This is a genomic window from Rhodococcus sp. GXMU-t2271, from assembly GCF_041414735.1.
Classification (GTDB): domain Bacteria; phylum Actinomycetota; class Actinomycetes; order Mycobacteriales; family Mycobacteriaceae; genus Rhodococcus; species Rhodococcus indonesiensis.
On record NZ_JAUIZP010000025.1, the window covers coordinates 1 to 55884 of the forward strand.

The following is a 55884-nucleotide window of genomic DNA, read 5'->3' on the forward strand; positions in this document are numbered from 1 at the left end:
GGCCTGACGCCGTCCCGGCAAGATCAACTTACTGAGAAAACCTCACTGGACGACCAGATTCGGGCCGTACACCAGTTGGTGCGCACACAATTGCAGATCCTCGAGATTCGCTACGAGCACAGCATGCATCCGAGGGCGAAGCGGCACATCGAAGCGGACATCCGTCACGTCTCCGAACGATGCGACGCGCTCGAGCGAATTCTGGATTCGCGCACTTCGTCTGCGACCGTGTCGTCGTCCCATGCAGCGCGGCTGAGCGACTGCATCGCCGCCATCGCCGCGTCGGCGGACAGGCGCAGCGTCGTCGCCCTCGAACACGTCCTCGCGGGCCAGCTAGCCGACCGTATCCACACCCTCGAATCCCTCGCGATCGCCGTCGGGGATAGGCCGCTGCAGCAGTGGGCACGTGGACTCCACTCCGTCGGCGCCGCCTGATTCCGGTCCCGATTCCTTCCCGCCCGCCCGGGTCACGTGCAAGGCTGGAGCCACGGTCCGGCCGAGCTGTTTCGACCGGCCCGGTGGGAGGCGACAATGACGTCCACGCTGCCGCGACGTGCCGGAACCGACCGCGACCACCTCCGGGTGCTGACCATGGGAGTCGAGGAGGAGTTGCTGCTCGTCGACGCCGACTCCGGCCGGCCCCGGCTGAACAGCGCGGACGTCGTGGCCGGTGCCCGCGACACCGGGCTCGACCTTCAGCTCGAACTGTCACGCTGCCAAGTCGAGACCGCCACCTCGGTCTGCACACGGATCGACGAGCTGCGGCAAGAACTGCGTGCCTCGCGCGGGGTGGCAGCGGCAGCCGCCGCGGCCGCCGGATCCCGCCTGCTCGCGACGGCCGTACCTCCGCTGGACACCACCCCGCCGGGGGCGCTCACCGACGCCGCCCGGTACCGGCGGATGGCCCGGCACTTCGGGGCAGTCACCGACCAGGTGATCTGCGGCTGCCACGTCCACATCGGCGTTCCCGATCGCGAGGTGGCGGTGCAGGTCAGCAACCACCTGCGGCCGTGGCTGCCGGCACTGCTCGCGCTCACGGCGAACTCGTCCGTCACGGCCGGCGCCGACACCGGCTACGCGAGCTGGCGTCACATCCAGTGGGGGCGCTGGGCCAGCGGCGGGCCGCCGCCGCTCTTCCGGTCGGCTCGGCACTACGACGACGTCGTCGCCATGATGCTCGACGCCGGGGTCCTCCTCGACCCCGCGATGGTCTACTGGGACATCCGGCTCTCGCCGCACCTGCCCACCCTCGAGATCCGGGTCTGCGACGTGCCCGCCACGATCGAGGAAACCGTCACGGCCGCCGCACTCGTCCGTGGGCTCGTGGCCACCGCACTCACCGCGGTCCACCGCGGGGACCCGGCACCGCGGCTCGAGGCCGAGCGGCTCGAGGCCGCGTGCTGGCGTGCCGCCCACGAGGGCATCGACGGATACGGGATGGATCCGCTGACGCAACGGCCCGTTCCTGCCGCCCGGCTACTGGGTTCGCTGCTCGCACACGTGCGACCCGGCCTCGAGGAGACCGGCGACTTCACGTCCACCCGCGCGTCCGTGCGGCGGATCCTGCGCCGGGGCAACGGCGCGCGACGTCAGCGGCGCGCGCTCGCGGCGTCCCGCACCCCCACCGACTTCGTCGCGGCACTGGCCCGCATCACGGCGGAGGGCTGTGCGCCGGCCGCTCCCCCACCGCCGGCCCGGTGAGCGCCCCTACCCGGAGGGTGCGGCGCCGATGTCCTCGTGCCACAGGTCCGGGTGCTCGGCGACGAACGTGGCCATCATGTCGATGCAGCGTCGATCGTCGAGGACCGTCACCTCGACGCCGTGCTCGGCGAGCCAGTCGTGGCCGCCGGTGAAGGTGACGCTCTCCCCGATCACCACCGCACCGATCCCGAACTGCCGGATCAGGCCACTGCAGTACCAGCACGGCGACAACGTCGTCACCATGATCGTCGAACGGTAGTCGCGTCGGCGGCCCGCCGCCCGGAAGGCGGCGATCTCGGCGTGCAGCGACGGATCGTCCTCCTGCACGCGCCGGTTGTGGCCGCGCCCGAGCAGCGTCCCGTCCGCGGCGAACAGGGCCGCACCGATCGGGATGCCGCCCTCGGCGAGACCCAGCCGGGCCTCCGCGAACGCAACGTCGAGCATCGCGTCCGGCGAAGGACTCCCCACCGACCCGCGGGCGTTCGTCACGGCACCACCCCGAATCCCGGTCAGCTGAACGACTTGTGGATCTGCGCGCCGTAGCGGCGGACGATCTTCTGCTTGGTCGCAGTGTAGGCGTGGACGTCGTCCTGCAGGCCCCTGTTCTCGAGGGATCGTCGTGCGAGTTCGCCGGCGATCACATCGAGGAACAACTCGGCCAGCAGCAGCCGCGCCGCGTCCCGGAACCGGCCCCGGCCGTCGAGGTACAGCTGCACGGTGGGATCGCCGGTATTGATGAGAATCGTGCGGTGCTCGGGGTCGTACACGGCACGTCCAGCGTCGTCCCCGAGATATCGCAGGTCGTACCCGACGAACATGTCCTCGCCGTGGTCCCGCGGCGCCCGGTGGCGCTGCGCCGGACGAGGCGGCGCCGGGTGCAGCCGCGGGACATGATGTGGCGACGGCGCGTCCTCGGCGACGACGATCTCGCACCACGCCCAGAACGCTCCGGACCGCACCATGATCTCGCCGCGCTCCCCGGGCGTGTCGCCGACGACGGTCCATTCCAGTCGCTGCGCACCGGTCTTCTGCTCCACGGCGATCTCGGTGGGCCGTGGGTCGATCCGCAGCGAGTCGGGCAGCGTGTACGAGATCGTCAGCCGGTCGTCGCCGGGCAGGCGCTCGGTGTCGACCTCCAGGGTGACGTGGAACGGGTGGCCGGGCCGGCGGTAGTAGAACGGAGACCGATGGTGCGCTCGTCGCCCGACATCGTCAGCTCGACGCCTTTGGCCCGCTTCACGGTGAGGGTGAAGGTGTGTTCGGTGCCGTCGTAGGCGAAGCTGCCGGGCGCCTCGGGACCGATCAGGACGACCGCCGGGGGTTCGTCGAAGAGCACTCGGCCGCTGCGCTGGATCTCGCGCAGTCCGGCGACGTGCACCACTTCCACGGTGCGCCGCGACAGCACCTCCTGCAGGTACACGTTGTCGGACAGTGCCTGCACCACGGTCTGGAACCGGGAGATGACCACGTGCGGGTTCTCGACGACCAAGGTCACCCGGGTGCCGTTACCGCCGATGCCGAGGCGTTCCCGGTCGTCGTCCGTGGCAGGCCGGTCGCCCCCGTGGTCGTCGTACAGATAGCCCCGTTCTCACCGCGGAACAGGTCGATGCGGATGAGCCGGCCGTCCCTGACGGTCTCGATCGTCCCGACGCCGACCCCGAAGACGGCCTGCTCGAGGCCGCGGCCGAAGTAGCCGCGGCCGTGTCCTTCGCCGCGCGAGAGCGGGCTGTGCGCGCCCCCGTACGCCAGGATGCGGGCGGCCTGCTCGAACGGCATCCCTTCGGCGTGGTCGGTGACCTGCAGGACCGCACCCGACTGGTGGCGCTCGTAGGCGATGTCGATGCGGGCCGCGGCGGCAGCGCCGCCGTTGCCCAGACGGGAGTAGCTGTCGTCGCTGTTGGTGATCAACTCCACGAGCGCCTTCTCGATCGAGGCGAAGCGCCGCGAATCGATACCGATCACGCGCTGGTCCACAGGGATGGGAGCGACTGCCATCGTGTCCGCCTTGTCGATTCCGCCGGGGTCCCTGGGGGCGGATTCCCGAACTTGCCGTGATCGTACCGATATTCGCGCCGAGCCCGCGGCAATCGATACGTCCGGCGGCGTCACCGCATCGCGTCGCAGCCCGTCGACTCCAGGTATTCGTCCGGCAACCGCCCGTCGGTGACGACCTCGCCGCCCGACCACGTGAACGTCAACTCCGCGAAGCCGGTGGCGGCCGCGTTCGGCTCGCCCTCGCGCGGGTAGTTGTATTCGACGTCGAGCGAGTCGAAGGCCGTGGCGACGACCGCCGGGTTCAGTGCGCACGGCGTGGCCGTGCCGACGTACTCGCCGCGGTGGAACAGCAGCAGGTGGGTCGGTGACGACCCGGTCGCTCCGACGATGCCGACCTGCGCGTAGCTGAGGTCGCTGCAGCGGTTGTAGTTGCCGTTGTACGCCCGCAGCCACGTCGCGTCGGGGATCTGCTGCGGCGGGGGAAGCTGCTCGATCACCGCGAAGACCTCGGGGGCGTCCAGGTCGACGGCCGGATCGCACGGTTTCTCGTCTGCCGTCGTGGCCGCCACGGACCCGCCGGTGGGCGCCTGGCGGGATGTCGCGGTGGTCGGTTCGGCCACCGGCTGCCCGTCCTGGGTCTGCGCGCATCCTGCAAGGGTCGCGATCGCGGCGACCGACAGGACGCTGAGATTCACTGCGCGACTCGACATGAGGCTCCTCGGACACTCGGATGCGACGGCGGTCGCCGCGACGGGAACGGATTCTGTCAGTTCGGACCAGTCCCGACGAGAGCTGCGTGAGAGTGTCGCGGACCAACACCTATTCCCCGGACCGGTGACGCCAGGCCGACGTGTACGTGTTCTGTCTGTTCGCGCGTCGGGACAGGGCAACCGCCGACCCGCTCGACGTCGGTCAGTGGGAGTTCTATGTGACGAGCGCCCACCGGCTCGACGAGACGGTCGGCGAGGAGAAGCGGATATCACTCGCAGCGCTGCTACAGCGGGTGCACCCGATCCGGGCGGGGTTCGGTGAACTGCGAGCAGCGGTCGAGGCGGTCCCGACCGGAGCGCGGGATACGCGGAGGCAGGCCCCGGAGTGAGGTACGAAGGCGGAGGAGGGTGAGAGGTCCGCGGAGATGATTGGCGAACCTGAGGCGTCGACCACGCGCTGAGTGCCCAGCCAATGTGGCCGTACCGATGTGTCGAACAGGCGAGCGGTCCTCACCGCTGTTCGGCGACCCGAGGCCGTCCTCCCAAGTCCGTCAGCATCTCTTCGACTCTTTTCCAACCGCTGGACCTTCGAGCGGGGTCGTTCGCCGGCAGCGCGACGAGCGACTCGAGCACCTCACGCAAACGTACGGACGGGTGGTCGTCCTCGAACAGATCGGCGTAGTCGGGATCGAGCAGGTACGCATCCGACCGACTGCTGTGTCGAGCGGCCGCCCACGACATCCGGTCGAGGAAGACCTCGAGCCGGCGGGCGGCATCTCGGGCGCCGCCCGTAGACGACATCGGGACCGTGGTGAATCCCTGGTCAGTGGAGACGGAATCGGGATGAAGGGCGAGCACCGTGGCCAGAGTGCGCTCGCCGCCCGCTCCAGCCAGGGACCGGACCCGGCGCACGCGATCCACTGCGTCGGCAAAATCCTGATCCGCCAGGCTGTAGCCGACGAGAACCAGGTGACTCGTCATCAACAGGGACTCCACCACTGCGAGTGTGGCGCTGTGGTGGGTCTCCAGTCTCCGATAGTCGTTCTCGGTCACGACGATCGACGATGGGCGTCGCACGTCGCCGTGGAGCTTCAACAGCCATGGGACGGGCTGATCGGCGATCTGACGGGTCATGACTCGATAGCCGGCCGACCCGATGCTTCCGCCGAAGGCCAGTTCGTACGCTGCGTCGTAGTTGGTGGTCACATTCTGCCGGACCGAGAGGCCGGCAAGCAGGAGGTGCGCCGGCGCGCACGCGGAAACGGCCACCCTTCTCATGATTTCGGCCTCCAAGGGGCCTCGGCCGATTCTCCCTTCGATCTCTTGGGCAATGGCCGGTGCCTTCTCCGGCGTGTAGTACGAGAGTTCTTCGCCGGCAATCTCTTCGAGCAGTCCCTTCCAATCGGGCAGGCCCAACGGAACATTGACACCGGAGCCGAGGAACAGGGACAGTTCCTGACGGGCCGCTCGCGCTCCGAGTTCATCCGCAACCCGGAGTTCATCGGTAGCGAAGCCCTCCCAGTCCGTGCCGGATCTCTGGCCCTGGATGGCGACATGATCGCGGTCGTCCCACAGCACCAAGGCCACGTCCACATCGGCCCGACGAGCCACTTTGCGTAGGGCAGGAAGCAGTGCACGGATCAGGGCGCCACGGCGATACTCGAAACCGCCTGCGCCCGTGCCGACCAGCGGAAGCGCGATCAGCGGTTTGACGCGGCCCGCGACGAGTCGCCGGTCGGTCGCCAACCGCTCGACGGCTTCGGTGACGCCTGCGGCCACCCAGTCCGCGTCGTCTCGTCCGTCCGCCGTGACGACAAGGCAGATCCTGCGCTCGTCGAGTGTCCAGACGTCGGCGGTCCGGCCTCGGGTTCCACCGTTCCACCGCCGGCCCCAATAGGAGGGCTCGAATTGATCCTCAGGAAGCAGCGCCGACCAATGCTCCCAGATCACTTCCCAGTTCGAATCACACGGTACGAGCACCGCGTTGCATTTCAAGTGCGTGAGATCTCCGCGGGTCACGAACAGATGACCGGCCATAGCGCCCATTGAACAGGAATTGCCGCGAGGATCGGGACGCTCGGACCGTCCCGGCAGGCCGGCTGTATTCCGCACGACCGAAGTACCTACTGCGCAGGCGGACACTGGCCGGGACTGCTGCGGCCACCTACCGGGCCCGGTGGCGCCACTACGAACGAACTGCCCGGTCGTCGAACTCGCACAGTCCCGTCAGAATCCGACGACACGGTCCATGGCGGTCTTTCGATCCCGGAGCCGATGGCCCGGAAACGGACCGTCAGCTCCATGCCGGGATGTGGCGCCCAACCCGGGGCAGGTCAGTCCCGGGCAGAGCCGGACTCGACCGAACCGGTGGCCACGCCTGCCAACCACAACGCGATGCAATCCGGCGAGAAGCGATCCCACTTGCACATCAGGGCGCGATCGGGAGGAGGCAGGACGCCGTCTGCGGCAGCGGTACCCGCCGAACCGATTCCGAATGCGGCAGTCACCGCGGTGACAACGAGGAGCTTGCGCAGCATGAAACACCCTTCCCGGAATGTACGAATTACCCGATCTGCTTCATCGAATACCGGAGGGCCACCGTTACCGGCCGCTGGGCGCATACGGCGAGTGAGAGCAATGTCGACGTGGCGTGACTGTCGCGCTCCGTCTCACCGGTCAGCTCGCCCCTCAGCACTGCGACAACGCTTCAGGGCACCGATCCTCGAATCCGGCAGGCCGGCACCTCGCATACCGCGAGCGTTGTGTCACAAGGACTTCCAGCGCGGTGCCGTCCTCACCGGACCCACGTAACGCCGGACCGACCCTTCTCGATCATGAAACGAGTGGGACCGATGCCGGACGAAGGGATCTCTGCCGTGATCGGACGCATACTGGCGGCACCAACCGCGGCCGTGGCCGCCACCATGGTGATTGCACCTGCGATCGCTTTCGCACGGGACGGCGCTCCACCCTACGACGCGACCGGGTTCTTCGTCACCCCGTTCGATCCCGGCGCGTTCGGCGAGAACGCGCACAAAGCACTGATCCTCAGCCCGTACGGCACCGGACTCCGGATCGAATGCCAGTCCTTTCACGGGCAGACCGCCAATTGCATCCAGTACATCCCGGGCGGGCAGACGAACCCGCTGATCCGACTGAGTCCGCTTCCCGCCCTGGGCCAGCACGTTCGCGAGGTATGGGCGTAAAACCCGATCGCTACCGGCAGCGTCGACTGACCAGGACCCACGGCGAAGTGGCGATGCGACAACACCCCGCCCGGTCTCGAGCGCCCGTCCAGCCCATCCGAAGCTGTACCTGCCCGGCATGCAGATACTCACCCCGAAGACAGGACCTCACGATGCTGACACGACCTCCGCTGTGCACGTCGCTGCGCCGCCTTGCCGCCGTCGCCGTGACGATCGCCGCCGCGACCGGGCTGACGGTGCTCACCGCCCCGACCGCATCAGCGGCAACGTTCACCCCCACCGTTGGTCTGCACGATATTCCGGGCATCTTCACCGACAACACCGGCTCGGCCGGCAACATCACTCCCTTCATCGACGCGGTTGTGTACGTGCGCACCGACCCGAGCACTCCGCCGCTGCGTGGGTGGACCATGGACTTCGACTACTGCCCGTGCACGGTGCACTGGCGCAACGAGACGACCGGCGCCTCCGGCACCGTCGAGGCCTTCACCGACCTGCTGCCGGCACAGACCGGAGCAGGCACCGTCACGGCCACGGTCACTATCGACGGGGCAAGCATCACCCTGCAGTCGGGTACCGCCACCTGGCACGCCGCGTGAACGAGCCGTGACCGGGGCCGGACGGCCCCACGCACAGTGCACCCCACGCACAGTGCACCCCACGCACAGTGCACCCCACGCACAGTGCTTCCCACGCACGACGGATGCGGCCGAGGGAGATGCTCCCCGGCGAGCACGCGTCTTGACCTTCACACTGTGACAAGCGCTCGAATGGTCGGCGAAGGAGGTGTTTCCCATGAATGCACCCAGCCACGGTGAGCCGGATGCTCGCCTTATCGATGCCCTCGCCGGTGACGATCCGGCGACCCGGCTACGGGCGGCGCTCGAGGCCGGCACCGTCGCCGACGAGCGGCTCACGACCATCCTCGTCGGCCGGTGCGGCGTCGAACCGGACTTCTTCGTCCGCGACATGCTGACGTGGGCACTGTGCCGGCTCCCGGCCGACGTCACCGTGCCGAGACTGCTCGAGGAACTCGAGTCCGGCACCACGCAGGCCCGCAGTCAGGCCCTGCACACGCTGTCCAAGATCGGCGACCCGGGCGCCTGGCCTGCGGTGTCGACGATGCTGCACGACGGGGACGACGACATCGCTCGCAGCGCCTGGCGAGCGGCTGTCGCGCTCGTGCCGGCCGGTAGCGAGAGCCGGCTCGCCGCGGCTCTGGGGATCGCACTCGGACGAGGCGACCACGACCTGCAGCTCAGCCTCAGTCGCGCGTTGGCAGCTCTCGACGAGGCTGCCGTGCCGGTCCTGGAGGCTGCCATGGCGAGTTCCGACCCAGGCGTCCGGGCGCACGCCGAAGCCACCGAACGGCTCCGCCTCGATCCCGACAGCGGGTTCACACTGTCGCTGGAGCTGGCGAAACGTGTCGCCGCCACCGCACCGGACCGGGAAGTGATGTGATGTTGATCGGTGAGGTCTCGCGACGTTCCGGTGTCAGCACCCGCATGCTGCGTCACTACGACGCCTTGGGTCTGGTGACGCCGTCGGGCCGCACATCCGGCGGCTACCGCGAGTACACCACCGACGACATCCGTCGCCTCTTCCATGTGGAGAGTCTCAGGAGTCTTGGCCTGTCACTGCACGAAACCAAACGCGCGCTGGACGAACTCGACTTCGCCCCGGCCCAGTTGGTGCACGACCTGATCCGGCACACCCGGGCGCGGATCGCCGCCGAGACCGAACTGCTTGCGCGACTCGAGCGGGTCGATTCGGCCGCGCCGGAGGCGTGGGAGGACGTCCTGCGCATCGTCACACTGCTGCACGCGTTCGAATCGGAGTCCGGGTCCCACCGTCAGCAGGCCGTCCTGTCGCAGCACGAGAACGCGGCGCTGCCCGTCGAGGCCCTGGCCGAGGCAACACTCGCGGAGGACGACCCCTACGTCGCCGGGGCGCTGCGCTGGTCGTTGGCGAGGGCCGGGGCTGCGGGGCTGGCGGAGTTGGCTGCCGGGTTGGACTCGCCGGAGGTCGAGGTCCGGCGGCGGGCGATCGTCGCTGTCGCGGAGATGCACCTCCCGGACGCGACCGCGCTGCTGACGAAGGCTCTCGACGACAGCGACGCCACCGTGCGCGACCGCGCGGCCGTGGCGCTCGGCTCCCGGGGTGCCGGGGAGGCCGTGCCGATTCTGCTGGAGATGGTCGTCGAGGGCCGGGCCGACGTCGAAGCCGCCGAGGTTCTGGGCATGCTGGCCGCCGCGCCGGTGTCCACGGTCGACGTCGTCCGAGCCGTGCAGGAGGTACTCGACGGCACGCTCGACGCACCGGCACGACTGCGTGTCACGCAGGCCCTCGCCGAGATTCCCGGCCCTGCGGCGCGGGAGGTCCTCGTCGCCTTGACCGACCACCACGACCGGGCGGTCGCTACGACCGCGTCCGTGATCCTGGCCAGGCGCGGGTCACCGTGAACCGCTGTGCGTCCGGCGTCCGGGCGGCGTCGATCACGCGCCGGCCCTCCTCGCAGGGTGCAGTCACGATCGGTGTCGAAAGCCCCGGCGGGGCTGCTACGAGTCGTGCCTCGACTCCCACAACCCGATCACGTTCCCCTCGGTGTCGGAGAAGTACGCCGTGAATCCCATGTCGCCGACGGGCATTCGGGCAGAAATCGTCTTCCCGCCGAGCGATTCGATCTTCTGCAGCGCGGCGTCGATGTCCGTGACGTCGACGGTCACGACGGGACTCTTCAACTCGTGGCGCCGGAACATGCCACCGTTGATGTACCCGGGTTCGGTGGAGGTGCCGGTCTGGTCGACGGGACCGGTGGTGACGAGGGTGTAGTCCATGCCGGGAACGTCCGAGAGGGACCAGCCGAACGCGTCGCGGTAGAAGGACCGGGCGCGGTCACCGTCGTCGTAGGGCAACTCGAAGTGCACGATGCGGCCTGTCATGTCGTTCGCCTCCTGTGCGACCGGACGGCTTCCAGCGTAGACCCCCGAGAGGACGGGTAATGCTCGGAGAGTGGCGCATCGGCGCTAAGTGACCGCTAAGACGGCGGAGGTGTACTCGACCGTGGCATTCCGGTCGAACGAGGAAGAACCATGCATGTGAGCACGTCGACCGCCCACCTCGAGGCGGTACTGCAGCTGACGCGAACCCGGACCGAGATTCTGGAGGCGCGCCGGTCGCGCACGGCCGACCCGGTGACGCTGCAAGAGATCGCGGACGATCTCGAGCACTCGCGCGGCTATCGGGCCGCGGTCGAGCATGCGCTACGGAAATGCGGCGCCGCGCCGGGCCGGCCGTCGGCGCGGGCCACGAGGCTGAGCCGGTGCGTCTCGCGGATCGCGTCGGGCGGCGACGCCCGGCAGGTGGCGGCGCTCGAACGCGTGTTGCACGCACAGCTGCTCGATCGGACCCAGGCACTCGTGCGACTGACCGCGACTGGTGACCACCTTGCCGTGCACCGGTGGGCCTGCCGCCATCTGGCGCGATACCGGCACGCGGCCGAGCCCGGCGCATCCGGCGTCGCCGCGACAGGTCCGGTCAGGTCACAGTGACCGTCATGCGTCGCTCGTCGGCCGGCACGTGCTCGGCACGCTGCAACTGCAGCGACACCGGCCAGGTCCCGGCCCGCTTGGCGCGCAGATAGAGGATGCGTTCGCTGCCGGCTCCCGGCAACGGGTTCCGGGACGGCACGAATCGCACGTCGCTGAGCAGCAGGCCCTTGCCGATGTGGGTCGGGCACCAGGTGTAATCGCGGGAGGTGTTCTCCTGCAGGTGCAGTTCGATGGTGTCGCCCACGGCGACCTGCAGGTCCCGGGGTCCGGTGGTCACGTGCCTCATTGGACCAGAGTACGGCCCAATTATGATCTATGTCACCATCGGGAGCGATCCGGGAGGCTGGTTCGTCGAGCACGTGTCGGGGATTTGCGACGCGGGTATCCCGATTCCCGGCACGGAAGTCGACGAAGGAGTGGAAGAAACATGGCCGCATCGGTGTCAGACGAGTTCGAGATCGAGGCGACGCCCGAGCAGGTGATGCGCGCGTTGACCGACATCGAGCGCATCCCGGAGTGGTCGTCCTCCCACAAGGACGTCCGGGTCGAATCCTGGCACGACGACGGCCGGCCTCGCGTGGTACGCATGACACTCGCCTTGTTCGGCATCTCGGACACCCAGGTGATCGAGCACGAGTGGACCGAGGAGTCCACCTCGTGGACGCTGCTCGAGAGCGAGATGCAGCACTCCCAGGACGGCGAGTACCGCCTGACACGCACCGAGAGTGGGACACGTGTGCGGGTGACGATGTCCACCGATCCGAAGATCCCGGTACCGGGCTTCATGCTCAAGCAGGGGCAGAAGCACGCGATCAAGACGATCCGCAAGGGACTGACGGAGTTCGTCCTACGGCACTACGCCTGAGGCGCGAGACCCGACACGGCACGACAGGGACGGCGAGCCGCCGACGTCTCGTGGACGCCGGCGGCTCGACAGTGCCCCGGATCAGCTCAGGTGGTGAACCTCCTGCAGCCCGTACACCGGCGTCGGGATCCCCTCGTGCCGGGCCTTGAGCTGCAGCGCCAGGTACAGCGAGTAGTGCCGCGACTGGTGCAGGTTGCCGCCGTGGAACCACAGCCCCTCCTGCTGGGTGGGCTTCCACATGTTGCGCTGCTCGCCCTCCCACGGGCCGGGGTCCTTGGTGGTGTCGGAACCGAGTCCCCAGCACTTGCCGACCTTGTCCGCGACGTCCTGGCCGATCAGGTCCGCCGCCCAGCCGTTCATCGAACCGTAGCCGGTGGCGTAGACCACCAGATCCGCCTCGAGCTCGGTGCCGTCCTCGAGGATCACGCTGTTCTCGGTGAGCTCGCGGACGCCGCCGTGGGCGAGCTTGATCTCGCCGTCGGCGACGAGTTCGGCGGCTCCGACGTCGATGTAGTAGCCGGATCCGCGGCGCAGGTACTTCATGAAGAGCCCGGAGCCGTCGTCACCGAAGTCGAGCATGAAGCCGGCCTTCTCGAGGCGGGCGTAGAAGTCGGCGTCACGTTCGCGGATCGCGTTGTAGATGGGGATCTGGAACTCGTGCATGATCCGGTACGGCAGTGACGCGAACGTCAGGTCGGCCTTGGCCGTCGTCATCCCCGCGGCCAGGGCCCGCTCGGAGTACAGGTCACCGAGACCGAGGTCCATGAGGGAGTCGGACTTGACGATGTGGGTCGACGAGCGCTGCACCATCGTCACGTCGGCGCCGACCTCCCACAAGGCGGCGCAGATGTCGTGGGCGGAGTTGTTTGCGCCGATCACGACGGCCTTCTTGCCCGCGTAGGCGTCCGGCCCGGGGTGCTGACTGGAGTGGTGCTGGTCGCCGCGGAACCTGTCCATGCCGGGGAAGGTGGGAATGTTGGGCTTGCCGGACATGCCGGTCGCGAGCACCAGCTGCTTCGGCTTCAGCACGACGGGTTCGCCGTCGCGGACCACGTTCACCGTCCACTCGCCGGTCGCCTCGTCGTAGGACGCCGAGGTGCACGTGGTCTTGGACCAGTACGGCACCTCCATGACCTTGGTGTACATCTCGAGCCAGTCACCGATCTTGTCCTTCGGCGCGAACACCGGCCAGTTCTCGGGGAACGGCATGTACGGCAGGTGGTCGTACCAGACGGGATCGTGCAGGCACAGCGACTTGTAGCGGCCACGCCACTGGTCGCCGGGCCGGTCGTGCTTGTCGAGCACGAGCGCGGGCACGCCGAGCTGGCGCAGGCGGGCGCCGAGAGCGATGCCGCCCTGCCCGCCGCCGACGATCACGACGTACGGCTGAGTGGTGTAGCCGAGTTCGCGCTCCTCCGCCTCACGCTTCTCGGACCAGGTGACGCGGTTGCGGTCCGCACCGTGCTGCACACCCTTGGGCCGACGGACACCCTTGCTCTCCTCGTGTTCCTTGAGCTCCTGCATCGTGGTGAGCAGGGTCCAGGCGCCCTCGTCCTTCAGCCGCAGATGCCCGACGCCGCGGCCGACCGCGGTCTCGAACGCGATCCAGGCGCTGACGACCCCGCCGTCCTCGGTCGGCGGCTCGGTGGTGCGGAATCCACTGGGGTCGGCGTCGTGCAGGCGGGCGCGGAGCATGTCGGCGACGCCCTCCCGACCCTCGACGGTCTTGAGGTTCCAGGTGAAGGCGACCAGGTCACGCCAGAAACTGTCGGTGGCGAACATGCCCGCGGCGGCCTCGACGTCCCGCGCGGCCAGGGCGGCCTCGAAGTCGGCCAGCCACGCGTCGACCCGCTCCTGCGGTCCGGCGAGCGCGGCGTCGGGTGGGGTCAATGTGTCGGTCATTGCATGCTCCTCGTCCTGAACGGCTTGTGATTCAGAGCACACCGCACCGGAGGGGGGTGCGGCCAGCGTTGCATCGTGTTGCACCCGGCACGGCACGTGGCTGCCCGGATCGGGGACTCCGGCATCGACGCCTCCGTCCCGGGCGAACTGCCGCAAACCCGGCGGCGGTTCGTCCGGGATGCGAGGGTGGAACGGTGGGAAACGGACATGCGCGGCCGGCGGCGGTCGCGGCGGGTCTCGCCGTCGCGGTGTCGACGGCCGTGGGATGTGTGCCGACCGTCGACTGCGACGTGGTGGTCACACCGCTGCACGAGCCGGTCGGCGCGTGCCTGCGATTCGGCGTGAGCACACCCGGTGGCCCGACCGCCGTCGACGAGTTCGAACGGGTCGCCGACCTCGCAGGCACTCCCCCGACCGTGGTGCTGTCGTTCTCCGACTTCGCCTCGCCGCCACCGATCGCCGGGCTCTCGGCGGTCCGGCGGCTCGGTGCCGACCCGATCGTCACGTGGGAGCCCTGGCGCTGGCTCGGCGACGGACGGTACGAAAGCACCGAATTCACGATGACGTCGATCGCCGAGGGCGTGCACGACGACTACCTCTACCGCTGGGCGGACGAGCTCGCCGCATGGGGTTCGACCGTCTACCTGCGTTTCGCACACGAGCCGAACGGGAACTGGTATCCGTGGAGTCCGGCCGGGGGGACACCACCGCACGACTACGTCGCCGCGTGGCGGCACGTGCACCGGTTGTTCACGTCGAAGGGGGTAGCCAACGTGAAATGGGTGTGGGCGCCGAACGTCTCGTTCGAGGGCAGCAGCCGGATCGCGGATCTGTACCCGGGGCCCGAGTATGTCGACGTCGTGGGCGTCGACGGCTACAACTGGGGAACGACGCAGTCGTGGAGTCGGTGGACGTCGCCGCAGGGGCTGTTCGAGAACACACTCGACGAGCTCGGCCGGATCGCGCCGGACAAGCCGATCGTGGTCACCGAGGTGGGTAGCACCGACGTCGGCGGGTCGAAGCCGGACTGGGTCGCCGATCTCGTCGCGTTCCTCGACGACCGCACGGACGTCGCGGCGTTCGTCTGGTTCGATCACGACAAGGAAACCGACTGGCGGCTGGCGAGCACCCCGGAATCGGCTGCCGCGCTGGCGGAAGCCCTGCAACGGGGGCAGCGCTGACATGACGACCGACACCTCGCAGCTCCCCGACGACCTCGAGGACGAGCGCGTGCGCGACCTCGAACGACTCGAGGTCCTCGACACCCCCCGCGAAGACCGGTTCGAGCAGATCACCCGCATGGCCCGGCACGTGTTCGGGGTGCCCATGGCGAGCGTGGCGCTGCTCGACCGGGACCGGCTCTGGTTCAAGTCCCTTCAAGGGCTCGACCTCGTGCAGGTGCCGCGCGAGGAGAGCATCTGCAAGACCACGATCGTCCGCACCTACCACCACCCCGACGATCCGACGCTGATCGTGGAGGACGCCTCCGCGGACCCCCTGTTCGCCGGACTTCCCGGTGTCGGCGGCGACGACGGTGTCCGTTTCTACGCGGGCTACCCGCTGTACGGTCCCGCGGGTCATCCGGTCGGCACGTTCTTCATCTACGACACCGAGCCACGGACCCTCGACCCCGACCAGCTCGTCGCCTTCGCCGAACTCGCCGACTGGGCGCAGCGGGAACTGCAGCGCGCCGACGAACTCGACCGTGCCGCCGCGATGCAGGCCCAGCTGCTGCCGCGGCCCCTGACCGGCCTGCCCGGCTACGAGGTGCGGGCGGTGTGCATTCCGGCGTTCGTCGTCGGCGGCGACTTCTACGACCACTATCCGCTGCGCGGCGGACTGGTCGTCACCGTCGCCGACGTGATGGGCAAGGGCCTCGGCGCTGCCATCCTGTCCTCGGCGGTGCGCTCCACGTTCCGCGGCGCGTCCCGGGTGATGGAACGGTTCAGTCACGCCGCGACGTGCAGCGTGCTGGACACGGGCGCCGCACTGACCGCCGCCGCCGAGAACCTCGCCGACGACTGCGAACACACCGGCACGTTCGTCACCGTGTTCCATGCCGCCGTCGAGTTCGCCACCGGCTCGGTGGACTACGTCGATGCCGGGCACGGGCTGGCCGCGATCCGCCGCGTGGACGGTTCCGTGGCGCCGCTGGCCGGCACCGGACTGCCCGTCGGGGTGCTCCGCGAGTCGACGTGGCAGGCACAGTGCACGCACCTCGAACCGGGCGACACGCTGGTGATCTGCTCCGACGGGCTGCTCGACCTGCTCGACGAGCACAGCGACCGGCAAGCCCTGTACCGGTTCGTCGCCGGGCATGCGACGCCGCACGACCTGATCGAGGCGGCGCGGGCACTGGCCGGAGGCCGTCCACCGATGGACGACGTCACCGTCGTCGCGGTGCGTCGCTGCGAGGACGCGTGAGTGCGGCCGCGGCGGATCGCTACCCCTCGGCGGGCCTGCGGATCCTGATCGCCGCCTCGGTGCTGCTCGGGGTGAACTACGTGGTGTGGCGCTGGCTGTTCTCCGTCAACTGGTCGGCCTGGTGGATCGCGGTGCCGCTCGTCGTCGCCGAGACGTACAGCCTGATCGACTCGATGCTGTTCGGTCTGACGATGTGGCGGTGGCGGCGGCGCGCCGCTCCCCCGCCGCCGCCCGAGGGGCGCACCGTCGACGTCTTCGTCACCACCTACAACGAGCCCGTCGAGCTGGTGCTCGCGACGGCGGAGGCGGCGTCGCGCATCCGGTACCCGCACGAGACGTGGATTCTCGACGACGGGGAGCGCCCCGAACTGGAAAGGGCCGCCGCGGAACTCGGCGTGCGTTACATGACGCGCGCGGCGAGTTGGACGAACAAGCCGCGCCACGCCAAGGCAGGCAACCTCAACAACGCCCTGCTGCACACGCACGGCGAGTTCATCCTCGTCCTCGACGCCGACCAGGTGCCCGACCCGGAGATCCTGCACCGCACCCTCGGCTACTTCGAGGACGAGCGGATGGCCCTGGTGCAGACCCCGCAGTACTTCGTCAACGTGCCGGACGCCGATCCGTTGGGGAGCCAGGCGCCGCTGTTCTACGGTCCGATCCAGCAGGGCAAGGACGGCTGGAACGCCGCGTTCTTCTGCGGTTCGAACGCCGTCCTGCGCCGCGAAGCGCTGATGCAGCTCGGCATCAGCGGATACGTGCGGGCCGTCGAGGAGGGCGTGGTGCGCGCCCTGCGCACAGCGGGCAGAGTGCTGGACCGGACCCGCGCCGAGGTCGACCCCGACCGGAAGGACGTTGTCGCGGCTCTCGATTCGGTGCGCGAGGCCGTGCGCACGGCGAGGGCGTCCGTCCGCGACGGCCGGCCCCTCGCAGAGGTGACCTACCGCTTTCAGCAGACCGTCGACGCTGCCGCGCGGGCGGTGGTCGAGGCGGACGTCGGGTCGATCCGCGCCGACCTCGACGCGATCGCCGCGCTCGGTACGACGGTGGAGGGCGGGGACGGGGTGCTGCTCGACGAGACGTCGCTCGCGCGTCTCGCCGACCGGGACTGGTCACCGCTCGGCGCTCTCGAGTCGATCCGGGCGATGGTCCGGGCCGTGGACGTCGACCGTGACGAGGAGGCGGAGCCGACGCTGGCGCTGGCGACGATCTCGGTGACCGAGGACATGGCGACGTCGATGCGCCTGCACGGCATGGGCTGGAAATCGGCGTATCACCACGAGGTGCTCGCCCACGGCCTCGCCCCCGAGGACGTCGGCACGATGCTCACTCAGCGGCTGCGCTGGGCGCAGGGGACGATTCAGGTGATGCTGCGCGAGAATCCGCTGCTGCAGCGAGGACTGACGATCCCCCAGCGGCTGATGTACTGGGCGACGATGTGGAGTTACCTCGCGGGTTTCGCAGCCCTCGCCTACATCGCCGCGCCGGTGATCTATCTGATCTTCGGCATCCTCCCCGTGCAGGCCTACAGCTGGGACTTCTTCGGGCGGCTCGTCCCGTTCCTGCTGTTGAACCAGTTGCTGTTCGTCGTCGTCAGTCGTGGCACCCCGACCTGGCGGGGGCAGCAGTACAGCCTGGCGCTGTTCCCGGTGTGGATCAAGGCGTGCTGGACCGCTTTTCGGAATGTGTATCTGCACAAGCCGCTCGACTTCGCGGTGACCCCGAAGACGCGGCAGGGCCGCGGCACACTCCCCTGGGGCGCGGTGCGGTACCAGCTCGCGGCCATGGTCCTGTTGGTGGCCGCGTCGGCTGTGGGCGTGGTGCGGCTGTATCTGGGCGCGAGTTCGGTGCTGGGGGTGGGCGTGAACCTGTTCTGGGTGCTGTTCGACCTGGCGATCCTGAGTGTGGTGATACCGGCGGTCCGCTACCGCGGACCCGATACGGGAGGAAATCGATGACCCAGTTCGCAACCCGCACCCTCGCCGCCGATGTCGTGGTGATCCGGCCCGAGGGCCGGCTGAACATGGTCGCGGCCCCACGGTTGCGTGAGCAGCTGCACGGCCTCGTCGACGGTGGATCCGCCCGCCTCGTCGTCGACCTGGCTGCGACGGAGTTCGTCGATTCGTCGGGCCTGGGCGCCCTCGTGTCGGGACTCAAGGCCGCCCGGCAGGCGGGCGGGGATCTGCGGTTGGCCGCCCCCACCGCGCAGGTGCGCAGCGTGCTGTCGTTGACGAGCCTCGATCGCGTGCTACGCGCGTACGACTCCGCGGAGGATGCGTTCGATGGCGACTGATGCCGGCGCCCGAACGTGGACCCTGACGACCGTCACGGGCGCCGACACGCTCACCGACGTGCACGCGCTGATCGAGGAGATGATGTCCGCGGGCCGGGTGGAGGACGCGGATCGCTTCCCCTTCGAGATCGCCGTCGCGGAGATCGCAGCGAACATCATCGAGCACGCCGCCCTCGGGCAGCCCGTGCCGATGAGCCTGCGACTGCGTGCGCTGCCCGAGCGGCTCGAGGCCGAGTTCACCGACGAGGGGCGGCCGGCCCGGGTGGATCTGGGGACGGTCGAACTGCCGGATGCGCTGGCCGAGCGGGGACGCGGGTTGGCGATCGCCATGGCGGCGCTGGACGAGTTGTCGTACCGCAGGCAGGGCGGAATCAACCGGTGGATCCTGGCGCGTGAGCGAGTCGAGCCGACATAGCCGCGCACCGGTCCGCCGGGTGCGGTGCCCGCGCCCTGCCGGCGGCCGAGATGCCGAATTTGTCCGGACGGCGTCCGTTAACTTCCCGTTAAGTCGTTCCGTCCGCGGCCGGTCGGCCCGCCGGAAAACCCCAGGCCGTCGGCGTACATCTGCCGTTTCGTCAAAGCTGGGAACCTTTCGCTCGCCGATGTGTCTATTACGACGCCGGACGGGGAACCTCAGACTCAGGCAGTCGAGAGGTACATCACACTCGATACCGAACCTGGTTGTGAAGGGGTTTCCATGTCGAACCGTGCCGAGCCCGAACTGAGGCACACGCTCCAGAAGCGGCACCTGTCGATGATCGCGATCGCGGGGGTCATCGGTGCAGGGTTGTTCGTCGGCTCGGGCGCTGCGATCCGGGAGACCGGTCCGGGAGTGCTGGTCGCCTACGCGCTCGCCGGAGTCGTCGTCGTGCTCGTGATGCGCATGCTCGGCGAGATGGCGGCGGCGAATCCGCAGACGGGGTCGTTCTCGGCGTACGCCGACCGGGCCATCGGGCGCTGGGCCGGCTTCTCCATCGGATGGCTCTATGCCTGGTTCTGGATCATCGTGCTGGGCATCGAGGCGACCGCCGGAGCGGTCATCATGAACCGCTGGATGCCCGGCGTGCCTCAGTGGACGTGGGCGCTGGCGCTGATGGTCGTGCTGACGCTGACCAACATCGCGTCGGTGAAGTCGTTCGGCGAGTTCGAGTTCTGGTTCGCCGCGATCAAGGTGACGGCGATCGTCGCATTCCTGGTGCTCGGCGTCCTCGCGATCTGCGGCCTGCTGCCCGGCGTCGAGGCGCCGGGAATGAGCAATCTGACCGGTCACGGCGGCTTCTTCCCCAACGGGACGGGTGCCGTGCTCGCGGGCGTCCTCGTCGTGGTGTTCTCGTTCTTCGGAGCCGAGATCGCGACCATCGCCGCCGGCGAGTCCGCCAACCCCGCCGAGGCGGTGCGCAAGGCGGTGCGGTCGGTCGTGTGGCGAATCCTGATCTTCTACATCGGCTCGATCGCCGTCGTCGTCACCCTGCTGCCGTGGGACGACGCCTCGGTGGCACTGAGCCCGTATGTGGCGGTCATCGATTCCTACGGCATCCCGGCGGCCGCGACCATCATGGACGTCATCGTGCTGACGTCGGTGCTCTCGTGCCTCAATTCGGGCCTGTACACCGCCAGCCGGATGATCTTCTCCCTGTCGCGCCGCGGTGACGCCCCGCCGTCACTGGCCACCATCGGGCGGTCCGGTGTGCCGCGCAACGCGGTTCTCGTCTCCACCGTGGTCGGATTCCTCACCGTGGGCTTGAACTACCTCTACCCCGAGACGGTGTTCCTGTTCCTGGTCAATTCCTCCGGCGCAATTGCCCTGTTCGTGTGGCTGGTCATCGCGGCATCGCAGCTGCGTATGCGGCGGTCCCTCGAGGCCCAGGGCCGGGAGCTGTCGCCGAAGATGTGGCTGTTCCCTTATCTCACCCGGGTCACCATTGCCGCGATCGTCGCGCTGTGCGTCGGCATGGTCGCGCTGGAGAGCACCCGCAGTCAGATGCTGACGTCCTCGGCCCTCGCTGCCGTCGTCATCGGGGTCGGGATCTACCGGCAGCGCCGCCGTCCCGCTCCGTCGGCGGAGACGAACGCCGAGGTCGCCGACCGCGTCCCGGAAACCACCTGATTCAGAACAACGTGGGATCCGCCGATTCTGCGCCCGGTCGCGGCGACACCGCGACCGGGCGCCGGTGCTCGGTGGCACGCGGGCCGAGGCCGTAGCGGGCCACCAGCGGATCGACTCGGTCCTTCAGCCACGTCGCGTACTCCGGCGAGACGTACGCGCCGCGGCCGTAGATCCGCCGATACCGCCGGATCAGAGCCGGATGTTCCTGGCCCAGCCACGACAGGAACCAGCCACGGGTGGAGCCGCGCAGGTGCATCGGCAACACCGTCACGCCGGTGGCCCCGGCGGCGGAGATCGCGCCGAGCAGGTCGTCGAGGTGCCGGCTCGAGTCGGTGAGGTACGGGATGACGGGCGCGACCATGACGTGACAGGGCAGGCCGGCGTCGCTGATCGCGCGGATCAGGTCCAGCCGCGCCTTCGGGGTGGGCGTGCCGGGCTCGATCTGCTGTTGCAGTTCGGGGTCGCCGATCGCGAGCGACACCGCAACCCCGACGTCGACCTGTCCGGCGGCCAGGGTGAGCAACGGCAGGTCGCGGCGCAGCAACGTGCCCTTGGTGAGGATGGAGAACGGGGTGCCGGATTCGGCGAGGGCCCGGATGACGCCGGGCATGAGCCGGTAGCGCCCCTCGGCCCGCTGGTAGGGGTCGGTGTTGGTGCCGAGGGCGACGTGTTCGCGCTTCCACGACCGTCGGGCCAGTTCGCGGCGCAGGACCGCGGCGACGTTGGTCTTGACGACGATCTGGCTGTCGAAGTCTCGGCCCGCATCGAGGTCGAGGTACTCGTGCGTCGGCCGGGCGAAGCAGTACCGGCAGGCGTGCGAACACCCGCGAAAGGTGTTGACGGTGAAGCGGAACGGTAGCTGGGACGCCTCGGGCGTCTTGTTCAGCGCGCTCTTGCACAGCACTTCGTGGAAGGTGATGCCGTCGAAGTCGGGAGTCCGGACGCTGCGGACGAGCCCGGCCCGTTCGAGGCCCGGGAGCGCGCCGTCGTCGACGTCGAGAGTCTGTGCCGCCCACCGCATGCAGTCAGTCGAACATACGTGCTAATTGCAGTCAAGCGCGGGCGCGCAGGGACGGCCTGACAGAATCCCGTGCCATGACCCGTGTGAACATCTCGTCCGGCTCCGAATGGGAGCCGAAGATCGGCTACTCGCGCGCCGTGCGCATCGGCAACCAGATCGCCGTGTCCGGCACCACCGGCGCCGGCGAGACTCTCGCCGACCAGACGCGCGCCGCGCTCGAGACCATCGAGGCCGCGCTGGGCGAGGCGGGCGCCTCGCTGCGGGACGTGATCCGCACGCGCATGTATCTCACCGACATGTCGCGATGGGAGGAGGCCGCACTCGTGCACGGCGAGGTGTTCGGCGAGATCCGCCCGGCGTCCACCATCCTCGAGGTTTCGAGCCTCATCGACAAGAGCCTGCTCATCGAGATCGAGGCCGACGCCGTCGTGTAGGCGGCTGCGCCGCCGGTGTGCCCTTCGGGCTGCTCCAGCAACCCGAAGGACACACCGGTGCTATGCGCCACCGGCTTCCCAGCGGGCACGTTCGGCGGCGAATGCCACCGACTGCACCTGCCGGAAGGCGTCGATCGACGCAGCGTGGTCGACGAGGAACCGCTCGTGCTCGGCGAGCGAGAAGGTGCCGTCGACGATCTCGACTCCCCCTCCCCGGCCGGCCGCGAGGTCGGCGCGCAGGTCCAGCAGTTCCTCCGGCTCGACGGGATACCAGGAGATCCGGTCGAAGAAGCGCAGCAGCCAGGGCGTTCCCGCCTCGAACGGGCCCGCCGGCTGCGGGTGCCGGTGGTTCCACACCTGGGTCGTGCGGCCGACGAACTGGTAGCCGCCGGGCCCTTCCATGCCGTAGATGCACAAGTACGCCCCACCGATGCCGACGGCGTTCTCCGGCGTCCACGTCCGCGCCGGGTTGTACTTGGTCGTCACCAGCCGGTGCCGCGGGTCGAGCGGCGTCGCGACGGGCGCCCCGAGGTACACGTCGCCGAGGCCGAGCACCATGTAGTCGGCGGCGAAGACGGTGTCGAACACGTCGTCCACCGATCCGAGGCCGTTCATCCGGCGGATGAACTCGATGTTCCACGGGCACCACGGCGCGTCCGCCCGCACTCCGTGCATGTACCGCTGGATCGCCTCGCGGGTGGCCGGGTCGTCCCACGACAGCGGCAGGCGCACCCGCCGGCTCGGCACCACGAGCTCGTCGCTCGCCGGGAGCTGCCCCTCCGCCTCGGCGAGCAGGCCGAGCAGCGTCGGCACCGGGAGCACGTCGGGATCGACCTTGACCTGGAGTGACCGGATGCCGGGGGTCAGCTCGAGCAGGCCCGCGGGGCGTTCGGCGTCGAGCCGCTGGTGCAGCGCGTGCACCCGAGCCCGCAGCGCGAGGTCGAGGGTCATGTCGCCGTACTCGACGAGGACGTTGTCGTCGCCGCTGCGCCGATAGGCGACCGCCGTGTCGCCGTCGCGGCGGGCGAGTACGCCGTCGTCGCCGTCGCCACCGGGTGAGACCACCAGTGCCAGCCCGGCGCGACGGGCCACGCCCAGCGCCCGCCGCGACGCGGCGTGCTCGGCGCGGACCGGCACGAACCGCACCCGGTGCCCGGGGGCGAGCTGACCCAGCTTCCACCGGTCGGCCGCGACGACGGTGACAGGGCAGACGAATCCGCCCAGACTCGGCCCGTCGGGCCCGAGGAGGATGGGGGTGTCGCCGGTGAAGTCGAGGGCGCCGACAGAGTAGGCGTTGTCGTGGATGTTCGACGGGTGCAGCCCCGCCTCCCCGCCGTCGGGCCGGGCCCACCGCGGCTTCGGCCCGATCAGCCGCACGCCGGTGCGGTCGGAGTTGAAGTGCACCTCGTACTCGGTGGCGTAGATCGTGTCGATATCGGTGCGAGTGAAGAACTCCGGTGCGCCGTGGGGCCCTTCGGTGACGGCGATCTCCCAGCGCGTGGTCATGGCCGGGACGTGCTCGGCGGGAACCGGGGCCACCGGCCCGGTCGCCGACTCCCCCACGACGAGCACGTCCCCCTCGGCGAGCGTCCTCCCCTCGTGGCCACCGAACCGGCCGAGCGTGAACGTCGCCGCACTGCCCAGGAACTCGGGGATGTCGAGGCCGCCCTGCACGAGTACGTACACGCGCAGCCCGGGGCCGGCGAGGGCACCGACGTCGAGCACCCCACCGGCGGGGACGGTGACGGGACGCCACTGCGGGACCACCGTGCCGTCCACCCGCACGGTCGCCGGGGCGCCCGTGATGCACACCCGCGTGGCGTCGGTGAAGCGCAGCGCCGGTCCGGCCATGACGGATTCGAGACCGGGCGCGCCTTCGGCGTTGCCGAGTGCGGCGTTGCCGAGGCGGAACGACAGGTCGTCCATCGGGCCGGACGGCGGGACCCCGACCTGCCAGTAGCCGGTGCGACCCGGGTAGTCCTGGACCGTGGTGAGCATGCCGGGACGGTCGACGGTGATCTTGGTGGTCATGACGGTCGGGCCTCCGGTCGGGTCACGATCATCCGCACCTCGGTGGGGTCGAAACCGTTGCACGGGTTGTTGATCTGGGGACAGTTGGAGACGAGGACGAGCACGTCCCGGTCGGCGCGCAGGGCGAGGCGTTTGCCGGGGGCGGAGAGGCCGTCGACGATGCCGAGGGTGCCGTCCGAGTCGACGGGCACGTTCATGAAGAAGTTGACGTTGGAGACCAGGTCGCGTTTGCCCAGGCCCCACCGGGCCCCTTCGACGAGGAAGTTCTCGACGCACGCGTGCTGATGCTTGGTGTGGTGGCCGTAGCGCAGGGTGTTCGATTCCTGCGAGCAGGCACCGCCGACGGTGTCGTGGTTGCCGACCTCGTCGGCGACGAGGGTCATGAGGGCCTCGCCGTCGCCGGCGCGCAGCACGGATCCCGTGGTGAGGAACAGGTGCCGCTGGGCAGCGATCGTGGCGGGCGCGCTGTAGCGGACGGTGGTGTCGTGCGCGTCGTAGATCAGGGTGTCGACGGCCTGGTTGCCGTGCAGGTCGACGACGGTGAGCACGTCGCCGGCGGCGACGACGGCCGACCAGGGTCCGCGGGCGCCGGCGATCTCGTCACGGATCACCGTCCCGGGCACGAGGGCGGGCAGGTCGAGGGTCGAGGTCATGATCAGTGCTCCGTTCCGGTGGCGGCGGTCCAGGCGTCCTCGGTGTTGAGGACGGCGCGCCGGTATTCGGGGTCCGTGTTCGGCAGGTCCTCGAGGTCGCGCGGGGCGTGCCAGGCGAGCACCTCGAGGGTGGTGGTGGAGAAACGTGGTGCCGGGTCGAGGGGGTGGGCGGTGTTGGCGATCAGGGCGATGACCGGCAGATGGATGAGCAGCTCGACGCAGGCTCCGGCCCCGGCGGTGCCGGTGCTGGTCAGGGCGCCGTCGCCGTCGACGCGCACGCCGTGGAAGAACGACAACGAGGGCGGCAGGTCGCGGGGGGTCAGGTCGTGCTTGGCGGCGGCGACGGTGAACAGCTCCCGGCCTGCGGGTGCGTGCGAATACAGGCTGCCCGCACCGTATTTCACGGTGTTGCCGGCCAGGTGGGTGGTGCCGCACAGCGCGTCGTGCCGTCCGGAGGTGTCGGCGACGAGGGTGGCGAGCACCCGGCCCTGGTCCGACAGCAGCGGATGTCCGACGCCGAGGTAGGCCTGCCACGGCACCTTGACGGTGTCGGCGACGTTGAGGCGCTCGTGCGGGGCGTCGGCACGGAACAGCAGCAGGTGGGCGCAGGCGGCGCCGTCGAGGTCGCGCAGGCGCAGACGGGTGCCGCGGGCGAGGACCTTGGTGGTGTAGCGGCCGCCGGGCACGGTCTCGGCCCAGGTCATGGCGGCGGTGCGCCCGCCGGGTGGGGTCGGGTGCGCCGAGGCGGGGACGGTGGGCATGCCGGCGGTGACGGTGCCGGCCTGGGCTCGGGCGTGTGCCTTGGCGGCGTGGGTGGTGGCGGTGTCGGTCATGCTCGGGCTCCGATCGTGACGGGGTTCGGGTGCGCGGCGCGGCGCGGGAAGCACAGGGCGCCCAGGGCGACGACGGCGGCGACGGTGAGCGGCGCGGCCCACTGCAGCAGCGGCATGGTGCCGTCCGGGTCGAAGATCTCGGTGCGCGGCCAGGACAGGTTGACCACCATCAGCAGGCCGTACGCGACGGCGAGGACGTTGACGGGCAGACCCCATCGGCCGAGCGAGAACAGCGGATTGCCGTCCGCGTCGGTCGCCGCGGCGTCGTACGGGCCGCCACGCAGCCGGCGCAGCAGCAGCGGCACGGTGACCATCAGGTACGCGAGGTAGATGAGCACGATGCACACGCTCGAGAGGGTGGCGAAGATCGCGCTGTTGCCCACGTTCACCGCGAGGATGCCGATGCACACCGTGCCGATCAGCACGGCCGGCGCGATGGGAGTGCCGGTACGGGCGTTGACGTGCGACAGGATCTTCGACGCGGGCAGGCGCTCGTCGCGGGCCATCGAGAAGATCAGGCGCGACGCGGCGGTCTGGATCGCGAGGGTGCAGATGAACACGGCGATGGCCACGTCGACGAGGAGCAGCGTGCCCCACGGTGAGGACAGGATCGCGCCGAGCACGTACGGCAGGCCCTCGGCGGCGAGGCGGCCGTCGGTGAGGCTGGGGGCGGCCATGAGCGCGCCGAGAATCATCAGGCCGCCGCCGATCGCGGAGACGGACAGGGCGAGGCGGATGGTGCGCGGTGCGACCCGCCGCGGGTTGCGGGTCTCCTCGGCGAGTTCGCCGGCCGAGCCGAAGCCGACCATGACGTAGGCGGCCATGAGCCCGGAGACGATCCAGGCCCAGCCGTACCCGGGGCTCGCCCCGGGTACGCCGGTGTCGAGGACGACCTGCGGGCCGCGGACGGCGTGGGTGAAGAACATCCCGATCACGGCGACGACACCGACGATCTCGCAGGTGACGCCGATGCTGTTGATCCGCGACATCCAGTTCACACCGATGCTGTTGATGATCGTGGTGAGCACGAGCAGCACCGACCCGAGCAGGACGGCGTTGGCGGCGCCGGACGAGGAGGTCAGCGACGGGTCGTCGCCGATGATCTGGAATCCACTCCAGACGGCCGGGAGGACCACCTGCAGGGCGATCGCGGCGGCAGCGGCGGTCACCATCTGCGCGAGGATCATGAACCAGCCGGCGAACCAGCCGACCACCTCGCCGCCCATCCGGCGGGACCACTGGTAGATCGCCCCGGAGATCGGGTAGCGCGCCGCGAGTTCGGCGAAGTTCAGGGCGACCGTGAACTGGCCGGCGAATACCACCACCCACGTCCAGAAGAAGGCGGGGCCGCCGAAGCCGAAGCCGAGGCCGAACAGCTGGAAGATGGTCGTGAGGATGGAGACGAACGAGAAGCCGGCGGCGAAGGAGGCGAACCTGCCGAGGTTGCGGTGCAGCTGCTGCTGGTAGCCGAATTCGCCCAGGTCGCCCGCGTCCTGGTGCGAGGCGGTCGGTGCAGCGGCAGCCGGCCGGGTGAGCGTCAGGCTCATGGCGGTGTCCGTTCTGTGCGCGGTGCGGCGGCCGGATGACCGTCGAAAAACTGTCGAGTGACAGTTTTCGCGAGGTCACGTCTTGTCCGAATGTCCGCGGCGTAACGAGTTCGTGACCGACGTTTCCACCGTGTGACGGTCTGCTCACCACGCGCTCGCCCCGCCGCCGTCGCCGGATCTGTGCCATCGTCGACGGCGTGACCCATGCCCGCCCCGGACGCCCTCGACTGCACCGGCCACGCCGGCCCGGTTCCACCGCACGCGCCGAGATCCTCGACGCCGCAGCCGAACTGTTCACCACCCGCGGATTCGCGTCGACCTCGACGCGGCTCGTCGCCGAGGCGGTCGGCGTCCGGCAGGCCTCCCTGTACAACCACTTCGCGACCAAGGACGACATCCTCGCGGCGCTGCTCGAGCAGACCGTCGCCCCCACCCTGTCGTTCTGCGAGCAGCTCGGCGACGGCCCGCCCCCGGAGGCCCGGCTGTACGCCCTGGCGCTGTTCGACACCGCGCAACTCGTCACGGGGCGCTGGAATCTCGGTGCGCTCTATCTGCTCCCGGAGGTCCGCACCGACCGGTTCACGCAGTTCCATGCCGCCCGGACCGGTCTGCGCGCGTGCTACCGCCGGCTCGCGGTCGCCGTCCTCGGCCGTCATGCCGCCGGAGCGGACGCCGACGACCCTCGCGCCGACCTACCGTTCCGGTTGGTCGAATCCGCCATCAACATCCGCGCCGACGGGGACACGGCTGCCGTCGCGGACCTGCCCGAGGTGCTGGCGGAGGCAGCGCTGCGCGTCCTCGGGTTCACCGGACCCGTCGAGCCCGTGCGCGAGGTCGCCCGCGCACTCGTCGCCCGGGTCGCCGCCTCGAGTTAGAGTGCTGCGCACGCGAATCTGATTGGGGGGTCATCATGAGCGGTTTGTTCGACGCTGCCGGCTCGTTCTCGACGGGGGGCGGCGTCCGTGTCGTGCCCGACGGGGTGCGGGCGTTCGGCAGCACGTCCCTGCGCGCCGCAGAGGAGGTCGCCCGGGCGGGCGGAATCGATCTGCAGGCGAACGTCTCGTCGCTGAGCCCGGCCATGGGCCTGATCGGCGCGGACTTCGTCGCCGCGTTCGCCGTCACGCAGGGTGCACACACCCGCGCCGTCGCCCAGCTGGCGTACGTCTACGCGTCCGGCGGTGTCGCCGCGCACGACGCCGCAGCCCGGTACGAGACGCTCGATGCCGCGACCGCCGCGGGCCTCGGCGCGGCCGTCGCGGGACTCGGGGACGCGCGATGATCGCGCAGCAGGCGCCGGTCGCCTCGCCCACCGTCCTCGACGCGCTCCGCGCGTCCCCTGCCGGACCGGTCCTCGACCTACCGCTGCCCGCTCCGCCCCCAGCCCCGCCGACGTGGTCGCCGGAATCCGGGCTCGATGCGATATCCGAAGTGCTGCAGTCTATTCCGGTTCCACCGATGCCGGGAATCGACGAATTGCTGCGTCCCCTGGGTGATCTCGGCGCCCTGTTCGGTACCGGGATCGTCGAGGCGCTCGACCCGTCGGCGGTGCTGCAGCAGTCGTCGCGGGTGCTCGAGGGCGCGGCGTCGCTGACCCGCACGGCACTGCATGCGCTCCCGGACTCGTGGGAGGGGGCACCCGCCGAGGCCGCGCTCGACAAGGGTCGCCAGGCACAGCTCAGCGCGGTCGAGCTGAGCGAGCGGGGCGACGAGATCGGAGCGGTCACCCGCGCCGCGACCGCGAGTGTCGAGCGGGGAAACGTCGAACTCGGCGGAATCGCCCAGTCCTTCCTGGCCTTCGCCACCGCGACGGCGCCCGTCGCGCTGACACCACCGGGACAGGTCGCGCTGCTCACCGCCGCCGCCGAGCACGTGTCCGCGGCGCTGGCGGTGGTCGCGCGTACTCGCGGCGAACTGCTCGGCCACACCGCGGCGATGAATGCGCTCGCCGCGCCGATCGCTGTGCCTGCCCCCGTCGCCAACCCCGGCCTGCCCGCTCCGGCGGACGTCGCCGCTACGGCCACGAAAACCGTGGAGATCGTCGCCGCGGCCGGTGCGCCCGGCGATGTTCCGGCGCAGACGCAGGCCGCGGCATTCGCAGGCGGCACCGGACCGGCGACCCCCACGGTCGCCGCCGCCACCGCCCCGGCGAGCAACGCGAGTGGCATCGCACCGGGCGGGGGCGGTATTCCGCTGGGCGCGGCAGGTGCGGCGGCTCTCGGGGGCGCGGTCGGCGGTCTCGGCGGCGCCCCGTCGAACCCCCGGTCGGCCGTGACTGCTCCCGTTTCCGCCGTCGCTCCGGCCGCCCGGCCCCCGCTCGCGGCCGCGATCCCGGCCACCGGACGCGCCGACGACGACACGCCCCGACGAACCCGTCCGGCGATCCTGGTGTGCGCGGCGAACAGCACCGCCGTGATCGGCGAGCTCCCGGCGGCGACGGCACCGGTGATCGGGGACGGTGCAGACTGGTGATTCGCGGGTTCCCGTCCTGCAGGGTGTGGGACGGGAACCCGGTCGTTCGTCACCGGCCTGCCCGTGATCGGGGATTCGTTGCGGACAGCGCCGTCGAGGTCGGGGGATCGCCGAGTCACATCTGTGCGGCGACGAGGACACGGTGTCGACGAACGCGAGAACCGGGACGTGGTCGCCGCGACCGTGGTGAACTGACTGACGAGCCGGTTCGATCTCGGCCGGCCCGTAGCTGTCACCGACCCGACGGAGTTCTCGAGGGATGACGATCGACCACGACCGCGTCGTCGCCTGGCGACGAGACCTGCATGCCCACCCGGAGCTGTCGTTCGCGGAGTTCCGGACCACCGCGCTGGTGCGCGATCAGCTGGTCTCGCTCGGGCTGGACCCGGTGACCCTGCCGGGCGGTACCGGATTGTGGTGCGACGTCGGCCCGGACACGACCGAGTGCCTTGCGCTGCGGGCCGACCTCGACGCCCTGCCGCTCACGGAGACCACCGGGTTGCCGTACGCATCGACCGTGGACGGCGTGTGTCACGCGTGTGGGCACGATGCCCACACCGCGATGCTGCTCGAGGTAGCCACCGTGCTCGCGGCACACCCGCCCCCGCAGCGTGTGCGGTTGATCTTCCAACCCGCCGAGGAGACAACCCCGGGTGGCGCCCTCGAGGTCGTCGCGGCGGGCGGTCTCGCGGGGGTGTCCCGGATCTTCGCGCTGCACTGCGCCCCGCAACTCGAGGCGGGCAAGCTCGCCACCCGCGCCGGGCCGATCACCTCGTCCGGGGCCGTTCTCACGGTCCGGTTGTCCTCCCCCGGCGGCCATTCGGCCCGTCCGCACCTGACCGGTGACCTGATCCACGCGGCGGCCGTGCTCGTCACCGGTCTGGCGTCGGTGCTCGATCGACGCCTCGACGCCCGTACCGCCACCGTCCTGACGTGGGGACGGGTTCGGGCCGGGCATGTCGGCAACGCCATCCCCGAGGAGGGAGAACTGGTGGGCACGTTGCGCAGCGCGTCGCACGAGACGTGGGCGACGGTGGAACCCCTGGTACGACGCAGCGTCGCGGAACTGCTCGCACCCTACGACGTGGACCACGAACTCGAGTACGTGCAGGGCGTTCCGCCGGTGGTGAACGATCCCGAGGCGGTGGCCGAGATGCTCGCCGCGATCGAGTCCGTGGTAGGCCTCGAGAATCTCGCCGAGGCGGGACAGTCCAGCGGCGGCGAGGACTTCGCGTGGTATCTCGAACACGTCCCGGGTGCGATGGCGCGGTTGGGGGTCTGGGACGGGACGAGTCCGCGGCACGACCTCCACCAGCCCGACTTCGTGCTGGACGAACGAGCCCTGGTGTACGGGACCCGCACCCTGCTGGCCCTCGCCTACGGCGGAAAGCACGAACCCCGCATCCCCTGACGCGAGCGGACGAACCGTGCCGTCGGACCGATCGAGTGAGCGGCACATTCGCTCCGCGAGAAGCGCCCGTGCGGCGCCGGGTCACCGATGGCGACGGACGGGTCCGGCCCGGATGGGCGGATCCGCCTCGGAAGGCGAGGCCGGGCGGTGCACGGTCACGGGGACGGACCGCGCCGCGGTCCGGGCGACCGGGCCGGCGCGGCGGCGGTCGTACTCCGCGCGGCGACGGGGGTCGCGCAGGACGGAATAGGCCTCGACGATCCGGCGCAGTTCCTCGTCCGGATCCGGGCCGAACGGGAGGGCCGGGTTGCGGAGGTCGGGGTGATGCTCGCGGAGCTTGCGACGGAAGGCCGCCGTGATCTCCTGGTGCCCGGCGGAATCGGACAGGTCCAGTACGGCGTAGAGATCGGGTTCGCTGCCGGTCACGGCCCCGCTCCTTTCGCTTTCGTCGTCGGCTGCGCCGGGTGCGGCCGCCAGAGCGAACGCCCGGCGGCCCACCTCGCGACGGAGGGGGCCGCCGGGCGTCGGCGATGATCGGGTGCGGCCCGCACTGGTGGTGCCGTTACCGGCGGTGCGCCGGCCGGTTCAGCGACTCCGGGCCGCTGAGCGGCTCGACGCCTCGTGGCTGTCGTCCGGGCGGGCGGCACGCGCGTCAGCGCCTTGCGCTACTGCTGCGATGTCGTATCACCGTCCCTTCTCACAACAAGGCTTCCGTGGGTCTCGCAAGGCTTCCGCGGGCGATCGGGTGCGGACCGGAGGGGAGCGCTGCGTGGCCACCACGTCCCCCGGAGCCCGCGTCCCGGCCCGGCCGGGCGGCCGCAGGGGGCACACCGGGCCCCGTGGACGCCGGACCGCGGCGGTCCGGCATCCCGGGAGGTCCACCGGCGGTCGCGCCCGGGGCACCTCGAGCATGTCCAGCTCGAGATCGAGCAGGAGCAGTTCGAGATCTGCACCGTCGACGGGGGCCGGTTCGGCGATCAGGTCGAGTGCGTCCATGGCGGTCTCCGCGGACACGGGGGGTCAGGCGTCGATCGCCTTCTTGTCGCCCACCGCGATCTCGATCCTGCGCGGCTTGGCCTTCTCCGCCACGGGGATCGTCAGCCTCAGCACGCCGGCGTCGTACGTCGCCTCGATGTTCTCGGTATCGAGGTTCTCGCCGAGGAACAGCTGCCGGCTGAACACGCCACGCGGACGCTCGGCCGCCACCATCTCCTGGCTCTGGTCGCGCGCCGGTCGCTCTGCATGCACCGTCAGCACGTTCCGTTCGACATCGAGGTCGAGCGAATCGTCGGCCACGCCGGGCAGGTCGAACTCGACGACGAACTTGTCGCCCTCACGCCAGGCGTCCATGGGCATCACCGCAGGCCGGGCCGCCGTGCCGAGAACCTGCTGCGCGAAGCGATCGAGCTCGCGGAACGGATCGGTGCGCATCAACATCGTTTCCACCTCCACAGACTCTCTTCGTGCCGGTTGAGGAGAGCGGCCGATCTATGTTTGCCGCTACACCTTTCTTGTACCACCGACAACATATGAAGGCAAGGATTTGTTCCCGGAACAGCCGCGAATTCCGCGCGGCCAGGCGACAATCCCACGGCGCAAAACCTCCCGTGCGCGGCTGCGTTTGGTTACGCTCGATCTACCGCATGATGCCGCGGCGGTTCCGGGATGCCCTCAGGCCGAGCGGAGCGCCCGGCGCCGCAGTGACGTCGCCGCCCCGGGCGGCGCAAGGAGGCACCATGGTTGTCACCGAGACGAAGGCCGTCCGACCGTATCCGCCGCGGTATGCGCCGAAGGGTTCGACGTTCTACAGACTCGTCACCACGACCGACCCGAAGATGCTCGGTCTGATGTACATTGTCACGTCGTTCACGTTCTTCCTCATCGGCGGCCTGATGGCGCTGCTGATCCGCAGCGAGCTCGCTGTTCCGGGTCTGCAGTTCCTGTCCAACGAGCAGTACAACCAGTTGTTCACGATGCACGGCGGCATCATGCTGCTGATGTACGCGACCCCGATCGTGTTCGGGTTCGCCAACTACATCCTGCCCCTCCAGATCGGCGCCCCCGACGTCGCTTTCCCGCGCCTGAACGCGTTCAGCTACTGGCTGTACCTCTTCGGCGCGACCGTCGTCGCCGCCTCCCTCATCACTCCCGGCGGTGCACCGGACTTCGGATGGACGTCGTACATTCCGTTGGCGGACGATCTGCACTCCCCCGGTATCGGCGCCAACCTGTGGTTCACCGGTCTCGCGGTGGCCGGTCTCGGCACGATTCTCGGCGGGGTCAACATGATCACCACCGTGGTGTGCCTGCGCGCGCCGGGCATGACGATGTTCCGGATGCCGATCTTCACCTGGAACATCTTCATCACGATGATCCTGATCCTGCTGATCTTCCCCCTGCTGACCGCCGCGTTCATGGGGGTGATGGTCGACCGGGTACTGGGCGGGAACATCTTCGATCCGGCCACCGGCGGGGTACTCCTCTACCAGCATCTGTTCTGGTTCTTCGGTCACCCCGAGGTGTACGTCATTGCGCTGCCGTTCTTCGGCATCATCTCCGAGGTCATCCCGGTCTTCTCCCGCAAGCCGATCTTCGGTTACACCGGCCTGGTCTACGCGACCCTCGCGATCGGTGCCCTGTCGATGGCCGTGTGGGCGCACCACATGTACGCCACCGGCGCCGTGCTGCTGCCGTACTTCTCGTTCATGACGTTCCTGATCGCGGTGCCCACCGGCGTGAAGTTCTTCAACTGGATCGGCACCATGTGGCGGGGACAGGTGACGTTCGAGACGCCGATGCTGTTCTCGGTCGGCTTCATCATCACCTTCCTGTTCGGCGGCCTGACCGGCGTCATCCTCGCCAGCCCGCCGCTCGACTTCCACGTCCACGACTCCTACTTCGTCGTCGCGCACTTCCACTACGTGCTGTTCGGCACCATCGTGTTCGCCACCTACGCCGGTCTGTACTTCTGGTTCCCGAAGATGACCGGACGGCTGATGGACGAGCGGCTCGGGAAGTGGCACTTCTGGCTGACCTTCGTCGGTTTCCACACCACGTTCCTGGTGCAGCACTGGCTGGGCAACGAGGGCATGCCGCGCCGCTACGCCGACTACCTGCCGTCGGACGGGTTCACCACGCTCAACACCATCTCGACCATCGGGGCGTTCACCCTGGGCGTCTCCACCCTGCCGTTCCTGTGGAACGTGTTCAAGAGCTACCGGTACGGGCAGGTCGTCACCGTCGACGACCCGTGGGGCTACGGCAACTCCCTCGAGTGGGCGACCACCTGCCCGCCGCCGCGGCACAACTTCTACGAGCTGCCGCGCATCCGCTCCGAACGGCCCGCGTTCGAGCTGCACTACCCGCACATGGTGGAGACCATGCGGGCGGAGGCGCACGTCGGCGTCGGCCGGCGCCACGCCGCCGAGGTCGCCGAGGAACCCCACGTCCGGGACACCGCCGACCGGACACCCAAGGGCACCTGACCCGGCCGGCCGGACCGGTGTAACCGGGCTCCCGCCGGGGTATCTGGAGCACACGCCCCGCACGGCGGCGAGCACTCGAGTACCACTTCGGCGGGAGGCCCGGTGTCCACTGACGCGATCGTGTTGTTGAAGGAAGACCACAAGGAGATCCGTAAGTTGTTCCGCGAGTTCCGCGGTGCGGACGACGACCAGGAGAAGGGTCGGATAGTCGGACGGATCATCGAACTGCTGACCGTGCACACCTACATCGAGAACGAGGGCATGTACCCCGAGGTGCGCTCACTGCTGCCCGACCTCGAATCGGACATCCTCGAGTCGTTCGAGGAGCACCATGTGGCGGACGTGCTGGTGATGGAGCTGGCAGGGATGAAGCCCGATGCCGAGCGGTTCGACGCGAAGACGACGGTCCTCATCGAGAACGTCGAGCACCACATCGAGGAGGAGGAAGAGGAGTGGTTCCCGAAGGTGCGGGAGGCACTCGGCCGCAAGCAGCTGCAGGAGATCGGGGCACGGATGCTCGAACTGAAGGAGAAGGCACCCCGCTCCCCCGCACAGCCTTCGGCACTGAAGAAGACGATCGACGCCGTCGTCAGCTGACACGTCGCCGGACCGCAACCGGTCCGGTTCACGAAGGCCGGGGGTGCGGAGTTGCTCCGCACCCCGGCTACGGTGTTCCGGCGCTACGGAGTGCCGGCGGAGGTGGGCAGACCGCTCGGCGCGGACCCGTCGGCCGCGCCGCGACCGGTGCGGCTGCCCCGGTAGGCGTCGCGACGGAACGGCACGAGCCACCGTGGCCACAGTTCGACCGAGGCGGGGCGATTGAGCACCGGATCGAACGACGGTTGCGCCTCGTCGGAGGCGTACACCTCGCGCTCGAGCGTGACGCGTCCGGCCGGCACGAGCGGCCCGCGGGCCGAGGCCACATGCAACGAGAACACCAGCGGACCGCCGCGCCGCGCCAGTTCCCGCACAGAGGTCGACGACGGCTGGTCCCCCTCGGGGAGCGCGAAGATCCACCGCGGTGCGAGGTCGACGTTCGTGCGATATGCCATCAGGGAGCCGTACCGGGCGCTCGACCAGCCTCGCGCCGGCAGAAGTACCGCCCTGGTGGGCACGTGCAGCGTGGCGAGCAGGATGTCCCAGGGCCCGCTCTCGAGCGACAACCGCAGCGCCAGGCCGAGGATGTCGGGCACACCGTCGGGCGTGCCCACGGCGCCGGACAACCGGGCGGTGACCGGTACCCGTGCCGGAACCGAACGCGGCCACCAGCCCGGCGTCAGTTCCGCCTCACCTTCGAAGAGCACCCCGTGCGGGTGGAACACCCGGGCGCCGCGCAACGCGGAGGCAGCCCGGAACGGCACGGCGAACACCGTGTGCATCGAGATCATGCGCCCCGCATACCCGGGGTGCCGGCACACCAATCGGCATGCGCTCACTCGACGAGCGAAGCCACCTCGTGATCGGTGAGCGTGGTCTGCGGCACGCGGCCGGCGTCCCGGGCCAGCAGCACCGCCCGGTACAGCGGCCGCTGCTCCAGTCCCGCTTCGCGGGCCTCTGCCCGCAGCTGCTCCACCAGTACCGAGGACATCGCAGCGGCCGAGGCCAGCTCACTTGCCGCGAGGGCGTCGGCGAGCCGGCGCAAGGCCAGCACATCGAGCTCCCGGCAGCCGCCGTTCGCGTACAACGCCAACGGGACCGACACGATCCGGTCGCCGTCGTTGAGCCGCAGCACCACCTGACTGACCCGCAGCGCCGACACCACCAGTTCGACCCCGGCGAGGTTGCGCAGCTGCACGTGCCGGGTGCGCAGTGCCCCCTTCGCCGTGATCGTGGTGCCGTCGATCCAGCGACGCCGGCGCAGCACCGCCAGGGCACCCACCGCCGGCGGCACCCCGACGATCATCCCGCACACGACCGCGACCAGGGGGCTGGCCACGAGGTATACCAGCAGACCGGCCACCACGCCGATCAGGAGGGAGAACGCCGCGACCTTCCCGGCGCGCGGCGCGAGCAGCCGCGTCGGGATCAGGTCCAGACGGGTCGGCGCAGCACGTCCCGACGGGTCAGGTGCCGGCAACGACGTCCCCGACCCGGGCGACCACGTCGTCGAGGGGCACGGTGTGCTGTTCGCCGGTGCGCAGGTCCTTGACCACGATCTCGCCGGCTTCGAGCTCTCGCTCCCCCAGGACCAGGGCGACCACGGCACCGGAGCGGTCGGCGGCCTTCATCGCGCCCTTGACGCCGCGTCCCCCGTAGGCCAGGTCCACCCGGATACCGGCGGCGCGCAGCCGGTGGGCGACCGGGACCAGCATCGACTTGGCGGCCTCACCCATCGGCACGCAGAACACCTCGCAGCGGGCGGGGCTGCCCGCGCTCTTGCCCTCGGCGGCGAGGGCGAGCACCGTGCGATCGATCCCGAGACCGAACCCGATGCCCGAGAGGGGCTGCCCGCCGAGCTGAGCCATCAGGCCGTCGTAGCGTCCGCCGCCGCCGATCCCGGACTGGGCGCCGAGGCCGTCGTGGACGAACTCGAAGGTGGTCTTCGTGTAGTAGTCGAGACCGCGCACCATGCGCGGGTTGATCGTGTAGGACACGCCGAGCGCGTCCAGATGCGACAGCACCTCGTCGAAGTGCGCCTTGGCCGTGTCGGAGAGGTGGTCGAGCATGAGCGGAGCGTCAGCCGTCATCTCCCGCACGTGCGGGCGCTTGTCGTCGAGGACCCGCAGCGGGTTGATCTCGGCGCGGCGGCGGGTCTCCTCGTCCAGGTCCAGCCCGAACAGGAACTCCTGCAACAACTCCCGGTACTGGGGGCGGCACGTCTCGTCGCCGAGGGAGGTGATCTCGAGGCGGAACCCGTCGAGGCCGAGGCTGCGGAATCCGGCGTCGGCCACGGCGACGACCTCGGCGTCGAGCGCGGGGTCGTCGACACCGATCGCCTCGACCCCCACCTGCTGCAGCTGGCGGTACCGCCCGGCCTGGGGACGTTCGTACCGGAAGAAGGGGCCCGAGTAGCTCAGCTTGACGGGCAGCTGGCCACGGTCGAGGCCGTGCTCGATCACCGCCCGCATCACTCCGGCGGTCCCTTCCGGCCGCAGCGTGACGGACCGGTCGCCGCGATCGGCGAAGGTGTACATCTCCTTGCTCACGACGTCGGTGGACTCGCCGACGCCGCGCGCGAACAGTCCGGTGTCCTCGAAGATCGGCAGCTCGATGTGCCCGTAGCCGGCCAGCCGCGCCGCGCGGGTCAATCCGTCGCGCACGGCGACGAACTCCGCCGACTGCGGCGGGACGTAATCGGGTACACCCTTGGGCGCCGAGAACGTGGAGGGCTTGCTCAACTGTCGCTGCTTTCTCTCGTCGGGGGTCGGAGGCCGGGGTCAGCGGGAGCCGGTCAGCCCAGCCAGGAAGGGATTCGACGTCCGCTCCCGACCGATGGTGCTGGTCGGGCCGTGTCCGGGCAGGATCGCGGTGGCGTCGTCGCGCACGAGCAGTTTCGCCGCGATCGACGCGAGCAGCTGTTCGTGGTCGCCGCCCGGCAGGTCGGTGCGGCCGATCGAACCCTGGAACAGGGTGTCGCCGGTGAGGGCGATCTCGACGTCGTCGCCGTCGGCGGTCGTCGCGTGGGTGCGCAGCACCACCGAGCCCTGGGTGTGGCCCGGGGTGTGATCGACGACGAACCGGATGCCGGCGTGCTCGACCTGGTCTCCGTCGGCCAGTTCGATCACGGTGCGCGGCTCGGTGAATTCGGCGCCTTCGAGGAACGGCTTCAGTGTCGGGCCGATACCGCGACCGGGATCGGTCAGCATGTAGCGGTCGTCGGGGTGGATGTAGGCCGGGATGTCGTAGCGGTCGGCGACGGCCTGCGCCGACCAGATGTGGTCGAGATGGCCGTGGGTGAGCAGCACCGCGCGCGGCGTCAGCCCGGACCGGGCCAGAAAATCTGCGAGGGGCTCGGCGGCATCCTGTCCGGGGTCGACGACAACGCAGTCCTCGGCGTCGTCCTGCGCGAGGATGTAGCAGTTCGTCTGGAACATCCCGGCGGGGAATCCGGTGACGAGCACGGGCATCGCTCCTACGGTGTGGGCCTCGGTGTGGCTCCTACAGCCTAGGCCGGGCTCCCCGGCGACCGGTTCTCAGGTTGGGGTGGCAGACTCGATCCGGCTCGAGCCGGAGGCCGGCGGCGACGACGGATCCGGCAACGACGATCGGTTACGGGAGGACTACTGCAGTGCCGAGCAACGCACAGCGGCGCCAGGCCGCCAAACGCAAACTCGAGCGGCAGCTCGAACGACGGGCCCAGCGGGCGCGCAAGCGCCGCCAGCTCACCATCGGCCTGTCGGCGCTCGGTGTGGTCGCGGTCGTCGCGGCCGGCGTCGGCATCTGGGTGCTCACCCGCGACGACGGCGCGGACTCGACCGCGGCGTCGGAGACGACCGAACCGGCACAGCCGGAGTTCGGAGCGCTGCCGGCGGCCCGGTCCGAACCGTTGCCGGACTCCGTGAACTGTGCCTATCCGGCCGCCGGCGAGCCCGCCAAACCTGTGCAGCCGCCCCGCACGGACGGCATCCTCACCACCGGGGAGGGCAACACCGACATCAGCGTCAGCGTGGAGACCACCCAGGGCAACATCGGGCTGGTCCTGCACAACGACACCTCGCCGTGCACGGTCAACAACTTCCTGTCGCTGGCGTCGCAGGGGTACTTCGACGACACCGCCTGCCACCGCCTGACCACGTCCGACACGCTGGCCGTGCTGCAGTGTGGCGACCCCACCGGCACCGGGGCCGGCGGTCCCGGCTACCAGTTCGCCAACGAGTTCCCCACCGACCAGTACGCACCCGAGGATCCGGCGGCCACGCAGCCGCTGACCTATCCCCGCGGGACCGTCGCGATGGCCAACGCCGGCCCCGGCACCAACGGCAGCCAGTTCTTCCTCGTGTACGGCGACTCGGTTCTGCCGCCGCAGTACACCGTGTTCGGCACCATCGACGAGACCGGCCTGGCGACCCTCGACAAGGTCGCCGCGGGCGGTGTCGAGGGCGGCGGCCAGGACGGCGCGCCGGCCCAGCCGATCTCGCTGACCAGTGTCAGGATGGACTGATGACTCGTACTCGATCCGGCTTCGCCCGGACGGCCGTGGCCGGGGTGGGTATGGCGCTGCTGCTCGCCGGGTGCTCGGACGATCCGGACGACGGGGCCGCGACGACCACGACGAGCGCCGCGGCGCCGACGTCCGCCCCGTCGCTGTCCGACTTCCCCGCCCTGCCCGCCCAGCGTGCCGAGCCGCTGCCCGAAACGGTGAGCTGCGCGTACCCGTCGGACGGACGTCCGGCCGCCGAGTCGGTGCAGCCGCCGAGCGCCGAGAACGTCCCCACCACCGATACCGGCGTCACCGTCACCACGACCCAGGGCAATATCGGCCTGACTCTCCGGGGCGAGCTGTCCCCGTGCACCGTCAACAGTTTCCTGTCGCTCGCCTCGCAGGGGTACTTCGACGACACCGACTGCCACCGCCTGACCACCGACCCGACGCTGTCGGTGCTGCAGTGCGGCGATCCCACCGCCACGGGCACCGGTGGACCCGGCTACGAGTTCGCCAACGAGTTCCCCACCGACCAGTACGCGGCCGGGGATCCGCAGGCGCAGAATCCGATGGTCTACCCGCGGGGCACGCTCGCAATGGCCAACGCCGGCCCCGGCACGAACGGCAGCCAGTTCTTCCTGGTGTACCGGGACTCGATCCTGCCGCCGCAGTACACCGTGTTCGGCACCATCGACGACGCCGGTCTGGCGACGCTCGACGAGATCGCCGCGGCGGGGGTGGACGGCGGCGGACCCGACGGGCCGCCGGCTGCCGCGACGACGCTGACGGCCGTCCGCACGGACTGATCAGGTCCTGCCGCGAACGCCCTGCCCGCCCCTCGGCGGGCAGGGCGTTCGCGTCCCCGGCGCCGGCGGGGTCTGTCGGATCGTGACGCGATCGTCTACTGTGCCGTGTCTGTGACCTCCAGTACTTCCATTGCTGCGCGCCTGGCCCTGACCTTGGCCGCGGCACTCGCGGCGGCGGCGTGTGCCGCGTCCGCCACCGCCCCTGCCCCGGCCACGCTGCGGTCGACGACGACCACCACGCCCGCGGCCCCCGCCGGGTTCGACCCGTCCGGCTATGCCGCTCTTCCGCCGCGTCCCGAACCGGGGGCCTCGACGGTCACCTGCACGTACCCTGCCGCCGGACCGGCGGCGAGGACGGCGACCATGCCGGGGTCGACATCCGTGCCTGCGACCGGAACGGTGGAGCTCACGCTGACGACGTCTGCGGGACCGGTCCCGTTGGTCCTCGAACGCTCCGCAGCACCGTGCGCGGTGCACAGCTTCGCCGCTCTCGCCCGGCAGGGATTCTTCGACGGGACGCAGTGTCATCACCTGACGGACGATCCGGGCATGCAGATGCTCCGCTGCGGCGACCCGACCGGATCCGGGGCCGGCGGGCCGGGCTACACATTCGCCGACGAGTATCCCGTCACGGTCGTCCGCGGGGAGAACGGCTATCTGCCCGTCCCGGTCGTGTACCCCCGCGGCACCGTCGCGATGGCAGGCGCCGGACACCGGGACAGCAACGGCAGCCAGTTCCTGCTCGTCTTCGGCGACTCGCTGCTGCATCCGCAGTATTCGGTGTTCGGTACCGTCGCCGAGCCGGGCCTGCAGGTGCTCGAGGACGTCGCCGCGGCCGGCAACGACGGCTCGAGCCCGCTCGGCGGCGGCCGCCCCCTCACTCCGCTCGTCGTCACCGACGTGGGATGAGGCACCGCCGGGCGATCGGCGGTTCCTGAACCGGCCTACGCCGCGGAGGTCACCCGGTACACGTCGTAGACGCCCTCCACGTTGCGGACGACGTTGAGGACGTGCCCGAGGTGCTTGGGGTCTCCCATCTCGAAGGTGAAGCGGCTCACCGCGACCCGGTCGCCCGTCGTGGTCACCGACGCCGACAGGATGTTCACCTTCTCGTCGGCGAGGGCCTTCGTGACGTCCGAGAGCAGCCGGTGCCGATCCAGCGCCTCGATCTGGATGGCCACGAGGAACACCGACGACGGGGACGGTGCCCACTCGACGTCGATGATCCGCTCGGCCTGCTGCTGCAGCGATCCGGCGTTGGTGCAGTCGGTGCGGTGCACGCTCACCGAGCCGGTACGGGTGACGAAGCCCATGATCTCGTCGCCGGGTACCGGGGTGCAGCACTTGGCCAGTTTCGACACCGTCCCGGGGGCACCGGGCACGAGGACGCCGGAGTCGCCGCTCTGCCGGGACCGGGTCGGGATGGACGACGGCGTGGCCCGCTCCGCGAGCTCCTCCTCGACCCCGCCGACCCCACCGAGGAGCGCGACGAGACGCTGCACGACGTGGTGCGCCGAGACGTGGTGCTCCCCGACCGCGGTGTAGAGCGCCGAGACGTCGGCGTACCGCAACTCCTTGGCCACGGCCTGCATCAGGTCCGCGTTCATCAGGCGCTGCAGCGGCAAGCCGACGCGTTTGACCTCCTTGCCGATGGCGTCCTTGCCGGTCTCGAGCGCCTCCTCGCGGCGTTCCTTCGCGAACCACTGCCGGATCTTGGCCTTCGCGCGCGGCGAGACCACGAACGACTGCCAGTCACGGCTCGGCCCGGCATTGGGATCCTTGGAGGTGAAGACCTCGACGACCTCGCCGTTCTCGAGTTTGCGCTCGAGCGCGACGAGCCGGCCGTTGACCCGTGCGCCGATGCAGCGGTGCCCGACCTCGGTGTGCACGGCGTACGCGAAGTCCACCGGGGTCGACCCGGACGGCAGCGTGATCACATCGCCCTTGGGGGTGAAGACGAAGATCTCCTTCACGGCGAGGTCGTAGCGCAGCGACTCGAGGAATTCGCCGGGGTCGGCGGCCTCACGCTGCCAGTCGAGCAACTGCCGCATCCACGCCATGTCGTCGAGCTCGGTGGCGTCGCCCGAGTGTCTGCCCTTGGTCTCCTTGTACCGCCAGTGCGCGGCGATGCCGAACTCGGCGGTGCGGTGCATCTCCCGGGTGCGGATCTGCACCTCGAGCGGCTTGCCCTCGGGGCCGATCACCGTGGTGTGCAGAGACTGGTACACGCCGAACCGCGGCTGGGCGATGTAGTCCTTGAAGCGGCCCGCCATCGGCTGCCACAGCGAGTGCACGACACCCACGGCGGCGTAGCAGTCGCGGATCTCGTTGCACAGGATCCGCACGCCGACCAGGTCGTGGATGTCGTCGAAGTCGCGGCCCTTGACGATCATCTTCTGGTAGATCGACCAGTAGTGCTTCGGCCGGCCCTCGACGGTGGCCTCGATCCGCGACGCCGAGAGCGTCGAGTTGATCTCCGCGCGGACCTTGGCCAGATAGGTGTCGCGCGACGGCGCCCGGGTGGCGACGAGCCGGACGATCTCCTCGTACTTCTTCGGATGCAGGATCGCGAAGGACAGGTCCTCCAGCTCCCACTTGACCGTCGCCATCCCGAGACGATGCGCGAGCGGAGCGATCACCTCGAGGGTCTCGCGTGCCTTGCGGGCCTGCTTCTCCGGCGGCAGGAAGCGCATGGTGCGCATGTTGTGCAGTCGATCGGCGACCTTGATCACCAGGACCCGGGGGTCGCGCGCCATCGCAATGATCATCTTGCGGATGGTCTCGCCCTCGGCCGCGGTGCCGAGCACCACCTTGTCCAGTTTGGTGACCCCGTCGACAAGGTGGGCGACCTCCTCACCGAATTCGGCGGTGAGTTGTTCGAGGCTGTAGCCGGTGTCCTCGACGGTGTCGTGCAGCAGCGCCGCGATCAGCGTGGTGGTGTCCATGCCGAGTTCGGCGAGGATCGTCGCGACCGCGAGGGGGTGGGTGATGTACGGGTCACCGGACTTGCGCTTCTGCGACGCGTGCCGCTCCTCCGCCACGTCGTAGGCGCGCTGCAGCTCCGACAGGTCGGCTTTCGGGTACAGCTCGCGGTGGATCGTGACCAGCGGCTCGAGCACCGGCTTGAGATTGGTGCTGCGCTGCCCGGTAATGCGCCGCGCCAGCCTGGCCCGCACCCGGCGGGACGCCGAGGTGGACGCCGAGGTCGGGGTCGGACCGGAGTTCTGGGACCGATCAAGATTCTGGGTCATGCCCACACCTCCCGTCGCCGATGCACACCGGGCGTACCGTCGCGCATTCCTCGTCGTCCGGAACCACCGGCACCTGCGCCAACTCTAGCTCTCAGAGCCGGACCAATGACGTCACCGGGTACTTTTCCAGGCGCGCCCGCCCGCCGAGAACCTCGATCTCGGTCACCACCGCCACCGCGACGACGAGGGCACCGGCCGCGTCGAGCAACTCCGCCGTCGCCGAGAGGGTGCCGCCGGTGGCGAGCACGTCGTCGACGACGAGTACCCGCCGGCCGCGCAGCCGAACCGAATCCTGCGGAATCTCGATGGCGGCGGTGCCGTACTCGAGCGAGTATTCGCGGGTGTTCACCGGCGGGGGCAGCTTGCCCGCCTTGCGTACCGCGAGGACGCCGGTGCCGAGTGCGTGAGCGATCCCACCGCCGAGCAGGAAGCCGCGGGCGTCGACCCCGGCCACCAGTTCCGCGTCCGGTGCGGTGGCGGCCAGCGCAGCGATCACCACCCCGAACGCCTCGCCGTCGGCGAAGACCGGGGTCAGGTCGGCGAAGCGGACTCCGGGTGTCGGGAAGTCGTCGACCCAGCGGGTGTGGGCGGTGACCGCCGTTGCGGCACGGTCGATCAGAGCGTGCATTCCGGCGGGAGTGTCGTTCATCGGTTGAGAATCCACCTGTCCATGTTCCAGCCCGCACCGGCAGCGCTGGTGTTGACGACGGCGGCGCGCAGGCCGCCGGCGAAGGTCGTCTCCCGGGGCTGCGCGTAGAGCGGCAGGGTCGGCATCTCGGTCCACAGGATCGTCTCGGCCTCGCCGACCAGGCCCGCGATCGTGGCGTCGTCGTCGGTCACGGCGAGGGCATCGAGGATCCGGTCCACCCGGGCGTCGGCGAAACGACCGACATTGGCACCGGCGGCGGAGTTGAGGGAACCGCGGGCGTCCTGCATGTCGGCCGTGCCGGCCGCGCCTGCGGCGGCGGCGGTCCCGGCCAGTACGGCGTCGACCTGACCCGCCGTGAGCTGCGACGGCGTGAACGTGTCGGAGGCGGCGTCGACCACCTCGATGCCCGCCTCGCGGCAGGACTGGGCGATCAGTTCGACGATGCGGGCGCGGCGCGCGTCGGGACCGAGGTACCCGATCCGCACGGTGATGCTGTCCGTCCCGGCCGCGGCGAGTTCGCTCCGCGCCGCGGTGGTGTCCGCGTCGTCGTAGCGGGCGGCCGGTGCGGACACGCCCGGGTACAGGGGCGAGTCCGCGGGCAGCAGCCGCGACGAAGTGGTCCCGGAACCGAGACCGGTTGCGGGGACGTCCCCGACCCGGCCGAACTCCTCGAACAACTGCGACCGGGGCACGCACAGCGCGAACGCCCGGCGCGCGGCCGGGGCGCCGAGGCTCCCGCCCGCGGTGCCCAGCACGAGCTGTTCGACGTTGCGCGAGGCCGTCTCCGTCGTTTCGGCGCCGTCGCCGAGTGAAAGGTCCAGGGCTCCGGTGGCGGCGTCGACGACGTGGACCCGGTCGTCGGAAGCCGCCGCGGAAGCGTCGGTGCCGCGCGGCCACACCACGATCCGGTCGGTGCCGGGCTTGTTGCCCCACCAGCGCTCGTTCGCGACGAGGACGAGCCCGTCCTCGACGGTGAACGACTCGATCCGGTAGGGACCCGAGGCCGGCAGCAGCGACAGGTCCACCGCGCCCGGGGTCAGGTTCCACCCCGTGTTCCAGAAGTCGGCGAGCCGGCGCAGCGCCTCGCCGTCACCGCCGCCGACGGCGGCGACCACGTCGGGCACCCCCGAGACCCGGGCCGCGACGTGCGCGGGCATCAGTTCGGTCGCGCCGAACAGGGCCCGCCAGTCGGCGTAGGCGCGGCCGCCACGGAAGACGACGGTGGCGTCCTTGGATCCGGTCTGGCAGTCGATCCGTTCGATGTCGACGTAGCCCGAGCGTCGCGCGGCGGAGAACAGGTTCCCCGCCGCACCCGAAGCGTCGGGAGCGGTGAAGCGCCCACTGGCGGCCGCCCAGGTCAGCACCAGGTCGTCGCACGACATCGGCACCCCGTCCGAGTACACGGAGTCCGGGGACAGCCGGTACTGGACGGTCAGCGGGTCCTGCGCGACGACGGTGGCCGTCCCGATGTCGGTGTCGGAGATCACCTGGCCGGCCGGATCGACGTAGCCGAACCCGGGCAGCACGCGGGCCAGGGCCTGCCGGGCTCCCGAGGCGGCGCCGTCGACGGTGTTGGCGTTGTAGGTGGTGACCGTGTTGTCGAGGGCATACCCGATGGAGGGCAGGGACTCCTCGGTCGTGCCGCAGGCCACGGTCGTCGCGGCCAGTGCTGCGGCCGCAGCCGTGGCCGCGAGTGCCGCGCGGACCGACCGGCGGCGCCGGGTGTGCTCGGGTGCCGACATGTCAGTGCCTTCTCTTGGCGCGCTTTCCGGTGGGACGGACCCCCGGTCTGGGGCTGCGCTCGGCCACCCGGGGGGCACCGGCGCCCGCTGTCGTGGCCACTGCGCTGCGCTCGGTCACGGACACCGGTGCCGCCCCGACCGTCGTCTCGCCGGACGGCACCGAACGCGATGCCGCAGCGTCGCGCTTGGCTAGCACCTTGCGGGTGTGCGCCGCCACCGGCCCCCGCCACTCCTTGAGCGTCACCAGCAGCGGGGTCGCGAAGAAGATCGACGAGTAGGCACCGACGACGATGCCGACCAGCTGGACGAGGGCAAGGTCCTTGAGGGTGCCGACGCCGAGCAACCACACCGCGATCACCATCAGCGCGAGGACCGGCAGCACCGAGATGACGGTGGTGTTGATCGACCGCATGAGGGTCTGGTTGACGGCGAGGTTGGCCTGCTCGGCGTAGGTCCGTCGATGCAGGTGCAGGATGCCCCGCGTGTTTTCCTCGACCTTGTCGAACACCACCACGGAGTCGTACAGCGAGAAGCCGAGGATGGTGAGCAACCCGATGACGGTGGCCGGGGTGACCTCGAATCCGACGAGCGAGTACACCCCCGCGGTGACGATCATGTCGAAGAACAGCGCGGCCAGGGCCGCGAGTGCCATGTCCCGCTCGTAGCGCACCGCGATGTAGATGCTGACGAGTACCAGGAACACCGCCAGCGCGATCAGGGCCTTGCGGGTGATCTGTCCGCCCCATGTCTCGCTGACGTCGGCGACGCTGATCGCGTCGCGCGTGGGCACGCCGTCGGGACCGGCGGGCTGGAACTCGTCGTACAGGGCGTTCTGCAGCGCCCGGACCTGTTCCAGGTCGAGGGCCTCCGACCGGATCTGGATGGAGGCGGCGGCGCCGGACCCGACGGTCTGCACCGACACGGGTTCGGCGCCGAGGGTGTCGGAGTACACCGTCTCGACCTGTTCGGTGGTGACGCCCTCGGCGGCCGGGAGCTGGATGCGGGTTCCGCCCTCGAAGTCGATGCCCCAGGTGAAGCCGCGGATCAGCATGCTCAGCAGTGCCACCAGCACGATGGCGCCGGTGAGCAGGTAGTAGAACCTGCGGCGGCCGACGATCTCGAACGCGCCCGTGCCGGTGTAGAGGCGCGAGAGGGTGCTGTGCCGGGGTGCGGTCGTGGTGGTGTCGGTCATCGTCACGCCTCCTTCGCCGAGGCAGCCGCGAGCTGGCGCTCACGCGCGACCTGCTGAATGGCACCGAGACCGTTCACGCTCGGCTTGGACCAGAACTTCGACTTCGACGCGAGGTACACCAGCGGCCACGTCACCAGGAACACGACCACGACGTCGAGGATGGTGGTCAGACCGAGGGTGAACGCGAAGCCGCGGACTTGGCCGACCGCGAGGACGTAGAGCACCGCGGCCGCGATGAAGCTGACGGCGTTGCCGGACAGGATGGTCCGGCGGGCCCGCGCCCAGCCGCGGGGCACGGCAGAACGGAAGCTGCGTCCCTCACGGATCTCGTCCTTGATGCGTTCGAAGAAGACCACGAACGAATCGGCGGTCATGCCGATACCGATGATCAGGCCGGCGATGCCGGCGAGGTCGAGGGTGAAGTTGATGTAGCGGCCGAGCAGCACCATCACCGCGTACACGGCGAGGCCGGACAGCACCAGCGACAGCGCGACGAGTACCCCGAGCATGCGGTAGTACACGAGGCTGTAGATCAGCACCAGGAGCAGTCCGACGACACCGGCGATCAGCCCGGCCTCGAGCGATGCCAGGCCGAGGGTCGCGGAGACCGTCTCGGCCTCCGACGCCGCGAAGGACAGGGGCAGCGAGCCGTACTTGAGGGTGTTGGCGAGCTCGGTGGCCTCGGTGTTACTGAAGTTGCCGGTGATGGAGGTTGCGCTTCCGGCGGGGGTGGCGCCCTGGATGACGGGCGCGCTGACCACCTTGGAGTCGAGGACGAACGCGGCCTGCTGGCCGATGTTGGCGGCGGTGAACTGCGCCCAGGTGCTGCTGCCCTCGGAGTCGAACGTCAGGCTGACCTCGTAGCGGGACTGCTGGGAGTTGTAGCCGGCGGAGGCGTCGGTGATCTGCTGACCGTCGATGATGCTGGGGCCGAGCAGATAGACGGCGGTGCCGTCGGTGGAGCATGCCACGAGCGGCTTGGCCGGATCGTCGTTGCCGGCGAGCGGGTCGGCGGCCGAGCAGTCCAGGGTGGCCATGGCCTCCTGCAGAACGGCCGGGTCCTCGCTCTGCCGGGTCTCCTTCGCAGCGGCGATGTCCGCGGCCGCCTGGGCCTGCGGGTCGAGGTCCTCCGCAGGAGCGGGTGCCGGGGTCTCCGGAGCGGGGGCCGGGGTGCCGGTATCCGGGGTGTCGGGGGCCGGGGTATCGGTGGGATCCTGCGCCGGGAAGGGCCGGCCCTGCGGTTCCGGTGCGGCCGGTTCGGGGGCAGGCGTCGCGGCGCCGGGCGCCGGCGTCTCGGGGACGGGAGCCGGGGAGTCCGCGGGGGCGGGCTGAGCGGAGTTGGCGCTCGCGATGGGCTGGCCGATCACGGGCCGGATGTACAGGCGCGCGGTCTGGCCGAGGGTGCGGGCCTGCGAGCTGTCGTCGCCGGGCACCGTGATCACCAGGTTGTCACCGTCGATGACGACCTCGGAACCGGACACGCCGAGACCGTTCACGCGGGTCTCGATGATCTGCTGGGCCTGCCGGAGACTGTCCTGGCTGGGCGCACTGCCGTCCGGGGTGCGGGCGGTGAGGGTTACCCGGGTGCCGCCCTGCAGGTCGATGCCGAGCTTCGGCGTCGCCGATTTGTCCCCGGTGAAGAAGATCAGTGCATACAGCGCCACCAGGACCGCCCCGAACAGGGCGAGGGAGCGAACTGGATGCACCGATCCGTTGGAAGGTGCCACGGTCTGTCAGTCTCCTCGATGCGAGTGAGTGATGCGCTGGTCACGGGGCCATCGCACGCGTCCGGCGCGGCCCCCGCCCGGCCCGCACATCGGCCGGGATGTCGACCGGGCAGTGTCCGGCCGTTCGGTGCTCGGCTGTTCGGTGCTCGGCTGTTCAGTGCTCGGTCGGTCGCCCGGCCGGCGGCTCGGTGTCGTCGCCCTTGTCGAGCGAGAGGCCACCGGTCGTCTCGTCGGTCGAGCCGAGATCGGTGATGCGCTCGCGGACCACGACCCGGGCCCAGGTGGTCACCACGCCGGGCGCGATCTCGAGCTCCACGGTGGTGTCGGTGAGCGCGGTGATGGTGGCGTGCAGTCCCGCCGTGGTCATCACCCTGTCGCCGACCTGCAACGCGTCCTGCAGTTCCGCGGTCTTCTGCATCTCCTTCTTCTGGCGCCGGATGCCGAGGAAGGTCGGCACCAGCAGGGCAAGAATCAGCAGCGGGAAGAGCAGTTCCATCGTTGAAGTCAGTCCTCGAAGTCGTCCGGCATCGGGCGCCGGTCGTCGCGGACCGGCGCAGTAGACCAGTGTGCCATTACCGGCGCGGCTGCTGTACCGGCGCCGGTGGCAGAGCGGTCATTCGTCGTCGAACAGGCCGAGTTGCGGTTCACGGGCCCGCACCTCGATGCCGCCGGTTGCGGCCTCCGGCGGTGGTGTCAGCCCGAGTTGCAGCCACGCGGCCTGTGTCGCGACCCGGCCGCGGGGGGTGCGCGCGATCATGCCCGCCCGTACCAGGAACGGCTCGCACACCTCCTCGACGGTGCCGGGCTCCTCACCGACGGCCACCGCGAGGGTGGACACGCCCACCGGTCCGCCCCCGAAACTTCGGACGAGCGCGCCCAGCACGGCCCGGTCGAGCCGGTCCAGGCCGAGCGCGTCGACGTCGTAGACCGCGAGGGCGGCCTGGGCGATCTCGCGGGTGATGATGCCGTCGGCGCGGACCTCGGCGTAGTCGCGGACCCGCCGCAGCAGACGGTTGGCGATGCGCGGGGTGCCGCGGGAACGGCCGGCGATCTCGGCGCTCGCCTCCTCGCCCAGGTCGATGCCGAGGATGCGGGCCGAGCGGAGCAGGATCTGCTGTAGTTCGGCCGGTTCGTAGAAGTCCATGTGGGCGGTGAAGCCGAACCGGTCGCGCAGTGGGCCGGTCAGCGCACCGGAACGGGTCGTGGCGCCGACGAGGGTGAACGGGGCCACCTCGAGGGGGATCGACGTCGCGCCCGGGCCCTTGCCGACGACGACGTCGACCCGGAAGTCCTCCATGGCCAGGTACAGCATCTCCTCGGCGGGACGCGCGATGCGGTGGATCTCGTCGATGAACAGCACGTCCCCCTCGACGAGGTTGGACAGCATCGCGGCCAGGTCACCGGCCCGTTCCAGGGCGGGCCCCGACGTCAGCCGCAGCGACGACCCGAGTTCGGCGGCGATGATCATGGCCATCGACGTCTTGCCCAGGCCCGGCGGTCCGGACAGCAGGATGTGATCCGGGGTGCCGCCCCGCAGCTTCGCCCCGCGCAGCACCAGCTGCAGCTGTTCCCGCACCCGGGGCTGGCCGATGAAGTCGTCGAGATTCTTCGGCCGCAGACTCGCCTCGACGTCGCCGTCGGCGGGCGTGTACTCGGCGGTCATCGGAGTCTCGTCGGGAGCTCCCTCGGCGGGAAAGTCCTCGATCATCGGCTCTTGCCCAGCAGAGCCAGCGCCGAACGCAGCGCGGTCGAGGTGTCGGCATGCGGGTCACCCGCGAGAACCGTGTCGGTGGACTGTTCCGCCTGCTTGACGGGGAAGCCGAGGCCGACGAGAGCCTCGATCACCTGGTCCCGCATGGGTGAGCCGACCACCGCCGCCGGGGCAGAGGCGCCGGCGAACGCCGCGACCTTGTCCCGAAGTTCGACGACCATGCGTTCGGCGCCGCGTTTCCCGATGCCCGGGACCCGGGTCAGGGCAGCGGTGTTGCCGTCGGCGAGGGCCGCACGCAGCGAGTCCGGATCGAGCACCGCCAGGGTGGCCATCGCGAGTCGCGGTCCGACACCGGAGACCGTCTGCAACAGTCCGAACAGGTCGCGGGCATCGGGGTCGGGGAACCCGTACAGCGTCATCGAGTCCTCGCGCACGATCATCGCCGTCACCAGGCGGGTGTCCTCGCCGCGACGGAGCGTGGCGAGGGTGGCGGGCGTGGCGTGGATCCGATAGCCGACCCCCGCGGATTCGATGACGACGTGGTCGAGGGCGATTTCGAGCACTTCCCCGCGCACCGAGGCGATCACCGTGCACCTGCCTTCCGGGTGGCGGCCTGTTCCCGCAGCCGCGCTTCGTACCGTCGTTTCTGTTCGGCCGCGGCGGCCTCGGCGGCGGCCATGCGCGCGAGCATGGGCGCACGCCAGCAGTGGCAGATCGCCAGGGCGAGGGCGTCCGCGGCATCCGCGGGCTTCGGGGCGGTAGCGAGGCCCAGGATCTTCGTGACCATCGCCGTGACCTGCTTCTTGTCTGCCGAACCGTTCCCGGTCACGGCGGACTTGACCTGGCTCGGGGTGTGGAATGCCACCGGGATGCCGCGCCGCGCCGCCGAGAGCGCCACCACTCCCCCCGCCTGGGCGGTGCCCATTGCGGTACGGACGTTGTGCTGGGAGAACACCCGCTCGACGGCGACAACCTCGGGCTCGAAGCGGTCGAGCCAGTCCTCGGCGGCCGTGGAGATCTGCAGGAGCCGCGACGGCAGATCCATCTCGGGGGGTGTGCGGATGACATCCACTGCGACGGCGGCGACCTCGCGCCCGCGGCCGGTGTCCACGATGCCGAAACCGCATCGTGTCAGTCCCGGGTCCACACCCATCACGCGCACCCGTTCACCTCTCGACCGCTACGAACAACTGTTCGAGAGCATAGCGGCCGGGGCCACGCGTCGCGGTACCGACACGCAGCCCCGGCCGTGAGCTGTGCGGCTCAGCCGTCGGTGAGCCGTGCGACTCAGGCGTCGAGTTCGGCGAGGACCTCGTCGGAGACGTCGACGTTGGTGTAGACGTTCTGCACGTCATCGGAATCCTCGAGCGCGTCGACGAGCTTGAACACCTTGCGGGCGCTGTCCGCGTCGACGGGCACCTCGACCGAGGCCCGGAAGTCCGGATCGGCCGATTCGTAGTCGATTCCCGCCTCGACGAGCGCGGTACGCACGGCGATGAGGTCGCCGGCCTCGGAGACGACCTCGAAGCTGTCACCGAGATCGTTGATCTCCTCGGCACCGGCCTCGAGCACCACCTCGAGAATCTCGTCCTCGGTGCGGCCGTTCTTCTCGAGCACGACGACGCCCTTGCGGGTGAACAGGTACGACACCGAGCCGGGGTCGGCCATGTTGCCGCCGTTGCGGGTCATCGCGGTGCGGACCTCGCCCGCCGCGCGGTTGCGGTTGTCGGTGAGGCACTCGATGAGGACGGCGACACCGCTGGGACCGTAGCCCTCGTAGGTGATGGTCTGCCAGTCCGCGCCGCCGGCTTCCTCACCGGCACCACGCTTGCGGGCCCGCTCGATGTTGTCGTTGGGGACCGAGCTCTTCTTCGCCTTCTGGATGGCGTCGTACAGCGTCGGATTGCCCGCCGGGTCACCACCGCCCGTCCGGGCCGCCACCTCGATGTTCTTGATCAGCTTCGCGAACATCTTGCCGCGCTTGGCGTCGATGGCCGCCTTCTTGTGCTTGGTGGTGGCCCATTTGGAGTGGCCGCTCATTCGATTGGAGCCCCTTCCGGCGAGGTGAGGTCGGACCGGGTCCGACTGGTTCGGAGGGCCGATTCTACTCCGCGCGGAGTGATCCCGAACGGACGGTGTCGACGAACAGCCGGTGCACCCGCAGGTCACCGGTGACCTCGGGGTGGAACGACGTGGCCATCACGGCGCCCTGGCGTACGGCGACGACGCGTCCGGCAGCCGGGCCCTCCGGGACGGTGGCCAGTACTTCCACGTCCGAGCCGACCTCTTCCACCCAGGGAGCTCGGATGAACACCGCGCGCACCGGGCCGCCCTCGACGCCCGCGACGGTGAGGTCGGCTTCGAACGAGTCGACCTGCCGGCCGAAGGCGTTGCGCCGGACGGTGATGTCGAGGGCGTCGAGATGCTCGGCGTCGGGACGGGTGTCGAGGACCTGCGAGGCGAGCAGGATCATGCCCGCGCAGGAACCGTACGCGGGCAGGCCCGCCTTCAGGCGGGCGCGCAGCGGCTCGAGCAGGTCGAACACCTGCAACAGCCGGCTCATGGTGGTGGACTCCCCGCCGGGGATGACCAGGCCGTCGACGGCGTCGAGCTCGCTGGGCCGGCGCACGCCGATCGCACGGGCGCCGGCCGCTTCGAGTGCGGTCAGGTGCTCGCGGACGTCGCCCTGGAGGGCGAGCACGCCGATGGTCGGAAAACTTCCCACTGTCGCCTGTTCTGTCTGGGACGGGGCGAAGCCCGCCCGAAATCTGGACGTCACGCTAGCAGCCGCGCCGAGGGTGTCCCGGCTCAAGGACCGTGCCCGCATCTGCATCAGCGCAGGTAGCGGGTCAGTCCCTCCTGCACCACCGCGGCGACCATGCGCCCGTCCCGGTCGAAGATGCGTCCCTGCGTCAGGGCCCGCCCGAAGCCTGCCGACGGCGAGGTCTGGTCGTACAGCAACCAGTCGTCGGCGCGGAAGGAGCGCAGGAACCACATGGCGTGGTCGAGGGATGCGCCCTGGGTCTTCTCGTCGGGGTGGGCGACGCTCGCGGAGCCGAGCAACGTCATGTCGCTCATGTACGCCAGGGTGCACACGTGCAGCACGTTGTCGTCCGGGAGCGGGTCCCGGACCCGGAACCACACCTGCTGCTGGGACACGATGCCGGGACGCCGGAAGATGCGATCCTCCGGCACCCGTCGCAGGTCCCATTCCGGCCATTCCCGCCTGGCCCAGAGGTTTCCGGGGTCCTCCGAGTCCGCGGACGCGGACAGTTCCTCGGGATCCGGCACCGGGGGCATCTCGTCCTGGTGCTCGATGCCCTCGTCCTGGACGTGGAACGACGCGGACATGGTGAAGATCGCCTGCCCGTCCTGGACTGCGGTCACCCGCCGGGTGCCGAACGACCGCCCGTCGCGGATCGGGTCGACGAGATACACGATCGGCTTCGCCGGGTTACCGGGACGGACGAAGTACCCATGCAGCGAATGCACCGAGTACGCGGGATCGACAGTGCGCACCGCGGCCACCAGCGCCTGGCCGGCGACCTGGCCCCCGAAGGTGCGCGGCAGCGACGTCTCCGTCGCCACGCCCCGGAAGATGTTCTTCTCGAGGTGTTCGAGCGCCAGGATCTCCTCGATCTTCGCCATGCGGGCTCCTTTTCAGTCCTGCGACAGGCTAGCGGCAGGTGCCCGGACCGGAGCGACGGGAGCCTCCGGCGCGGTGGAGGCTCCCGTCGCACGCGGGGATGCCGGCGGTCGTGCGGTCACCAGCCCCGCTCGGCGAGGCGGTGCGGCACCGGGATGTCGTCGACGTTGATGCCGACCATGGCCTCACCCAGACCGCGCGAGACCTTGGCGAGCACGCCCGGGTCGTCGTAGAAGGTGGTGGCCTTGACGATCGCGGCGGCACGCTCGGCGGGGTTGCCGGACTTGAAGATGCCCGAGCCGACGAACACACCTTCGGCGCCGAGCTGCATCATCATCGCCGCGTCCGCCGGGGTGGCGATGCCGCCGGCCGTGAACAGGGTCACCGGCAGCTTGCCGGCCTTGGCCACCTCGACGACCAGGTCGTACGGGGCCTGCAGCTCCTTGGCCGCGACGTACAGCTCGTCCTCCGGCAGGGACGTCAAGCGACGGATCTCCTGCCGGATCTTCCGCATGTGGGTGGTGGCGTTGGAGACGTCGCCGGTGCCGGCCTCGCCCTTGGAGCGGATCATCGCCGCGCCCTCGTTGATCCGGCGCAGCGCTTCACCGAGGTTGGTGGCACCGCACACGAACGGCACGGTGAAGGCGAACTTGTCGATGTGGTTCTCGTAGTCGGCGGGGGTGAGCACCTCCGACTCGTCGATGTAGTCCACGCCGAGGGCCTGCAGAATCTGCGCCTCGACGAAGTGACCGATGCGGGCCTTGGCCATCACCGGGATGGACACGGCCTCGATGATGCCTTCGATCATGTCCGGGTCGGACATGCGGGACACGCCTCCCTGGGCGCGGATGTCGGCGGGGACGCGCTCGAGCGCCATGACGGCGACGGCACCCGCGTCCTCGGCGATCTTCGCCTGCTCGGGGGTGACCACGTCCATGATCACGCCGCCCTTGAGCATCTCGGCCATGCCGCGCTTGACGCGGGCGGTACCGGTGGTGGGGACGGACTCGGGGCTGCTCACAGCAACAAACTCCTGGGGTATGGCCTGCAGAGACTGGCGCGCGGACGGATCAGGGCACGTCACGGCGCCGCTCCCGAGTCTAGGTGCGCCCCGGCGGCCCTCCCATAGCCAGTCGCGAGGCCCTGGCCTGCATGCCCGCAGGCATCGACAGCCCTGCCCGCAGGCATCGACAGCCCTGCCCGCAGGCATCGACACAGCCTGCCCCACGGGCACCGGTCCGGCCTGCGTCGGCGACGCTCACCGGATGGCGCGGACCTCCGGTTCCACGCGACGCACGGCGACGTCACGCGCCTCGCCCAGTAGATCGGCGAGGTCCTGCGGGTACACGGCTTCCCCGTGTCGCGGCAGGTCCCGGATCTCGTTCTCGGCGAACCAGCGGTGTTCGAGGCTCATGCGGCGCTCGAGGTCCGTGAATCCG

General features: G+C 70.0%; 60 protein-coding genes (1 of these 60 only partly in view). 24 read left to right on the forward strand and 36 right to left on the reverse strand.

From position 1 onward, the window contains the following. Positions 1–3: 3 nt before the first annotated feature. Positions 4–435 (forward strand): hypothetical protein, encoded by a 432-nt coding sequence (locus QYS60_RS09295; protein ID WP_371383016.1) that lies wholly within the window; start codon positions 4–6, stop codon positions 433–435. 96 nt (positions 436–531) lie between these two features. After that, positions 532–1701, forward strand: coding sequence for a glutamate--cysteine ligase (locus tag QYS60_RS09300; RefSeq protein ID WP_289379510.1), 1170 nt, complete (start codon positions 532–534; stop codon positions 1699–1701). 6 nt (positions 1702–1707) lie between these two features. On the opposite strand, the gene QYS60_RS09305 is transcribed toward QYS60_RS09300, so the two are convergent. The 7 genes from QYS60_RS09305 to QYS60_RS09335 all read right to left on the reverse strand — a co-directional run bounded on the left by QYS60_RS09305 (position 1708) and on the right by QYS60_RS09335 (position 6943). Further along, entirely contained in the window at positions 1708–2145 is a 438-nt protein-coding gene (locus QYS60_RS09305) for a nucleoside deaminase (protein WP_289379518.1), read from the reverse strand. A gap of 65 nt (positions 2146–2210) precedes the next feature. Next, positions 2211–2738 (reverse strand): hypothetical protein, encoded by a 528-nt coding sequence (locus tag QYS60_RS09310; protein ID WP_289379509.1) that lies wholly within the window; start codon positions 2736–2738, stop codon positions 2211–2213. Between the two features lie 59 nt (positions 2739–2797). Next, positions 2798–3196 (reverse strand): hypothetical protein, encoded by a 399-nt coding sequence (locus QYS60_RS09315; RefSeq protein ID WP_289379508.1) that lies wholly within the window; start codon positions 3194–3196, stop codon positions 2798–2800. Next, the gene (locus QYS60_RS09320) at positions 3193–3696 is read right to left on the reverse strand and encodes an ATP-binding protein (RefSeq protein ID WP_289379507.1); all 504 of its coding nucleotides are present in this window, start codon (positions 3694–3696) and stop codon (positions 3193–3195) included. The genes QYS60_RS09315 and QYS60_RS09320 overlap by 4 nt, the downstream gene beginning before the upstream one ends. Positions 3697–3806: 110 nt before the next feature. Beyond that, positions 3807–4406, reverse strand: a complete 600-nt coding sequence (locus QYS60_RS09325; protein ID WP_289379506.1) for an LppP/LprE family lipoprotein — start codon at positions 4404–4406, stop codon at positions 3807–3809. Positions 4407–4916: 510 nt separating this feature from the next. Then, on the reverse strand, positions 4917–6443 hold the full coding sequence (locus tag QYS60_RS09330) for an SIR2 family protein (protein ID WP_371382981.1): 1527 nt from the start codon (positions 6441–6443) through the stop codon (positions 4917–4919). 296 nt (positions 6444–6739) lie between these two features. Next, a complete protein-coding gene (locus QYS60_RS09335; protein WP_289379503.1) occupies positions 6740–6943 on the reverse strand; it encodes a hypothetical protein in 204 nt (67 codons plus the stop codon). Positions 6944–7258: 315 nt separating this feature from the next. Here QYS60_RS09335 and QYS60_RS09340 point away from each other — a divergent pair, with 315 nt between their 5' ends. The 4 genes from QYS60_RS09340 to QYS60_RS09355 all read left to right on the forward strand — a co-directional run bounded on the left by QYS60_RS09340 (position 7259) and on the right by QYS60_RS09355 (position 10074). Next, positions 7259–7612 (forward strand): hypothetical protein, encoded by a 354-nt coding sequence (locus tag QYS60_RS09340; protein WP_289379502.1) that lies wholly within the window; start codon positions 7259–7261, stop codon positions 7610–7612. Positions 7613–7764: 152 nt separating this feature from the next. Then, positions 7765–8211 (forward strand): hypothetical protein, encoded by a 447-nt coding sequence (locus QYS60_RS09345; RefSeq protein ID WP_289379501.1) that lies wholly within the window; start codon positions 7765–7767, stop codon positions 8209–8211. Between the two features lie 196 nt (positions 8212–8407). Further along, on the forward strand, positions 8408–9073 hold the full coding sequence (locus QYS60_RS09350; RefSeq protein WP_289379500.1) for a HEAT repeat domain-containing protein: 666 nt from the start codon (positions 8408–8410) through the stop codon (positions 9071–9073). Next, positions 9073–10074 (forward strand): HEAT repeat domain-containing protein, encoded by a 1002-nt coding sequence (locus QYS60_RS09355; RefSeq protein ID WP_289379499.1) that lies wholly within the window; start codon positions 9073–9075, stop codon positions 10072–10074. The genes QYS60_RS09350 and QYS60_RS09355 overlap by 1 nt, the downstream gene beginning before the upstream one ends. A gap of 96 nt (positions 10075–10170) precedes the next feature. Here QYS60_RS09355 and QYS60_RS09360 read toward each other — a convergent pair whose 3' ends face one another. After that, positions 10171–10554 carry a VOC family protein gene (locus QYS60_RS09360; protein WP_054374736.1) on the reverse strand — a complete coding sequence of 128 codons (384 nt, stop codon included), beginning with the start codon at positions 10552–10554 and terminating at the stop codon, positions 10171–10173. Positions 10555–10704: 150 nt separating this feature from the next. Here QYS60_RS09360 and QYS60_RS09365 point away from each other — a divergent pair, with 150 nt between their 5' ends. Further along, positions 10705–11163 (forward strand): hypothetical protein, encoded by a 459-nt coding sequence (locus QYS60_RS09365; protein WP_289379498.1) that lies wholly within the window; start codon positions 10705–10707, stop codon positions 11161–11163. On the opposite strand, the gene QYS60_RS09370 is transcribed toward QYS60_RS09365, so the two are convergent. Next, positions 11150–11449 carry a protease inhibitor I42 family protein gene (locus tag QYS60_RS09370; RefSeq protein ID WP_289379497.1) on the reverse strand — a complete coding sequence of 100 codons (300 nt, stop codon included), beginning with the start codon at positions 11447–11449 and terminating at the stop codon, positions 11150–11152. The genes QYS60_RS09365 and QYS60_RS09370 overlap by 14 nt on opposite strands. 141 nt (positions 11450–11590) lie before the next feature. On the opposite strand from QYS60_RS09370, the gene QYS60_RS09375 reads away from it, so the two are divergent. Beyond that, a complete protein-coding gene (locus QYS60_RS09375) occupies positions 11591–12028 on the forward strand; it encodes an SRPBCC family protein (protein WP_289379496.1) in 438 nt (145 codons plus the stop codon). Between the two features lie 81 nt (positions 12029–12109). Here QYS60_RS09375 and QYS60_RS09380 read toward each other — a convergent pair whose 3' ends face one another. Then, on the reverse strand, positions 12110–13930 hold the full coding sequence (locus QYS60_RS09380) for an NAD(P)/FAD-dependent oxidoreductase (RefSeq protein ID WP_054374740.1): 1821 nt from the start codon (positions 13928–13930) through the stop codon (positions 12110–12112). Positions 13931–14124: 194 nt separating this feature from the next. Between QYS60_RS09380 and QYS60_RS09385 the strand changes: the two genes are divergently transcribed. The 6 genes from QYS60_RS09385 to QYS60_RS09410 all read left to right on the forward strand — a co-directional run bounded on the left by QYS60_RS09385 (position 14125) and on the right by QYS60_RS09410 (position 20754). Further along, positions 14125–15111, forward strand: coding sequence for a glycoside hydrolase family 26 protein (locus QYS60_RS09385; protein ID WP_289379495.1), 987 nt, complete (start codon positions 14125–14127; stop codon positions 15109–15111). 1 nt (position 15112) lies between these two features. Continuing rightward, entirely contained in the window at positions 15113–16354 is a 1242-nt protein-coding gene (locus QYS60_RS09390; RefSeq protein WP_371382982.1) for a PP2C family protein-serine/threonine phosphatase, read from the forward strand. Next, positions 16351–18312 (forward strand): glycosyltransferase, encoded by a 1962-nt coding sequence (locus QYS60_RS09395; RefSeq protein ID WP_289379493.1) that lies wholly within the window; start codon positions 16351–16353, stop codon positions 18310–18312. The genes QYS60_RS09390 and QYS60_RS09395 overlap by 4 nt, the downstream gene beginning before the upstream one ends. Further along, positions 18309–18647: an STAS domain-containing protein gene (locus tag QYS60_RS09400; protein WP_289379492.1), complete on the forward strand. Its 339-nt coding sequence runs from the start codon at positions 18309–18311 to the stop codon at positions 18645–18647. Before QYS60_RS09395 ends, QYS60_RS09400 begins: the two co-directional genes overlap by 4 nt. Next, positions 18637–19062, forward strand: a complete 426-nt coding sequence (locus tag QYS60_RS09405) for an ATP-binding protein (RefSeq protein WP_289379491.1) — start codon at positions 18637–18639, stop codon at positions 19060–19062. Before QYS60_RS09400 ends, QYS60_RS09405 begins: the two co-directional genes overlap by 11 nt. 282 nt (positions 19063–19344) lie before the next feature. Beyond that, the gene (locus tag QYS60_RS09410) at positions 19345–20754 is read left to right on the forward strand and encodes an amino acid permease (protein ID WP_371382983.1); all 1410 of its coding nucleotides are present in this window, start codon (positions 19345–19347) and stop codon (positions 20752–20754) included. A 1-nt stretch (position 20755) separates the two neighbouring features. Here QYS60_RS09410 and QYS60_RS09415 read toward each other — a convergent pair whose 3' ends face one another. Then, complete coding sequence (locus QYS60_RS09415; protein ID WP_371382984.1) at positions 20756–21775, reverse strand: Rv2578c family radical SAM protein; 1020 nt, start codon at positions 21773–21775, stop codon at positions 20756–20758. Positions 21776–21849: 74 nt separating this feature from the next. Between QYS60_RS09415 and QYS60_RS09420 the strand changes: the two genes are divergently transcribed. Further along, positions 21850–22209 carry a RidA family protein gene (locus QYS60_RS09420; RefSeq protein ID WP_003935501.1) on the forward strand — a complete coding sequence of 120 codons (360 nt, stop codon included), beginning with the start codon at positions 21850–21852 and terminating at the stop codon, positions 22207–22209. Between the two features lie 60 nt (positions 22210–22269). Here QYS60_RS09420 and QYS60_RS09425 read toward each other — a convergent pair whose 3' ends face one another. Genes QYS60_RS09425 through QYS60_RS09440 form a run of 4 tightly spaced genes read right to left on the reverse strand, consistent with a single transcriptional unit; the run spans position 22270 to position 27273 of the window. Further along, positions 22270–24240 (reverse strand): 5-oxoprolinase/urea amidolyase family protein, encoded by a 1971-nt coding sequence (locus QYS60_RS09425; protein WP_371382985.1) that lies wholly within the window; start codon positions 24238–24240, stop codon positions 22270–22272. Then, the gene (locus QYS60_RS09430; protein WP_054374749.1) at positions 24237–24893 is read right to left on the reverse strand and encodes an urea amidolyase associated protein UAAP2; all 657 of its coding nucleotides are present in this window, start codon (positions 24891–24893) and stop codon (positions 24237–24239) included. The genes QYS60_RS09425 and QYS60_RS09430 overlap by 4 nt, the downstream gene beginning before the upstream one ends. Before the next feature lie 2 nt (positions 24894–24895). Further along, positions 24896–25726 carry an urea amidolyase associated protein UAAP1 gene (locus tag QYS60_RS09435; protein ID WP_371382986.1) on the reverse strand — a complete coding sequence of 277 codons (831 nt, stop codon included), beginning with the start codon at positions 25724–25726 and terminating at the stop codon, positions 24896–24898. Next, positions 25723–27273 carry an amino acid permease gene (locus tag QYS60_RS09440; RefSeq protein ID WP_371382987.1) on the reverse strand — a complete coding sequence of 517 codons (1551 nt, stop codon included), beginning with the start codon at positions 27271–27273 and terminating at the stop codon, positions 25723–25725. Before QYS60_RS09440 ends, QYS60_RS09435 begins: the two co-directional genes overlap by 4 nt. 197 nt (positions 27274–27470) lie before the next feature. Between QYS60_RS09440 and QYS60_RS09445 the strand changes: the two genes are divergently transcribed. The 4 genes from QYS60_RS09445 to QYS60_RS09460 all read left to right on the forward strand — a co-directional run bounded on the left by QYS60_RS09445 (position 27471) and on the right by QYS60_RS09460 (position 31153). Next, positions 27471–28148 carry a TetR/AcrR family transcriptional regulator gene (locus QYS60_RS09445; protein WP_003935506.1) on the forward strand — a complete coding sequence of 226 codons (678 nt, stop codon included), beginning with the start codon at positions 27471–27473 and terminating at the stop codon, positions 28146–28148. A 35-nt stretch (positions 28149–28183) separates the two neighbouring features. Continuing rightward, positions 28184–28552, forward strand: a complete 369-nt coding sequence (locus QYS60_RS09450; protein ID WP_289379484.1) for a type VII secretion target — start codon at positions 28184–28186, stop codon at positions 28550–28552. Continuing rightward, on the forward strand, positions 28549–29742 hold the full coding sequence (locus QYS60_RS09455; protein ID WP_371382989.1) for a hypothetical protein: 1194 nt from the start codon (positions 28549–28551) through the stop codon (positions 29740–29742). The genes QYS60_RS09450 and QYS60_RS09455 overlap by 4 nt, the downstream gene beginning before the upstream one ends. Positions 29743–30001: 259 nt before the next feature. Continuing rightward, positions 30002–31153: an amidohydrolase gene (locus QYS60_RS09460; protein WP_003935509.1), complete on the forward strand. Its 1152-nt coding sequence runs from the start codon at positions 30002–30004 to the stop codon at positions 31151–31153. Positions 31154–31234: 81 nt separating this feature from the next. Here the strand turns inward: QYS60_RS09460 and QYS60_RS09465 are convergent, their stop codons facing one another. The 3 genes from QYS60_RS09465 to QYS60_RS09475 all read right to left on the reverse strand — a co-directional run bounded on the left by QYS60_RS09465 (position 31235) and on the right by QYS60_RS09475 (position 32590). Further along, complete coding sequence (locus QYS60_RS09465; RefSeq protein WP_371382990.1) at positions 31235–31579, reverse strand: J domain-containing protein; 345 nt, start codon at positions 31577–31579, stop codon at positions 31235–31237. A gap of 258 nt (positions 31580–31837) precedes the next feature. Next, on the reverse strand, positions 31838–32149 hold the full coding sequence (locus QYS60_RS09470; RefSeq protein ID WP_371382991.1) for a hypothetical protein: 312 nt from the start codon (positions 32147–32149) through the stop codon (positions 31838–31840). Positions 32150–32173: 24 nt separating this feature from the next. Next, complete coding sequence (locus QYS60_RS09475; RefSeq protein WP_003935512.1) at positions 32174–32590, reverse strand: Hsp20/alpha crystallin family protein; 417 nt, start codon at positions 32588–32590, stop codon at positions 32174–32176. A 299-nt stretch (positions 32591–32889) separates the two neighbouring features. On the opposite strand from QYS60_RS09475, the gene ctaD reads away from it, so the two are divergent. Together ctaD and QYS60_RS09485 are read left to right on the forward strand one after the other, a co-directional pair. After that, positions 32890–34638 carry a cytochrome c oxidase subunit I gene (gene ctaD / locus QYS60_RS09480; protein WP_003935513.1) on the forward strand — a complete coding sequence of 583 codons (1749 nt, stop codon included), beginning with the start codon at positions 32890–32892 and terminating at the stop codon, positions 34636–34638. A gap of 102 nt (positions 34639–34740) precedes the next feature. Then, positions 34741–35235: a hemerythrin domain-containing protein gene (locus tag QYS60_RS09485; RefSeq protein WP_003935514.1), complete on the forward strand. Its 495-nt coding sequence runs from the start codon at positions 34741–34743 to the stop codon at positions 35233–35235. An 83-nt stretch (positions 35236–35318) separates the two neighbouring features. On the opposite strand, the gene QYS60_RS09490 is transcribed toward QYS60_RS09485, so the two are convergent. Genes QYS60_RS09490 through QYS60_RS09505 form a run of 4 tightly spaced genes read right to left on the reverse strand, consistent with a single transcriptional unit; the run spans position 35319 to position 38699 of the window. Beyond that, the gene (locus tag QYS60_RS09490; protein ID WP_371382992.1) at positions 35319–36026 is read right to left on the reverse strand and encodes a phosphodiesterase; all 708 of its coding nucleotides are present in this window, start codon (positions 36024–36026) and stop codon (positions 35319–35321) included. Between the two features lie 44 nt (positions 36027–36070). Next, the gene (locus tag QYS60_RS09495) at positions 36071–36715 is read right to left on the reverse strand and encodes a hypothetical protein (RefSeq protein ID WP_003935516.1); all 645 of its coding nucleotides are present in this window, start codon (positions 36713–36715) and stop codon (positions 36071–36073) included. Continuing rightward, positions 36702–37976 (reverse strand): histidine--tRNA ligase, encoded by a 1275-nt coding sequence (gene hisS / locus QYS60_RS09500; protein ID WP_003935517.1) that lies wholly within the window; start codon positions 37974–37976, stop codon positions 36702–36704. Before hisS ends, QYS60_RS09495 begins: the two co-directional genes overlap by 14 nt. A 39-nt stretch (positions 37977–38015) precedes the next feature. Next, a complete protein-coding gene (locus QYS60_RS09505; protein WP_200863123.1) occupies positions 38016–38699 on the reverse strand; it encodes an MBL fold metallo-hydrolase in 684 nt (227 codons plus the stop codon). A gap of 167 nt (positions 38700–38866) precedes the next feature. Here QYS60_RS09505 and QYS60_RS09510 point away from each other — a divergent pair, with 167 nt between their 5' ends. From QYS60_RS09510 to QYS60_RS09520, 3 genes are all read left to right on the forward strand, one after another. Further along, positions 38867–39739, forward strand: a complete 873-nt coding sequence (locus QYS60_RS09510; protein ID WP_003935519.1) for a peptidylprolyl isomerase — start codon at positions 38867–38869, stop codon at positions 39737–39739. Beyond that, on the forward strand, positions 39739–40527 hold the full coding sequence (locus QYS60_RS09515) for a peptidylprolyl isomerase (RefSeq protein ID WP_371382993.1): 789 nt from the start codon (positions 39739–39741) through the stop codon (positions 40525–40527). The genes QYS60_RS09510 and QYS60_RS09515 overlap by 1 nt, the downstream gene beginning before the upstream one ends. A 111-nt stretch (positions 40528–40638) precedes the next feature. After that, entirely contained in the window at positions 40639–41436 is a 798-nt protein-coding gene (locus QYS60_RS09520) for a peptidylprolyl isomerase (protein ID WP_371382994.1), read from the forward strand. A gap of 35 nt (positions 41437–41471) precedes the next feature. On the opposite strand, the gene QYS60_RS09525 is transcribed toward QYS60_RS09520, so the two are convergent. From QYS60_RS09525 to QYS60_RS09590, 14 genes are all read right to left on the reverse strand, one after another. Next, complete coding sequence (locus QYS60_RS09525) at positions 41472–43778, reverse strand: bifunctional (p)ppGpp synthetase/guanosine-3',5'-bis(diphosphate) 3'-pyrophosphohydrolase (RefSeq protein WP_054374603.1); 2307 nt, start codon at positions 43776–43778, stop codon at positions 41472–41474. 91 nt (positions 43779–43869) lie between these two features. Beyond that, on the reverse strand, positions 43870–44397 hold the full coding sequence (locus QYS60_RS09530; RefSeq protein ID WP_371383017.1) for an adenine phosphoribosyltransferase: 528 nt from the start codon (positions 44395–44397) through the stop codon (positions 43870–43872). A gap of 26 nt (positions 44398–44423) precedes the next feature. Next, on the reverse strand, positions 44424–46169 hold the full coding sequence (locus QYS60_RS09535; protein ID WP_371382995.1) for an ABC transporter substrate-binding protein: 1746 nt from the start codon (positions 46167–46169) through the stop codon (positions 44424–44426). A 1-nt stretch (position 46170) separates the two neighbouring features. Then, positions 46171–47361 carry a protein translocase subunit SecF gene (secF, locus tag QYS60_RS09540; RefSeq protein ID WP_371382996.1) on the reverse strand — a complete coding sequence of 397 codons (1191 nt, stop codon included), beginning with the start codon at positions 47359–47361 and terminating at the stop codon, positions 46171–46173. Between the two features lie 2 nt (positions 47362–47363). Further along, on the reverse strand, positions 47364–49088 hold the full coding sequence (gene secD / locus QYS60_RS09545; RefSeq protein WP_371382997.1) for a protein translocase subunit SecD: 1725 nt from the start codon (positions 49086–49088) through the stop codon (positions 47364–47366). A 154-nt stretch (positions 49089–49242) separates the two neighbouring features. Next, a complete protein-coding gene (gene yajC / locus QYS60_RS09550) occupies positions 49243–49584 on the reverse strand; it encodes a preprotein translocase subunit YajC (protein ID WP_054374608.1) in 342 nt (113 codons plus the stop codon). Between the two features lie 117 nt (positions 49585–49701). Beyond that, complete coding sequence (gene ruvB, locus QYS60_RS09555; RefSeq protein ID WP_371382998.1) at positions 49702–50751, reverse strand: Holliday junction branch migration DNA helicase RuvB; 1050 nt, start codon at positions 50749–50751, stop codon at positions 49702–49704. 41 nt (positions 50752–50792) lie between these two features. Beyond that, a complete protein-coding gene (gene ruvA / locus QYS60_RS09560) occupies positions 50793–51386 on the reverse strand; it encodes a Holliday junction branch migration protein RuvA (RefSeq protein WP_003935531.1) in 594 nt (197 codons plus the stop codon). Continuing rightward, positions 51383–51961, reverse strand: a complete 579-nt coding sequence (gene ruvC / locus QYS60_RS09565; protein WP_371382999.1) for a crossover junction endodeoxyribonuclease RuvC — start codon at positions 51959–51961, stop codon at positions 51383–51385. The genes ruvA and ruvC overlap by 4 nt, the downstream gene beginning before the upstream one ends. Positions 51962–52086: 125 nt before the next feature. Continuing rightward, positions 52087–52839, reverse strand: a complete 753-nt coding sequence (locus QYS60_RS09570; RefSeq protein WP_003935533.1) for a YebC/PmpR family DNA-binding transcriptional regulator — start codon at positions 52837–52839, stop codon at positions 52087–52089. A gap of 64 nt (positions 52840–52903) precedes the next feature. Beyond that, positions 52904–53524 (reverse strand): pyridoxal 5'-phosphate synthase glutaminase subunit PdxT, encoded by a 621-nt coding sequence (gene pdxT / locus QYS60_RS09575; protein WP_152975440.1) that lies wholly within the window; start codon positions 53522–53524, stop codon positions 52904–52906. Positions 53525–53631: 107 nt separating this feature from the next. Continuing rightward, positions 53632–54447, reverse strand: coding sequence for an acyl-CoA thioesterase (locus QYS60_RS09580; RefSeq protein WP_371383000.1), 816 nt, complete (start codon positions 54445–54447; stop codon positions 53632–53634). A gap of 116 nt (positions 54448–54563) precedes the next feature. After that, on the reverse strand, positions 54564–55466 hold the full coding sequence (gene pdxS, locus QYS60_RS09585) for a pyridoxal 5'-phosphate synthase lyase subunit PdxS (protein ID WP_003935536.1): 903 nt from the start codon (positions 55464–55466) through the stop codon (positions 54564–54566). 237 nt (positions 55467–55703) lie between these two features. Continuing rightward, positions 55704–55884 carry the 3' portion of an NUDIX domain-containing protein gene (locus QYS60_RS09590; protein WP_003935537.1) on the reverse strand. 839 nt of this gene lie beyond the right edge of the window, so 181 of the gene's 1020 nt are visible here — the last part of the coding sequence; its start codon lies off the right edge, out of view; it ends in the stop codon at positions 55704–55706.

Coding starts and splice junctions, on each gene's coding strand:
- QYS60_RS09450 (WP_289379484.1), top strand. CDS start 28,184: ATGAGCGGTTTGTTCGACGCTGCCGGCTCGTTCTCGACGGGGGGCGGC.
- QYS60_RS09350 (WP_289379500.1), top strand. CDS start 8,408: ATGAATGCACCCAGCCACGGTGAGCCGGATGCTCGCCTTATCGATGCC.
- QYS60_RS09440 (WP_371382987.1), bottom strand. CDS start 27,273: ATGAGCCTGACGCTCACCCGGCCGGCTGCCGCTGCACCGACCGCCTCG.
- QYS60_RS09330 (WP_371382981.1), bottom strand. CDS start 6,443: ATGGCCGGTCATCTGTTCGTGACCCGCGGAGATCTCACGCACTTGAAA.
- QYS60_RS09570 (WP_003935533.1), bottom strand. CDS start 52,839: ATGAGCGGCCACTCCAAATGGGCCACCACCAAGCACAAGAAGGCGGCC.
- QYS60_RS09340 (WP_289379502.1), top strand. CDS start 7,259: ATGCCGGACGAAGGGATCTCTGCCGTGATCGGACGCATACTGGCGGCA.
- QYS60_RS09420 (WP_003935501.1), top strand. CDS start 21,850: ATGACCCGTGTGAACATCTCGTCCGGCTCCGAATGGGAGCCGAAGATC.
- yajC (WP_054374608.1), bottom strand. CDS start 49,584: ATGGAACTGCTCTTCCCGCTGCTGATTCTTGCCCTGCTGGTGCCGACC.
- QYS60_RS09355 (WP_289379499.1), top strand. CDS start 9,073: ATGTTGATCGGTGAGGTCTCGCGACGTTCCGGTGTCAGCACCCGCATG.
- QYS60_RS09460 (WP_003935509.1), top strand. CDS start 30,002: ATGACGATCGACCACGACCGCGTCGTCGCCTGGCGACGAGACCTGCAT.
- QYS60_RS09335 (WP_289379503.1), bottom strand. CDS start 6,943: ATGCTGCGCAAGCTCCTCGTTGTCACCGCGGTGACTGCCGCATTCGGA.
- QYS60_RS09455 (WP_371382989.1), top strand. CDS start 28,549: ATGATCGCGCAGCAGGCGCCGGTCGCCTCGCCCACCGTCCTCGACGCG.
- QYS60_RS09410 (WP_371382983.1), top strand. CDS start 19,345: ATGTCGAACCGTGCCGAGCCCGAACTGAGGCACACGCTCCAGAAGCGG.
- QYS60_RS09515 (WP_371382993.1), top strand. CDS start 39,739: ATGACTCGTACTCGATCCGGCTTCGCCCGGACGGCCGTGGCCGGGGTG.
- QYS60_RS09380 (WP_054374740.1), bottom strand. CDS start 13,930: ATGACCGACACATTGACCCCACCCGACGCCGCGCTCGCCGGACCGCAG.
- QYS60_RS09470 (WP_371382991.1), bottom strand. CDS start 32,149: ATGGACGCACTCGACCTGATCGCCGAACCGGCCCCCGTCGACGGTGCA.
- QYS60_RS09360 (WP_054374736.1), bottom strand. CDS start 10,554: ATGACAGGCCGCATCGTGCACTTCGAGTTGCCCTACGACGACGGTGAC.
- QYS60_RS09415 (WP_371382984.1), bottom strand. CDS start 21,775: ATGCGGTGGGCGGCACAGACTCTCGACGTCGACGACGGCGCGCTCCCG.
- QYS60_RS09365 (WP_289379498.1), top strand. CDS start 10,705: ATGCATGTGAGCACGTCGACCGCCCACCTCGAGGCGGTACTGCAGCTG.
- QYS60_RS09345 (WP_289379501.1), top strand. CDS start 7,765: ATGCTGACACGACCTCCGCTGTGCACGTCGCTGCGCCGCCTTGCCGCC.
- QYS60_RS09430 (WP_054374749.1), bottom strand. CDS start 24,893: ATGACCTCGACCCTCGACCTGCCCGCCCTCGTGCCCGGGACGGTGATC.
- QYS60_RS09535 (WP_371382995.1), bottom strand. CDS start 46,169: ATGTCGGCACCCGAGCACACCCGGCGCCGCCGGTCGGTCCGCGCGGCA.
- QYS60_RS09390 (WP_371382982.1), top strand. CDS start 15,113: ATGACGACCGACACCTCGCAGCTCCCCGACGACCTCGAGGACGAGCGC.
- QYS60_RS09475 (WP_003935512.1), bottom strand. CDS start 32,590: ATGTTGATGCGCACCGATCCGTTCCGCGAGCTCGATCGCTTCGCGCAG.
- QYS60_RS09370 (WP_289379497.1), bottom strand. CDS start 11,449: ATGAGGCACGTGACCACCGGACCCCGGGACCTGCAGGTCGCCGTGGGC.
- QYS60_RS09425 (WP_371382985.1), bottom strand. CDS start 24,240: ATGACCACCAAGATCACCGTCGACCGTCCCGGCATGCTCACCACGGTC.
- QYS60_RS09325 (WP_289379506.1), bottom strand. CDS start 4,406: ATGTCGAGTCGCGCAGTGAATCTCAGCGTCCTGTCGGTCGCCGCGATC.
- QYS60_RS09490 (WP_371382992.1), bottom strand. CDS start 36,026: ATGATCTCGATGCACACGGTGTTCGCCGTGCCGTTCCGGGCTGCCTCC.
- QYS60_RS09375 (WP_289379496.1), top strand. CDS start 11,591: ATGGCCGCATCGGTGTCAGACGAGTTCGAGATCGAGGCGACGCCCGAG.
- QYS60_RS09435 (WP_371382986.1), bottom strand. CDS start 25,726: ATGACCGACACCGCCACCACCCACGCCGCCAAGGCACACGCCCGAGCC.
- QYS60_RS09580 (WP_371383000.1), bottom strand. CDS start 54,447: ATGGCGAAGATCGAGGAGATCCTGGCGCTCGAACACCTCGAGAAGAAC.
- QYS60_RS09405 (WP_289379491.1), top strand. CDS start 18,637: ATGGCGACTGATGCCGGCGCCCGAACGTGGACCCTGACGACCGTCACG.
- QYS60_RS09400 (WP_289379492.1), top strand. CDS start 18,309: ATGACCCAGTTCGCAACCCGCACCCTCGCCGCCGATGTCGTGGTGATC.
- QYS60_RS09305 (WP_289379518.1), bottom strand. CDS start 2,145: ATGCTCGACGTTGCGTTCGCGGAGGCCCGGCTGGGTCTCGCCGAGGGC.
- ruvB (WP_371382998.1), bottom strand. CDS start 50,751: ATGACCGCCGAGTACACGCCCGCCGACGGCGACGTCGAGGCGAGTCTG.
- QYS60_RS09320 (WP_289379507.1), bottom strand. CDS start 3,696: ATGGCAGTCGCTCCCATCCCTGTGGACCAGCGCGTGATCGGTATCGAT.
- QYS60_RS09300 (WP_289379510.1), top strand. CDS start 532: ATGACGTCCACGCTGCCGCGACGTGCCGGAACCGACCGCGACCACCTC.
- secF (WP_371382996.1), bottom strand. CDS start 47,361: ATGACCGACACCACCACGACCGCACCCCGGCACAGCACCCTCTCGCGC.
- QYS60_RS09525 (WP_054374603.1), bottom strand. CDS start 43,778: ATGACCCAGAATCTTGATCGGTCCCAGAACTCCGGTCCGACCCCGACC.
- ctaD (WP_003935513.1), top strand. CDS start 32,890: ATGGTTGTCACCGAGACGAAGGCCGTCCGACCGTATCCGCCGCGGTAT.